Origin of the sequence: Pseudoclavibacter sp. JSM 162008, from assembly GCF_041366455.1 — a bacterium.
Taxonomy (GTDB): Bacteria; Actinomycetota; Actinomycetes; order Actinomycetales; family Microbacteriaceae; genus Pseudoclavibacter.
Genome location: NZ_JBEWYX010000013.1, coordinates 1 through 55405, shown reverse-complemented (window position 1 = coordinate 55405; position 55405 = coordinate 1). Strand labels below are relative to the sequence as shown.

General features: G+C 69.6%; 55 protein-coding genes and 1 pseudogene. 22 read left to right on the top strand and 34 right to left on the bottom strand.

All coding sequences use genetic code 11. The features are described 5' to 3' along the window. Positions 1-91: 91 nt before the first annotated feature. The 4 genes from ABVF28_RS11845 to ABVF28_RS11830 all read right to left on the bottom strand — a co-directional run bounded on the left by ABVF28_RS11845 (position 92) and on the right by ABVF28_RS11830 (position 3731). Positions 92-700 carry a DUF3090 domain-containing protein gene (locus ABVF28_RS11845; RefSeq protein ID WP_104311700.1) on the bottom strand — a complete coding sequence of 203 codons (609 nt, stop codon included), beginning with the start codon at positions 698-700 and terminating at the stop codon, positions 92-94. 16 nt (positions 701-716) lie between these two features. Further along, a complete protein-coding gene (locus ABVF28_RS11840; protein WP_371030608.1) occupies positions 717-1454 on the bottom strand; it encodes an MSMEG_4193 family putative phosphomutase in 738 nt (245 codons plus the stop codon). A 45-nt stretch (positions 1455-1499) separates the two neighbouring features. Then, a complete protein-coding gene (locus tag ABVF28_RS11835) occupies positions 1500-3149 on the bottom strand; it encodes an ABC-F family ATP-binding cassette domain-containing protein (protein ID WP_371030607.1) in 1650 nt (549 codons plus the stop codon). Between the two features lie 135 nt (positions 3150-3284). After that, complete coding sequence (locus ABVF28_RS11830) at positions 3285-3731, bottom strand: MarR family winged helix-turn-helix transcriptional regulator (RefSeq protein ID WP_371030606.1); 447 nt, start codon at positions 3729-3731, stop codon at positions 3285-3287. A gap of 121 nt (positions 3732-3852) precedes the next feature. Here ABVF28_RS11830 and ABVF28_RS11825 point away from each other — a divergent pair, with 121 nt between their 5' ends. From ABVF28_RS11825 to ABVF28_RS11810, 4 genes are all read left to right on the top strand, one after another. Then, positions 3853-5070 (top strand): MFS transporter, encoded by a 1218-nt coding sequence (locus ABVF28_RS11825; RefSeq protein ID WP_371030605.1) that lies wholly within the window; start codon positions 3853-3855, stop codon positions 5068-5070. Between the two features lie 122 nt (positions 5071-5192). Further along, the gene (locus tag ABVF28_RS11820; RefSeq protein ID WP_371030657.1) at positions 5193-6497 is read left to right on the top strand and encodes an alpha/beta fold hydrolase; all 1305 of its coding nucleotides are present in this window, start codon (positions 5193-5195) and stop codon (positions 6495-6497) included. Continuing rightward, on the top strand, positions 6497-6922 hold the full coding sequence (locus tag ABVF28_RS11815) for a hypothetical protein (RefSeq protein WP_371030604.1): 426 nt from the start codon (positions 6497-6499) through the stop codon (positions 6920-6922). Before ABVF28_RS11820 ends, ABVF28_RS11815 begins: the two co-directional genes overlap by 1 nt. A gap of 184 nt (positions 6923-7106) precedes the next feature. Beyond that, on the top strand, positions 7107-7388 hold the full coding sequence (locus ABVF28_RS11810) for a hypothetical protein (RefSeq protein WP_371030603.1): 282 nt from the start codon (positions 7107-7109) through the stop codon (positions 7386-7388). 168 nt (positions 7389-7556) lie between these two features. On the opposite strand, the gene ABVF28_RS11805 is transcribed toward ABVF28_RS11810, so the two are convergent. Continuing rightward, a complete protein-coding gene (locus tag ABVF28_RS11805; RefSeq protein ID WP_371030602.1) occupies positions 7557-7931 on the bottom strand; it encodes a hypothetical protein in 375 nt (124 codons plus the stop codon). Positions 7932-8162: 231 nt separating this feature from the next. Here ABVF28_RS11805 and ABVF28_RS11800 point away from each other — a divergent pair, with 231 nt between their 5' ends. Beyond that, positions 8163-8681, top strand: coding sequence for an SRPBCC domain-containing protein (locus tag ABVF28_RS11800; protein WP_371030601.1), 519 nt, complete (start codon positions 8163-8165; stop codon positions 8679-8681). Positions 8682-8742: 61 nt separating this feature from the next. On the opposite strand, the gene ABVF28_RS11795 is transcribed toward ABVF28_RS11800, so the two are convergent. From ABVF28_RS11795 to ABVF28_RS11725, 15 genes are all read right to left on the bottom strand, one after another. After that, positions 8743-9492 (bottom strand): SGNH/GDSL hydrolase family protein, encoded by a 750-nt coding sequence (locus ABVF28_RS11795; RefSeq protein ID WP_104311709.1) that lies wholly within the window; start codon positions 9490-9492, stop codon positions 8743-8745. 36 nt (positions 9493-9528) lie between these two features. After that, on the bottom strand, positions 9529-9717 hold the full coding sequence (locus ABVF28_RS11790) for a hypothetical protein (protein WP_104311710.1): 189 nt from the start codon (positions 9715-9717) through the stop codon (positions 9529-9531). Then, complete coding sequence (locus ABVF28_RS11785; RefSeq protein WP_371030600.1) at positions 9714-10436, bottom strand: DsbA family oxidoreductase; 723 nt, start codon at positions 10434-10436, stop codon at positions 9714-9716. Before ABVF28_RS11785 ends, ABVF28_RS11790 begins: the two co-directional genes overlap by 4 nt. Before the next feature lie 140 nt (positions 10437-10576). After that, positions 10577-12121, bottom strand: coding sequence for an HNH endonuclease signature motif containing protein (locus ABVF28_RS11780; protein ID WP_371030599.1), 1545 nt, complete (start codon positions 12119-12121; stop codon positions 10577-10579). Between the two features lie 196 nt (positions 12122-12317). Further along, on the bottom strand, positions 12318-13622 hold the full coding sequence (locus tag ABVF28_RS11775) for a Y-family DNA polymerase (RefSeq protein WP_371030598.1): 1305 nt from the start codon (positions 13620-13622) through the stop codon (positions 12318-12320). Further along, positions 13615-14076 carry a LexA family protein gene (locus ABVF28_RS11770; protein ID WP_371030597.1) on the bottom strand — a complete coding sequence of 154 codons (462 nt, stop codon included), beginning with the start codon at positions 14074-14076 and terminating at the stop codon, positions 13615-13617. The genes ABVF28_RS11775 and ABVF28_RS11770 overlap by 8 nt, the downstream gene beginning before the upstream one ends. Positions 14077-14130: 54 nt before the next feature. Next, positions 14131-14991: an ABC transporter ATP-binding protein gene (locus ABVF28_RS11765; protein ID WP_104311716.1), complete on the bottom strand. Its 861-nt coding sequence runs from the start codon at positions 14989-14991 to the stop codon at positions 14131-14133. Further along, positions 14988-16046 carry a FecCD family ABC transporter permease gene (locus ABVF28_RS11760; protein ID WP_371030656.1) on the bottom strand — a complete coding sequence of 353 codons (1059 nt, stop codon included), beginning with the start codon at positions 16044-16046 and terminating at the stop codon, positions 14988-14990. Before ABVF28_RS11760 ends, ABVF28_RS11765 begins: the two co-directional genes overlap by 4 nt. A gap of 50 nt (positions 16047-16096) precedes the next feature. Continuing rightward, a complete protein-coding gene (locus tag ABVF28_RS11755; protein WP_104311717.1) occupies positions 16097-17143 on the bottom strand; it encodes an iron ABC transporter permease in 1047 nt (348 codons plus the stop codon). Further along, entirely contained in the window at positions 17140-18177 is a 1038-nt protein-coding gene (locus ABVF28_RS11750; protein ID WP_371030596.1) for an iron-siderophore ABC transporter substrate-binding protein, read from the bottom strand. The genes ABVF28_RS11755 and ABVF28_RS11750 overlap by 4 nt, the downstream gene beginning before the upstream one ends. A 265-nt stretch (positions 18178-18442) precedes the next feature. After that, positions 18443-19243: a helix-turn-helix domain-containing protein gene (locus tag ABVF28_RS11745; protein WP_371030595.1), complete on the bottom strand. Its 801-nt coding sequence runs from the start codon at positions 19241-19243 to the stop codon at positions 18443-18445. Between the two features lie 67 nt (positions 19244-19310). Continuing rightward, positions 19311-20138 (bottom strand): NAD-dependent epimerase/dehydratase family protein, encoded by an 828-nt coding sequence (locus ABVF28_RS11740; protein WP_371030594.1) that lies wholly within the window; start codon positions 20136-20138, stop codon positions 19311-19313. 117 nt (positions 20139-20255) lie between these two features. After that, positions 20256-20642, bottom strand: coding sequence for a DUF4342 domain-containing protein (locus ABVF28_RS11735; RefSeq protein WP_371030593.1), 387 nt, complete (start codon positions 20640-20642; stop codon positions 20256-20258). A 54-nt stretch (positions 20643-20696) separates the two neighbouring features. Continuing rightward, the gene (locus tag ABVF28_RS11730) at positions 20697-21116 is read right to left on the bottom strand and encodes a VOC family protein (RefSeq protein ID WP_371030592.1); all 420 of its coding nucleotides are present in this window, start codon (positions 21114-21116) and stop codon (positions 20697-20699) included. Between the two features lie 123 nt (positions 21117-21239). Next, entirely contained in the window at positions 21240-22601 is a 1362-nt protein-coding gene (locus ABVF28_RS11725) for a deoxyribodipyrimidine photo-lyase (RefSeq protein ID WP_371030591.1), read from the bottom strand. Positions 22602-22731: 130 nt separating this feature from the next. On the opposite strand from ABVF28_RS11725, the gene ABVF28_RS11720 reads away from it, so the two are divergent. Continuing rightward, the gene (locus ABVF28_RS11720; RefSeq protein ID WP_371030590.1) at positions 22732-23481 is read left to right on the top strand and encodes an ABC transporter ATP-binding protein; all 750 of its coding nucleotides are present in this window, start codon (positions 22732-22734) and stop codon (positions 23479-23481) included. Beyond that, complete coding sequence (locus ABVF28_RS11715; protein WP_371030589.1) at positions 23478-24941, top strand: ABC transporter permease; 1464 nt, start codon at positions 23478-23480, stop codon at positions 24939-24941. Before ABVF28_RS11720 ends, ABVF28_RS11715 begins: the two co-directional genes overlap by 4 nt. A 178-nt stretch (positions 24942-25119) precedes the next feature. On the opposite strand, the gene ABVF28_RS11710 is transcribed toward ABVF28_RS11715, so the two are convergent. Next, positions 25120-26049: an aldo/keto reductase family oxidoreductase gene (locus ABVF28_RS11710; protein WP_371030588.1), complete on the bottom strand. Its 930-nt coding sequence runs from the start codon at positions 26047-26049 to the stop codon at positions 25120-25122. Between the two features lie 194 nt (positions 26050-26243). On the opposite strand from ABVF28_RS11710, the gene ABVF28_RS11705 reads away from it, so the two are divergent. Genes ABVF28_RS11705 through ABVF28_RS11695 form a run of 3 tightly spaced genes read left to right on the top strand, consistent with a single transcriptional unit; the run spans position 26244 to position 27672 of the window. Next, positions 26244-26735, top strand: coding sequence for a DUF4395 domain-containing protein (locus tag ABVF28_RS11705; protein ID WP_371030587.1), 492 nt, complete (start codon positions 26244-26246; stop codon positions 26733-26735). A gap of 11 nt (positions 26736-26746) precedes the next feature. Then, positions 26747-27178, top strand: coding sequence for a thioredoxin family protein (locus ABVF28_RS11700; RefSeq protein ID WP_179556902.1), 432 nt, complete (start codon positions 26747-26749; stop codon positions 27176-27178). 53 nt (positions 27179-27231) lie between these two features. Next, positions 27232-27672 carry a thioredoxin family protein gene (locus ABVF28_RS11695; protein WP_104311725.1) on the top strand — a complete coding sequence of 147 codons (441 nt, stop codon included), beginning with the start codon at positions 27232-27234 and terminating at the stop codon, positions 27670-27672. Positions 27673-27732: 60 nt separating this feature from the next. Here the strand turns inward: ABVF28_RS11695 and ABVF28_RS11690 are convergent, their stop codons facing one another. Continuing rightward, positions 27733-28530 carry a GAP family protein gene (locus ABVF28_RS11690; protein WP_371030586.1) on the bottom strand — a complete coding sequence of 266 codons (798 nt, stop codon included), beginning with the start codon at positions 28528-28530 and terminating at the stop codon, positions 27733-27735. Positions 28531-28647: 117 nt separating this feature from the next. Here ABVF28_RS11690 and ABVF28_RS11685 point away from each other — a divergent pair, with 117 nt between their 5' ends. Continuing rightward, the gene (locus tag ABVF28_RS11685; protein WP_371030585.1) at positions 28648-29853 is read left to right on the top strand and encodes a sensor histidine kinase; all 1206 of its coding nucleotides are present in this window, start codon (positions 28648-28650) and stop codon (positions 29851-29853) included. Between the two features lie 83 nt (positions 29854-29936). After that, positions 29937-30584, top strand: a complete 648-nt coding sequence (locus tag ABVF28_RS11680; protein WP_371030655.1) for a response regulator — start codon at positions 29937-29939, stop codon at positions 30582-30584. Between the two features lie 22 nt (positions 30585-30606). Here the strand turns inward: ABVF28_RS11680 and ABVF28_RS11675 are convergent, their stop codons facing one another. Continuing rightward, the gene (locus ABVF28_RS11675) at positions 30607-31173 is read right to left on the bottom strand and encodes a dihydrofolate reductase family protein (protein WP_371030584.1); all 567 of its coding nucleotides are present in this window, start codon (positions 31171-31173) and stop codon (positions 30607-30609) included. Positions 31174-31345: 172 nt separating this feature from the next. Here ABVF28_RS11675 and ABVF28_RS11670 point away from each other — a divergent pair, with 172 nt between their 5' ends. Next, positions 31346-32341 carry a Gfo/Idh/MocA family protein gene (locus ABVF28_RS11670; RefSeq protein WP_371030583.1) on the top strand — a complete coding sequence of 332 codons (996 nt, stop codon included), beginning with the start codon at positions 31346-31348 and terminating at the stop codon, positions 32339-32341. Between the two features lie 51 nt (positions 32342-32392). Here ABVF28_RS11670 and ABVF28_RS11665 read toward each other — a convergent pair whose 3' ends face one another. The 5 genes from ABVF28_RS11665 to ABVF28_RS11645 all read right to left on the bottom strand — a co-directional run bounded on the left by ABVF28_RS11665 (position 32393) and on the right by ABVF28_RS11645 (position 38436). After that, positions 32393-32773 carry a VOC family protein gene (locus ABVF28_RS11665; protein ID WP_371030582.1) on the bottom strand — a complete coding sequence of 127 codons (381 nt, stop codon included), beginning with the start codon at positions 32771-32773 and terminating at the stop codon, positions 32393-32395. A 79-nt stretch (positions 32774-32852) separates the two neighbouring features. Continuing rightward, positions 32853-34640, bottom strand: coding sequence for a biotin carboxylase N-terminal domain-containing protein (locus ABVF28_RS11660; RefSeq protein ID WP_371030581.1), 1788 nt, complete (start codon positions 34638-34640; stop codon positions 32853-32855). Beyond that, positions 34637-36286, bottom strand: coding sequence for a 5-oxoprolinase/urea amidolyase family protein (locus tag ABVF28_RS11655; RefSeq protein ID WP_371030580.1), 1650 nt, complete (start codon positions 36284-36286; stop codon positions 34637-34639). The genes ABVF28_RS11660 and ABVF28_RS11655 overlap by 4 nt, the downstream gene beginning before the upstream one ends. Before the next feature lie 9 nt (positions 36287-36295). Continuing rightward, on the bottom strand, positions 36296-37114 hold the full coding sequence (locus tag ABVF28_RS11650) for a LamB/YcsF family protein (protein ID WP_371030579.1): 819 nt from the start codon (positions 37112-37114) through the stop codon (positions 36296-36298). A gap of 29 nt (positions 37115-37143) precedes the next feature. Then, positions 37144-38436, bottom strand: coding sequence for an NRAMP family divalent metal transporter (locus ABVF28_RS11645; protein WP_371030578.1), 1293 nt, complete (start codon positions 38434-38436; stop codon positions 37144-37146). 181 nt (positions 38437-38617) lie between these two features. Between ABVF28_RS11645 and ABVF28_RS11640 the strand changes: the two genes are divergently transcribed. Continuing rightward, positions 38618-39286, top strand: coding sequence for a GntR family transcriptional regulator (locus ABVF28_RS11640; RefSeq protein WP_371030577.1), 669 nt, complete (start codon positions 38618-38620; stop codon positions 39284-39286). Between the two features lie 83 nt (positions 39287-39369). Further along, positions 39370-40071, top strand: coding sequence for a glutamine amidotransferase (locus tag ABVF28_RS11635; RefSeq protein ID WP_371030576.1), 702 nt, complete (start codon positions 39370-39372; stop codon positions 40069-40071). Positions 40072-40095: 24 nt separating this feature from the next. Here ABVF28_RS11635 and ABVF28_RS11630 read toward each other — a convergent pair. The 4 genes and pseudogenes from ABVF28_RS11630 to ABVF28_RS11615 all read right to left on the bottom strand — a co-directional run bounded on the left by ABVF28_RS11630 (position 40096) and on the right by ABVF28_RS11615 (position 44080). Further along, positions 40096-40855, bottom strand: a pseudogene (locus ABVF28_RS11630) (ABC transporter ATP-binding protein). Between the two features lie 34 nt (positions 40856-40889). Continuing rightward, a complete protein-coding gene (locus ABVF28_RS11625; RefSeq protein ID WP_371030575.1) occupies positions 40890-41939 on the bottom strand; it encodes an iron chelate uptake ABC transporter family permease subunit in 1050 nt (349 codons plus the stop codon). Beyond that, positions 41932-42945, bottom strand: coding sequence for an ABC transporter permease (locus ABVF28_RS11620; RefSeq protein WP_371030574.1), 1014 nt, complete (start codon positions 42943-42945; stop codon positions 41932-41934). The genes ABVF28_RS11625 and ABVF28_RS11620 overlap by 8 nt, the downstream gene beginning before the upstream one ends. A 118-nt stretch (positions 42946-43063) precedes the next feature. Beyond that, positions 43064-44080 carry a siderophore ABC transporter substrate-binding protein gene (locus ABVF28_RS11615; RefSeq protein WP_371030573.1) on the bottom strand — a complete coding sequence of 339 codons (1017 nt, stop codon included), beginning with the start codon at positions 44078-44080 and terminating at the stop codon, positions 43064-43066. A gap of 255 nt (positions 44081-44335) precedes the next feature. Here ABVF28_RS11615 and ABVF28_RS11610 point away from each other — a divergent pair, with 255 nt between their 5' ends. Beyond that, positions 44336-45535 carry an FUSC family protein gene (locus ABVF28_RS11610; protein ID WP_371030572.1) on the top strand — a complete coding sequence of 400 codons (1200 nt, stop codon included), beginning with the start codon at positions 44336-44338 and terminating at the stop codon, positions 45533-45535. 52 nt (positions 45536-45587) lie between these two features. After that, positions 45588-47753, top strand: a complete 2166-nt coding sequence (gene helR, locus ABVF28_RS11605; RefSeq protein ID WP_371030571.1) for an RNA polymerase recycling motor ATPase HelR — start codon at positions 45588-45590, stop codon at positions 47751-47753. Positions 47754-47788: 35 nt separating this feature from the next. Here helR and ABVF28_RS11600 read toward each other — a convergent pair whose 3' ends face one another. Continuing rightward, on the bottom strand, positions 47789-48214 hold the full coding sequence (locus tag ABVF28_RS11600; protein WP_104311742.1) for a hypothetical protein: 426 nt from the start codon (positions 48212-48214) through the stop codon (positions 47789-47791). Positions 48215-48443: 229 nt separating this feature from the next. Here ABVF28_RS11600 and ABVF28_RS11595 point away from each other — a divergent pair, with 229 nt between their 5' ends. From ABVF28_RS11595 to ABVF28_RS11580, 4 genes are all read left to right on the top strand, one after another. After that, on the top strand, positions 48444-49487 hold the full coding sequence (locus tag ABVF28_RS11595; protein WP_371030570.1) for an NUDIX domain-containing protein: 1044 nt from the start codon (positions 48444-48446) through the stop codon (positions 49485-49487). Positions 49488-49656: 169 nt separating this feature from the next. Further along, positions 49657-50181, top strand: coding sequence for a pyridoxamine 5'-phosphate oxidase family protein (locus ABVF28_RS11590; protein ID WP_371030569.1), 525 nt, complete (start codon positions 49657-49659; stop codon positions 50179-50181). Between the two features lie 123 nt (positions 50182-50304). Beyond that, positions 50305-51105 (top strand): tryptophan-rich sensory protein, encoded by an 801-nt coding sequence (locus ABVF28_RS11585; protein ID WP_371030568.1) that lies wholly within the window; start codon positions 50305-50307, stop codon positions 51103-51105. Positions 51106-51335: 230 nt separating this feature from the next. Then, the gene (locus ABVF28_RS11580) at positions 51336-52820 is read left to right on the top strand and encodes an amino acid permease (RefSeq protein ID WP_371030567.1); all 1485 of its coding nucleotides are present in this window, start codon (positions 51336-51338) and stop codon (positions 52818-52820) included. A 25-nt stretch (positions 52821-52845) separates the two neighbouring features. On the opposite strand, the gene ABVF28_RS11575 is transcribed toward ABVF28_RS11580, so the two are convergent. Further along, complete coding sequence (locus ABVF28_RS11575; protein ID WP_371030566.1) at positions 52846-54171, bottom strand: alpha/beta hydrolase; 1326 nt, start codon at positions 54169-54171, stop codon at positions 52846-52848. A gap of 268 nt (positions 54172-54439) precedes the next feature. Between ABVF28_RS11575 and ABVF28_RS11570 the strand changes: the two genes are divergently transcribed. Continuing rightward, positions 54440-54976 (top strand): hypothetical protein, encoded by a 537-nt coding sequence (locus ABVF28_RS11570; RefSeq protein WP_371030565.1) that lies wholly within the window; start codon positions 54440-54442, stop codon positions 54974-54976. Positions 54977-55405 lie beyond the last annotated feature (429 nt).

Genomic DNA, 55405 nt, shown 5'->3' with positions numbered 1-55405 from the left:
GGGTCGGAGGCGATCGACGTGGACGCCGTCGGCCCCTCGGACTCGGGCACTTGAGCCGTGTCCGCGGTTTCCTCGTTCGGCTCGGGTTCGGTCACAGGCCGTCGTCTGCCGGACAGTCGTGGCCTTCCGGGTCCATCGGGAGGCCGCAGCGGGGGCACAGCGATCGGCCGGCGCCGACGATTTCGAGGGTCCGCTTCGCGAAGGCACGGGCCGAGCCCACGGGGATGCGCACGCGGAGCAGCTCCTCGGGTTCGGCCGCCTCGACGAGCTCGTCGAGGCCGGCCATGCGGGCCAGCTCTGCCTCGAGAGCCTCGGTGTCCACGTCCGCGTCGACCTCGAGTTCGACCTCGACGACGGGGATCACCTCGAGGATGACCTGTGCGGTTGCCGGCTCCCAGCCGAGGCCGATCGTGCCGACTCTGAAGCGGCCGTCGACGGGCGTGTCGAGCGGCTCCTCATCGATGAGCTCGATGGGGGTCGAACTCGGAACGCTGTAGCGGTTGCCGTCTTCGAGCATGAGCTGGTCGAGGATCTCGTCGACCTTCTCGGCGAGCAGAGCGGACTGCTCCTTCTCGAGGATGACGCTCACGACGCGGGAGCCGTCGCGTGCCTGCAGGTAGAAGGTTCGCTCGCCGGGCTTGCCGAGCGTGCCGACGACAAATCGGTCCGGCCAGTCGAATTCATGCACGAGGGTCGTCATGGTCTCAAGCCTATGCTCAGGAGGCTCTGCCCGCGCCGCCGCCGACGGTCGCGTCTCCCGTCTGGGGGCCACCTGCCGCGGCAGCGTGCGACGGGGCGAGCCAGGACAGGTCTCCGGCATCGGAGTTGATGATGGGGACGCTCGGGCGTGCCTTGCCGTAGCTGATGATCGAGGTCGATGCGGGTCCGACGGCGAGCCGTTGGAACAGGTCGAGGTGCATCCCAAGCGCGTCGGCGAGCACGGCCTTGATGATGTCGCCGTGGCTCACGGCGACCCAGACGGCGCCGGGCCCGAACTCGCGCTCGACGTCGGCGTCGTGCCGACGCACCGCGGCGACCGCCCTCGACTGCATCGCGGCCATCGATTCTCCGTCGGGGAACGTGACGGCGGACGGCTGCGTCTGGACGGTCGCCCAGAGGTCTTCCTTCGCGAGGTCGGCGAGGCTCCGGTTCTGCCAGGCCCCGTAGCCGCACTCGGTGAGGTCTTCGTCGATGACGTCGAGCGAGGGGTCGACGTGAGGGGCGTCGAAGGAGTCGGTGGGCTGCTGCGCGCGGATCGCGGCTGCGGTCTCGACGCATCGCTCGAGAGGACTCGTGACGAGGCGGGCGAGGGGCACCGACGCGAGCCTCGCCCCGGTCGCGGCGGCTTGCGCCCGCCCGGTCTCGTCGAGGAGGACTCCCGGGGTGCGTCCCGCGAGGAGTCCGCTCGCGTTCGCCGTGGTGCGTCCGTGGCGGACGAGGATGACGGTGGCCATGCGAGTCACCCTAATCGGTGCGTCACGGGAAGTCCCTGCGCGGCATCAGCGCTCGGTGAGCTGCCCGCCTTCGACGTGCCAGGCCCTGTTCAGCTGCACGGTCTCGAGCATCCGCCGGTCGTGCGTGACGAGCAGGAGGGTGCCGTCGTAGCTTTCGAGCGCCTGCTCGAGCTGCTCGATGGCGACGAGGTCGAGGTGGTTGGTGGGTTCGTCGAGCACCAGCAGGTTCACGCCGCGGGCCTGGAGAAGGGCGAGGCCCGCCCGGGTTCGCTCGCCGGGGGAGAGCTCGTCGGCGCTTCGACCGACGTGGTCGGCTTTCAGCCCGAACTTCGCGAGGAGGGTGCGCACCTCGGCGGTTGGCCAGTCTGGCACCTGCGCTTCGAACTGCTCGGCGAGCGGCGTGGGGCCCGCGAGGGCCGCCCTGGCCTGGTCGATCTCGCCGATGGCGACGCTCGAACCCAGGCTCGAGGTGCCCGAATCCGGTTGGATGCGCCCGAGGAGGAGGCGCAGGAGGGTCGACTTGCCAGCGCCGTTCGGGCCAGTGATGCCGATGCGGTCGCCGGCGTCGACCTGCACGGACACGGGGCCGAACGTGAACTCGCCCAGACGGAGTTCCGCGCGCGACAGGGTGGAGACGACGCTGCTCGAACGCGGAGCCGAGCCGATCGTGAACTGCAGCTGCCATTCCTTGCGCGGCTCCTCGACCTCGTCGAGGCGGGCGATGCGGCTCTCCATCTGGCGCACCTTCTGGGCCTGCTTCTCGCTGGACTCGGTGGACGCCTTGCGACGGATCTTGTCGTTGTCTGGCGCCTTTCGCATCGCATTGCGCACCCCCTGGCTCGACCACTCACGCTGCGTGCGCGCGCGCCCCACGAGGTCTGCCTTCTTCTCGGCGAACTCCTCGTACTCTTCGCGCGCGTGCCGCTTCGCGGTGGCGCGCTCCTCCAGGAAGGCTTCGTAGCCGCCGCCGTAGACGCGGTTGCTGTGCTGGGCGAGGTCGAGCTCGAGCACACGCGTGACGCTGCGGGCGAGGAATTCGCGGTCGTGGCTGACGAGGATCACTCCGCCGCGAAGGCCCTGGATGAACGCCTCAAGGCGATCGAGCCCGTCGAGGTCGAGGTCGTTGGTCGGCTCGTCGAGGAGCACGATGTCGAATCGTGAGAGGAGGAGCGCTGCCAGGCCGACTCGGGCCGCCTGCCCGCCGGAGAGGGACGTCATGAGGGCGTCGGCGCTCAGTTCGAGGCCGAGCTCGGCGAGGACCGCGGGGAGGCGCTCCTCGAGGTCGGCAGCGCCGCTCGCGAGCCAGCGTTCGAGGGCGACCGCGTAGATCTCGCCGGGGTCGGGGGCGCCGGGCTTCGCCTCCTCGGCAAGGGCTTCGGCGGCCGCATCCATCTCCCTGGTCGCCTCGGTGGTGCCGGTTCGGCGGCCCACGTACTGCGCGACGCTCTCGCCGGCGACGCGCTCGTGCTCCTGTGGCAGCCAGCCGATGAAGGCGTCGGCGGGTGCGAGCGAGACGCTGCCTTCCTGGGGCTCATCGATGCCGGCCAGGAGGCGCAGCAGCGTCGATTTGCCGGCACCGTTCGCACCCACGACTCCGACCACGTCGCCCGGGGCGACGACGAGGTCGAGGGCGGAGAAGAGCGTTCGGTGGTCGTGGCCACCGGCGAGGTCCTTGGCGACGAGGGTTGCGGTCATTGTTCTATGGTCGCGCACTCCGACGCTGCGCGGCGACGGCGCCCCTGTTCGGCGCCCCGTCGCAGCCTCGGTTCCGGGCCTGTGGTCCGAGGCCTGGTGTCGAGCCCCGGCAGTTGGTCCTTGCGGCGGGAGTGGCTACACGAGGGTGTCGGCGTGGAGGGCTCCGACGAGTGGTGCGAGCTCAGGCACCTCCGCTGCCTCGGACAAGGACTGCTCGAGCACTGAATCGTGCGTGGGACGTGCACGCTCGAAGAGGTCGCGGCCGAGCGGCGTCAGTTCCGTGTAGATGCCACGTCGGTCGTCGTCGCACAGGATGCGCGTCAGCAGCTTCCGGTCTTCCAAGCGGGTCACGAGGCGAGTGGTCGCGCTGCTCGAGAGTGCGGCGGCGCGGGCGAGCTGACGCATCCGCATGTGCCATCCGTCCTGGCGGCTCAGGGCGTCGAGGACGGTGAACTCGACGACCGAAAGCTTGTGCTCGCGTTGCAGGGAGCGCTCGAGCTCCATCTCGATGAGTCCGTGGAGGGCCGCGAGCGTGCGCCAGCCTCTGGCGCGGATCTCCACGGCGTCGTCGGCGATTCCCATGTGCCCTCCTCAGGTGCGTGGCTGCCAATACTACTCCACTTGCGCGGATATAGCGCGTGTGCAACGATCATCTTCGTTGCGTGTGCAACTACTGCACGCGCCGTATATCGCTGGAGGAAACATGCCAATCGCGTTCTTCGCGCTCGCACTCGGCGGGTTCGGAATCGGTCTGACCGAGTTCGTCATCATGGGGCTGCTCCCCGAGGTCGCTGCCGACTTCGCTGTCTCGGAGGCTGTCGCCGGCGCCCTGATCTCCGGCTACGCCTTGGCGGTGGCAGTCGGCGCGATCGGACTCACGGTCGCTCTCACCCGCTTGGACCGCAAAAAGGCGCTGGTGGGGCTCATGATCATCTTCATCGCGGGCAACGTGCTCTCGGCGCTGGCACCCAGCTACGAGGTGATGATGCTCGGGCGCATCGTCGCGGCCCTCAGCCACGGCGCCTTCTTCGGGATCGGGGCGGTCGTCGCCGCGAACCTGGTTCCCGCGAACCGGAAGGCAGCGGCCATCTCGCTGATGTTCGCGGGTCTCACGGTCGCCAACGTGCTCGGCGTGCCGATCGGGACGTTCATCGGACAGGCCGCTGGGTGGCGTTCGACGTTCTGGGTGATCGCGTCGATCGGCGTCGTCGCTCTCGTCGGCATGGCGGTGCTGATCCCCGCGTCCGCCGGGCGCAGCGGCGGCGGCAGCGTCCTCGCCGAGTTCCGCATCTTCCGCTCCGGGCAGGTCTGGGCCTCGATGGCCATCACGGTGCTCGGCTACGGCGGCATGTTCGGGGCGTTCAGCTACATCGCCTTCACGCTGACCGGGGTGTCCGGGTTCGCGGCGTCCACCGTCCCCTGGCTCCTGGTGCTCTTCGGCGTCGGCCTCTTCGTCGGCAACATCGTCGGCGGCCGGGCCGCCGACCGGAACCTTGGGCGCACCCTGCTGGTCCTGCTGGTCGGACTCATCGTGATCCTCGTCGCGTTTGCGCTGCTCGCGTCGAGCCAGGTCGCGACGCTGGTGCTGCTCGTCCTCATGGGCGGCTTCGGGTTCGCGACGGTCCCCGGACTGCAGATGCGCATCATGAACTTCGCTGGTGACGCCCCGACGCTGGCCTCCGGCGCGAACATCGCCGCCTTCAACGTCGGGAACGCGTTCGGCGCCTGGATCGGCGGGCTGACCATCGCTGCCGGGCTCGGCTACGCTTCGCCGCTCTGGGCCGGCGCCGCGGTGACGCTTGCCGGGCTCGCCGCGCTGGTGATCGCCGGCGTCATGCCCGGCGGTGAACTCCGGCGCGGTTCGCGAGGGGGAGAGGTGCCGCGCGAGCAACCGGCGCTCGCGTCAACGCCTGCTGCTTGACCGCCTGCCTGGGCGGGCCGACACTGATCTCGTAGCCCCGAATCCCCGCAGGCTGCGTCGAAGCTCGCCTCAGGAAGCAGTTGAGGCCGGAGCAGCTCAGAAGAGGACCGCCAGTGGCCGAGATGCCAGCGAACCTGCCAGAGGTATCCCCGCGTCGAGCGACCGGTTCGCGCCCGCCCCAGCCGAGCGGGGCTCGGACCCGGAATCGAGCTCCGAAGCGTGCTGCCGCGTTCGTCCTGACCGGGGCGCTCGCTCTCGTCGCGATCATCGTGGGCGCCGAGGTGCTGCGTGTGAGCGGTGACACGATCGAGCAGGGTGAGCTTGCCGCGTTCTACGAGCTGCCGGGCGGGGACGCGCCGAGCGAGCCTGGCACCCTCGTGCGGAGCGAGCAGCTCCTCGGCACACCCCTCGGCTCGCAGGCGTGGCGCATCATGTACTCGTCGACCGATCTCAACGGCTCGCCGGTGCTGGTCACGGGCGTTGTCGTCGTCCCGGATGGGGAGGCGCCCGCCGGGGGCCGCACGGTGCTCGCCTGGGGGCACCCCACGACCGGCACCGACCCGTCGTGCGCTCCCTCACGCGCGTTCGATCCGTTCCTCGGAATCGAGGGGATGCGGCTCATGCTCGACCGCGGCTATGCGGTCGTCGCGACCGACTATCTCGGGATGGGCGTTGTGACGGCCGACGGCAAGCAGGCCGGGCAGGATTCGTACCTCGTGGGAGAGACGGCGGCCAGAAGCGTGCTGGACGCGGTGCGCGCGGCGCAGCAGATCGAAGCAGCAGAGGCCGGGACCGAGGTTGTGCTCTGGGGGCACTCGCAGGGCGGCCAGGCTGTGCTGTTCGCGGCCCAGGAAGCGCCGAGCTACGCGCCCGAGCTCAAGGTCGTGGCGGTTGCGGCGGCGGCACCCGCCGCGGATCTCACGAAACTCATGGGCTCGCACCTCGACGACATCTCGGGCGTGACGATCGGCTCGTACGCGTTCCCGGCTTTCGCCGAGGTCTACGCGGACGTGCCGGGGGCGGAGCTCGCGGGCATCCTCACTCCACCTGCCATCGCGAAGGTCGCGCAGATGAATTCGCTGTGCCTGCTCACGAGCCTCACCGAACTGCACGACATCGGGCAGCCGCTCGTCGGTGACTTCACGCTGCACGACCCGACCACGGTTGAGCCTTGGGCGACGCTCCTTGCAGAGAACTCGGCCGGGGCGAAGGCGTTCGAGGCGCCGCTCTTCGTCGCGCAGGGGAGCGCGGACGAGCTGGTGCTGCCCGCCGATACCGCGGCGTTCGTCGCCCACGAGGAATCCATCGGGGTCGACGTCCATGCCGTGACCGTGCCAGGCGCGAGCCACGGCACGATCGCCTATGAGGCGCTTCCCGAGCTGGAACGCTGGCTCGAACAGCACGTCCCCGACAACGGAGGCTCCTGATGTCCAAGACCCGTCGCGCCGCATCCACTGGCCTCGCGGTGCTACTGAGTGCCGGGGCGGTTGCCGCCTTGAGCGGATGCTCGCCGCAAGCGGACGCGCCCCTCACGCGGGCGGTCGCCACGTTCCAGGTCGTCGATCAGACCTTCAAGGTCGAGCTCGCAACCCCGGAGCTCGTCGAGCACGCGCAGAAGCTCCTCGACGGCGAGGACGTGTCGTCGATCCCTCTGGGTACCGTCGTCCGCGGCGACGCGTCCGTCAACGAACCGTGGACGTGGCACATCGACCCGGCAACGCTCGAGTTCGCAGACTTCACGACGGAGGTCTGCGACGGTCTTCCCGAGTACGTCGAGGACGGAACCGTCACGAGCGACGTGTACTGCCCGTGGTCGGCGAAGATCACGGCGATCGAGCCGCTCGCGGACTAGCTCCGGCCGGAGCCGGTGCCGGTGCGGGTGATAGCGCTGGTGCTGGTGCTGGTGCTGCTGCTGGTGCTGCTGCTGGTGCGGATGCGAGCGCGGGTGCCTGGTGCTGGATGCGGGTGGGCGTGCGAGCGCTGGTGCGGATGCGGAGCGACTGCTCGACTCGCGTTCATCCGGTTCGGAGCCTCGAGTGCTTCTCTGGGATGAGTCGGGCGACAGTCAGTCGCCCGCGGGATCCGAGCGCAGTGAGGCGGCGACGATCATGGGTGAAGACAGCATCGAAGAGGGAGTTCCCGAGGGCGAGGAGCGCTGGAGAGACGAGGGCGGTTCTGGGGAGAGCACGCACTTTCACACGCACGGCTGGCGGCCTGACCCGGTGCTGCCGGGACAGGCGCGTCCGGGTGCGACGGACCCGGCCATTGCGCCGACGACGGTCGCAGTGGCCGAAAGCGACGACCCGGGGGAGAGCTGAGCGGCCGTCTCGGTTTCAACCTGACGCCGAGTTCTAGCCCCTGATACAGGTGTAGCCGCAGCCCGGAAATGGGCTGCGGCTACTCGCTGTCAGCGACGGCGTCGACTCCTCGGCGGCTCCCGTTCAAGGGGCCGTTGCGCCGGAAGCTCTGTATAGCAGTTCGCCTAGCTATCCGGCAGTGCGCGTGCCAACGGCGCTGCGTCGGCCCGCGCGGCGGCGACGCGGTCGTGCCGCCGCGACGTCGGACTGGTCGTGCTCGAGCGGGAACAGGGCTGCGGCGAGTGCCTCCTGGGCTTCGTCGAGCGTCTCGTAGTCGCCGATGCTCTGGCCTTGAGGGCCCTGCAGCGTGTGCAGACCGGTGTCTGCGATCGTGATGAAGCCAGCGAACTCGTCGCTGATGGTTGCCGCGTACACGTCGTCGTCGGCTTGTCGCCAGGAGACTCGAGGTGCGGGCAGAGTGAATGGTAGTGCGAGTGTGATGCGAATCTTCGTTTCGTTGCGACGCAGCCCGCCTGCGTTGGCGGGGCGCTTTCTTTCAAGCATGTGTGCGCCCGGGTGGGCGCGTGCTGGTCAGCCGTGTGCTCTCGTGGAGAGCGTCTTCGCGAGCAGCGTCTGCTGTTGAGTGGAACGGCGTCTCGGACTTGGGTCCTGGTGGCCACGGATCCGGTGGCGCGGATGGCGACTGGCAAGATCTGGAATGTCCGCGAGAAGCGGGGTGATCATGCGTCGACTCCACGACTATACGGCACAAAGCCTGAGTGAGAGGGTTTTCTTATGAGCGATGACACGAAGAGCAGCGTCGGCGAGGATGGCGGCGCGAGTGAGAGCGGTGAGTTGACGGAGCTTGGTTTCACGGTTTCGGGCTTCATCTCGAAGCCGGTGCGTGAGGTCTACGAGGCGGTCGCCGACCCCTCCGTCCTCTCCGAGTACTTCACGACGGGAGGCGCGAGGGGGCGGTTGGAGGCCGGAGCGGAGGTGCAGTGGGACTTCGCGGACTTCCCTGGGGCGTTCCCCGTCGACGTCATCGAGGCGGTTGCACCGAGCCGCATCGTCGTCCGGTGGGAGGCCGATGAGGACAGCGCGAGGCAAGGCTTCACGACGACGACGTTCGAGTTCGATCCTGTTGACGACGGATCCCGCACGAGGGTGCGCATCAGCGAGGCGGCCTGGCGCCTGAGCGATGCCGGTGCGAAGGCTGCGTTTGGCAACTCGATGGGGTGGACGGGCATGCTCGCGGCCATGAAGGTGTGGCTCGAGCACGGTATTCGTCTCCGCGAAGGGTTCTACAGGTAACTGGACAAGCCCGGGTCTCCCTGACCGGCGCTGCGGCCTTCGGGGTCGTGGTGTCGGCTGCCTACTCGGTGATGACGCGTTCGAGCGTCGGGTACTTGGCCGTCCGGGTGTCGCCCGACGATTTCCCGGTGAGGCGCCGGCCGATCCATGGGAGGACGTATTCGCGCCAGTACGCGGAGTTGCGGGGGCGCTGGATGCTCGGGGCGCGGGGGCCGAAGTCCGGCGCGGGAACGTCGAGGGCGGCGAGCACGTTGGCCGCCACTCGTTGATGCCCGCTGACGCCCATGTGGAGGCGGTCCCGCGACCAGTAGTCGAGGTGCGTGAGCTCGGGGTCTGCCCAGTTGTCGACGAAGGTGAGGCCCGGCTGGGCGGGGATCTTCGCGTGGACGGCGGCCGCGAGGGCGTCGCCGCGGGCGCTGATGCGCTTGCCCATGGGCAGGTGGTCGGAGGGGTTGGCGCCCGAGAGGAGGATCACGTGGATGCCCGCGTCGAGGGCCTGCTTGGCGCCGTCGACGAGGCGCTGGGCGACGGCGTCGATGGAGACGCGTGGGCGCAGGATGTCGTTGCCGCCGCCGTTCAGGCTCAGGAGCTGTGGCTTGAGCGCGATGGCGGCGGGAAGCTGCTCTTCGAGGATCGCGTCGAGCAGGCGACCGCGGATCGCGAGGTTGGCGTAGCTGACCGGTTCCGCCGACGAGACGGCGAGGCCCTGCGCGACCAGGTCGGCCCACCCACGGACGCGTCCATCCGGCAGCTCGTCGCCGACACCCTCGGTGAAGCTGTCTCCGACGGCCGCGAAACTCGTGAATCCCATGCGGGAGAGTCCATCACACCGGAGGCGAGGTGACGTTCAGATGAGGCAGGAGTCGCCCTCGCAGGCTGTGCCCGCGACGCCGAGCATCGTGAAGCCACCGGCGGCCGGCGCGACCCCGTCGGCCGGGGCCGCTGCGCCTGCTCCTGGCAGCTCCTCGAGCGTCGTGGTCGTAGTCGTGCTGGTGTCGCTCGTGCTGGTGTCGCTCATGCCGGTCTCGGCGTTCATGCGTTCGCCTCGTCGCGGTCGCTCGTGACCTTGGCGAGGACCTCCGCGAAGGTTGCTGCTTCCTGCGCGCCGGAGACGCCGTACTTGCCGTCGATGACGAAGAACGGCACGCCCTGGATGCCGTAGGCCTGCGCCTGCTGCTGGTCGGCGAGCACGTCGTCGTGGTGCACACGCTCCTCCAGAGCGTGGACGGCCGCGGCCCGGTCGAGTCCGAGCTCGTCGGCCAGGTCGGCGAGCACGGCGATATCGCTGAGGTCACGCCCCTCGACGAAGTACGCCTTGAGGAGTTGCTCCTTTGCCTCGAGCTGGCGGCCGTTCGCCTTGGCGAAATGGATGAGCTCGTGGGCGCGCACAGTGTTCACGTGCTGCACGGAGTCGAAGTCGTAGTCGAGGCCGACGTCTTTCGCGATGCCGGTCACACGGTCGAGCATCTGCTCCACCTGCACGAGGGGGAGTCCCTTGCGCTCGGCGAGGTACTCGGTCGTCGACCCGTGGAAGTCGATGGGCGTATCCGGGGAGAGCTCGTAGCTGTGGTATTCGATCTCCACGGCCGGGGCATCGCCCGACGCCGAGAACTGCTCGATACCGCTCTCCAGCTTCCGCTTCCCGATGTAGCACCAGGGGCACGCGATGTCCGACCAGATGTCGATGCGGATCGGTGCCTGCTCTGGGCTGGCTTGCGGAGAGGTCTGGGGTGCGTTCTGCGCTGCTGTCGTCACACGCACTGCAACCGGGCCCGCTTCGCGGCTATTCCCAGCTGCCGTTCGCAGCTGTTCCGGGCCCCCTTCGCAGATACCCCCACTCGGCTGCCCGCACCGGGCAGGAACCATCTCGCCATGCTCTCTCGCAACCGGCGAGCCTAGAAAGGCGGTGGTTTTGGAGCGTGTGGGCGCGGAGGCAGGTCATCTCCTGGCGGGTGGTCATCCGTCGTCGTAGTCGCCGTCGCTGATGCTGCTCCGGGCGTTGGGCGCCCCGAAGCCATCCGTGGGAGCTCGTCGCTTGGTCTGAAGATCACGTCGTAGGGTTCGGGTCGGTCGATGTAGATCTTCCCGCTGGGTGTGGTCCATTCGAGGACGCCGCCGCCGAGTTGTCGGACTTTCCAGGCGGTGTGGTGTTTCACGATGTGGTGTGCGAGGCAGAAGTCGCTGAGGTTCCAGACGGCGGTCTCGCCGCCGTATTGGTGGTCCTTGGTGTGGTCGAGTTCGCATCTGGCTGCGGGTTGTCGGCAGCCGATGAAGCGGCAGTGGATGTCGCGGGCTTGGAGGAACGCCCGCATCGCCGTGGTCGGCTTGTACGAGTCGACGGCCTGCACTGCGCCCGTCACGGGGTGCGTGAGCACGCGGATGAAGGCTGGGGCGGTGGCGGCGAGGCGTTTCGCCTCCTCGAGCGGCATGGGGGACATGCCATCGAGCAGCGCCGGGGCAAGGCCCGTGCTGCCTGGGCCGCCGGTGTTGGGGCCGGCCAGCATCGTCGTCGCGGGGATGCTGATGTGCGCGATGGCTTGGATGCCCTTCGCGAGGCTCGCCGCCATGGGGTCGCTCGTGAGGAGCATGTCCGCGATGACGTCGGACATGACCTGATCGAGGGTGCGTTCGTCGGGCGCGAGGGCCGTGCTGTCTCCACCGCTCGCCGCGTTCGACGGGTTCGCGTTCGCGTCGGCTGCTGCGCCCGCTCCGGTTGCCGCCTGCGCGCCGGGCTTGGGGCGGGCCTTGATGACCGCCTTCCCCTGCTTCCGTGCCCGGTCCAGGACCGCGTTCGCGACGAACGAGCTCATCAGCACGCGGAGCACGCTCATGCCGTCGCCGAGATCCTCGACCGTCGCGCGGCGGCGCTTCTTCGCTCGCTCGTAGCGGTCGTCGATAGACTCCCCGGTGAGCTCCTCCGCGACCCGCTCGGCCGCCTTCTGCAACGCTCTCGGCGGCAACGGCTCCACCCGCACCCGTTCCAGCATGACCTGCAGGAATTCCGCGCGCCGCGCGGACTGCTCGTCGGGGTCCGCGTGGTTCACCTTCAACCCGACACTCGCGAGCGTGGTCACCTGCGCGGGAGTCGCCAGGTTCTCCTCGAGCGCGAGGGCCAGTGCCGGGAACTCGCGTAACGTCACCGACGCGGACGCGAGGTGCCCCTGCGCGGTGCCAGCGGCGAGCTTCACGAGCAGCCCCACCTCGTTCGCGATCGACCTCACGTGCATCGCCGACTCCGCGCATCCCTCAGCGACATCGAGTGCGTGCCCGAACTCGTACGCCGCCGCGTGCGCCCGCAACTGCAGCGCGGTGCCAGCCGCCAGCATCGCCGCAGCCGCCTCCTCCAGAGCCAGAATCTCCGACCGCCGCGCCGCGACCGACCCCGGATCCGAGGGATCGAACCCCAGGTCCGGAACGTGGCCATCGCGGTGCTGCTGCATGCCCCCAACTCTACGGAGCACCACCGACATTCTGCGGGTTCGTGGATAACTTCCTCGCCCGTGAGTTGCTCTCCACGGGCTCATGCGCTGGCTATCACCGGATCTGGACGCGACTTCAGCGAGCTGTGTTCGTATGTATTCACGAGGGCGAGCAGTTCAAGCAAGTGAACTTGCTGTAACTCTGGGGTCCCCGCATTCACTCCGCCTTGACGACGGCCAGCTCATCCCAGTGCGTCGTGGCGCGCGGCGAGATCATCTCGCGACGCATCGTCCAGCTGCGTCCACCTCGAAGACCGGCGACGCCGAGGCCAAGCGACTCCTGCCCGAACTTCGCGGCGACGGCGTCGAGGGCTTCTCCCACGCGCCGGTCCTCGCTGCGCTCGCCGAAGATGTCGAGCGCGGCGTACGAGTCGCGAGCGACGAACTCGAACAGCGAGACGCCCACGCGCACGTACTTCAGGTCGCTGCGTAGCTGCGGGCCCAGGGCCGTGGCAGCCGCCCGGAACAGAACGACCGGGTCGTCCGTCGGCTCGGGGAAGGCGACGGAGACAGCATGCGACTCGTGCCCCTCGCGGAAGGGGGAGGTGGCCGCGTAGCAGCTCATCGCCCGGGCCAGCGAGCCCTGGGACCGCAGGCGGGCTGAGGCGCGCTGCGTGTAGACGGAGAGCACCTCCTCGAGTTCCTGCACGGTCGAGATGGGCACGGCGAACGATCTCGAGAACTGGATCTGCTCGCGTTCCGACGGCACCTCATCCATGGGGAGGCAGTCGATGCCGCGGAGCTCCTGCACGACACGCTCCTGCACGACCCCGTAGCGTCGCCGGATCGCGGTCGGCGACGATTCGCGGAGGTCGAGGGCGGTGCGGATGCCGAGTCCCACGTACTTCGCGGCCATCTTGCGGCCGACGCCCCACACATCGCCGACGTCGATCGTGCCGAGGATGCCGCTCAGCTGCTCCCGACCGTAGGCGTCGAGGTGGCAGACCCCGCCGAGCGACGGCTCGGACTTGGAGCCGCGGTTCGCGAGCTTGGCGAGGGTCTTGCTCGGCGCGATGCCGATGCTGACGGGGATGCCGATGAGCTTGCGCATGGCGGCCCTGATCTCGCGCGCGACGGCGAGCGCTTCCGCGCGGCTGCCCGGGAGGCGGATGAAGCTCTCGTCGATCGAGTACACCTCCTGCGACGGCGTGTACCGGCCGAGGAGCTCGATCGTGCGCGCGTTGATGTCGCCGTAGAGCTCGTAGTTGCTTGAGCGGGCGACGACGCCCTTCATCGCGGCCTCCGGCGCGATGGCCTGCCAGGGGGCGCCCATCGGGATTCCCGCGGCCTTCGCTTCCTCCGAGCGCGCGATCACGCATCCGTCGTTGTTGGAGAGCACGACGATGGGCGTGCCCTCGAGGCTCGGGTCGAAGATGCGCTCGCAGGATGCGTAGAAGTTGTTGGCGTCGACGATCGCGATCGCTGACTGTGGCGCGTCGCGAGTCTGGCTCGTCTCAGACACGGTGCAGGCACCTCGTGACGACGCCCCACACGGTGAGCTCGCTGAGCTCCTCGAGCATGATGTCGGCGTAGGCGGGGTTCTCGGGCACCAGCCGGACGCGGCCGTGGTCGAAGCGGAGGCGCTTGACGGTGAGCTCGCCGTCGACGACGGCGATGACGACGTTGCCGTCGTGCGATTCGAGGGAGCGGTCGACGATGATCTCGTCGCCGTCGAAGATGCCGGCCCCGATCATGCTGTCACCGCTGACTCGCACGATGAAGGTCGCAGCGGGGTCGTTGATGAGGTGCCGGTTGAGGTCGACGGGGCCCGAGTAGTAGCCCTGCGCGGGAGATGGGAAGCCGGCGGGCACGGCCTCCTCGGCACGTTCCGCGAGCGGCGCCGGCGACTCCGAGATGCTCGCGCCCTCAGCGGGCGACGAGACAGAGGCGAGGACTTCGACGCCTGCATCGCTCATGCGCCGCCTCCTGTCCTTCGTCCGGCAGGCGGGCCCGGTGCCGGCGCGCGTGCATCACACGGTTGTGCGAGCACCAATTGTCGCGGATGAACCTTCGGAGTGCGTGACGGATGCGCCTGGCGCGTGGTGTCGTCCGATCGGCACCATGAGGGGCCGGCCGGAGACGGGGTCCTCGACGACGAGGCTCTCGAGGCCGAACACGGCGCGAACGGTGTCGACCGTGAGGACGTCACCGGGCCGACCGGCCGCGTGGAGTCCGCCGTCGGCGAGCGCGATGAGGTGGTCGGCGTAGCGTGCGGCCAGGTTGAGGTCGTGCAACACCATGACGATGGTGGTGCCCCGCGAGCGGTTCAGATCGGTGAGCAGGTCGAGCACCTCGACCTGGTGGCTGACGTCGAGGAAGGTCGTCGGCTCGTCGAGCAGCAGGAGGTCGGTCTGCTGGGCGAGCGCCATCGCGATCCACACACGCTGGCGCTGCCCGCCGGAGAGCTCGTCGACGTGCCGGTCGGCGAGTGCCGTCGTCTCGGTCGCCTCGAGGGCAGCGGCGACGGCGAGGTCGTCGTCGTGGCTCCACCTGGAGAGGAGGTTCTGGTGCGGGTGGCGGCCGCGGCCCACGAGGTCGGCGACCGTGATGCCCTCCGGGGCGATCGGCGACTGCGGCAGGAGCCCGAGCATCCGTGCCAGCTGCTTCGCCGGCGTCTTGTGCACTTCCTTGCCGTCGAGGAGCACGTGCCCGTCTCGCGGCGAGAGGAGCCGCGACATGGAGCGCAGCAGCGTCGACTTGCCGCACGCGTTCGCGCCGACGATGGCCGTGACCTTGCCTGGCGGCACGAGGAGGTCGAGCTCATCGATGACGACTCGGTCGCCGTAGCCGAGGCTCAGCTTCTCGACGAGGAGGGTGTGGTCTGCGGTCATAGTGAGCCTCCCGCGCGGTTCGTGCGGATGATCAGGTAAATGAGGAACGGTGCGCCGAGCACGCCGGTCACGACGCCGACGGGGTAGCGGGTGCCGAGGAGGAACTGGCCGACGAGGTCGGCGACGAGCACCAGCAGCGCGCCGACGAGCCCGGCGGGGATGAGGAGCGACCCGCCCCCGCCGAAGAGGCGCGCGGCGATGGGGCCGGCCAGGAAGGCGACGAACGCGATGGGGCCGGCAGCGGCCGTCGCGAACGACAGCACGCCGACCGCGGTGACGATGACGACGAGCCTCGTGCGGTTGACGCGCACCCCGAGGGCGGCCGCCGTATCGTCGCCGAGCTGCGTCGCGGCGAGGCTGCGGCTCTGCGCGAGGAGGATGGGCACGAGCACGACGATCGCAACGGCCACCGGCGTGATGGCGCTCCAGGATGCACCGTTGAGGCTGCCGTTGAGCCAGCGCAGCGCCTCCTGCAGATCCCACTGCGCGGCCTGCGAGAGCACGTAGTTGGTGATGCTGTCGAGCATGGCCGCGATGCCGATGCCGATGAGGATGAGCCTCGTGCCGGTGACGCCGCCCTTGAACGACAGCACGTAGATGAGGATCGCGACGCCGAGCCCGACGAAGATCGCGAAGAACGACACCTCGCTCGCGCCGAGCGACAGGGTGATGATGCCGAACGCGGCCGCAGCGCTCGCGCCAGACGAGATGCCGATGATGTCGGGGCTCGCGAGCGGGTTGCGCAGCATCGTCTGGAAGGTGACGCCGGCGAGCCCGAACGAGAGGCCGGCGAGGATTGCGAGCACGGCGCGGGGGAGCCGGAGGCGCCCGATCGTGAAGGTCGCGCCCTGCACGTCCTGGCCCAGGATGACGGCGACGACCTGGTCGATGCCGTAGAACGTCTGCCCGTACATGAGCGAGAACACGAAGACGGCCGCGATGAGCGTGACCAGCACGAGCATGAGCAGGCGGCGGCGCGCCGCGCGTCGGCCGCGGCTGGCGGCGACGGCGCGGGCTGTCGCCTCGATCGCCGAATTCGGCGAGGACGGTGCCAGGGACTTGGGGGACGAGGCGGGAGAGCGCTGCCCGGATGCACGCGTTGCGGTCACAGGGCACGCACCTTCGAGCGGCGGACGATCCAGATGAAGATGGGGGCTCCGATGATGGCGGTGATAATGCCGACGTCGATCTCGGAGGGGCGCGTGAGGATGCGGCCGAGCACGTCGGCCCCCGTCAGCAGCGACGCGCCGACGACGGCGGAGAACGGCAGCACCCAGCGGTGGTCGACGCCGAACATGAGGCGGCAGGCGTGCGGCACGACGAGGCCGACGAACGCGATGGGTCCCGTGACGGCGGTGGCGGCACCGCAGAGGATGACGGCGCCGAGGGCCGCGGCACCTCGAGTGAGCGCGACCTTCTCGCCGAGGCCCGCCGCGAGGTCGTCGCCGAGCGCGAGCGAGTTGAGCCCCTTCGCGGAGAGGAGGCTGATGAGGAACCCGACGACGAGGAAGGGGAGCACCTGCGAGATGCTGTCCCAGGTTCCGCCGCCGACGCCGCCGATCTGCCACGACCTGGCGCTCTGGCTGATGTCACCGCGGGGCAGGATGATGGCCGTCACGAACGAGGCGAGCGCCGCGGAGGTCGCCGCGCCCGCGAGTGCGAGCTTGAGCGGTGTCGCGCCGCCTCTGCCGAGCGAGCCGACCACGTAGACGAAGACGGCCGCGATGGCGGCGCCCGTGATGGCGACCCAGATGAAGCTGGACGCGGAGGTCAGGCCGAAGTAGGCGATGCCGGTGACGACGGCGAGGGATGCTCCCATGTTGACGCCGAGGATGCCCGGGTCGGCGAGCGGGTTGCGCGTCACGCCCTGCATGACAGCGCCGGACACACCGAGTGCGGCGCCCACCGCGACGGCGAGGAAGGTACGCGGGATGCGTTTCGCGACCGCGGCCTCGTCGAAGCCGTCGGTCGAACCGCCGAGCGCGGCCACCGCATCCGCCCAGCTGACGTCGCGCGAGCCGATCATGACGGAGACGACGACAAGCGCCCCCAACGAGGCCAGCGCGAGGACGAACCACAGCGCCCGCAGCCGCCGGGGGCGTCGCACGGTGGCGACACCCCCGGCGGCTGCGGGAGGAGCGGTGAGTGTCACTGGACCTTGTCGGCTGCCTGCGAGAGGAGGGCGACGTAGTCGTCGAGGATCCACGAGATGGAGAGCGGCGTCGGGTTCGCGGCCGTGCCGAGCGGCTCGGTGCCTGGCAGGTTGACGATGGAGCCGTTCGCGACAGCGGGGATCTGCGAGAGGACCGGGTCGCCCTGGAGGGTCTGGACGAGCTCCTCGCCACCGTAGGTGACGATGATCTCGACGTCGGCGAGCGTGTCGGTCTGCTCGGCACTGATGGTCTGCGAGAACTGGTCGGTGCTCGCGGAAGCGTCGACGAGGCTCTGCGGGAAGGTCATGCCGAGGTCCTCGAAGAAGGCGCTACGGGTGTCGTGCGTCGTGTAGAAGCTGACCTGGCTCAGGTCGGTCTCGTCGACGTGCGTCAGGAACATCGTCTTCTTGCCCTGGATGGACGGGTACTTCGCGGCCGTGGCCTCGATCTCGCCCTCGAGCTCGGTGATGAGCGCGTCGCCCTCGGCCTCGAGGCCCATGCCCTGGCTGTTGAGGCGGATCATGTCGCGCCACGAGGTCGCCCAGGCCGTCTCCGGGTAGGCGACGACCGGCGCGATCTCGGAGAGCGTGTCGTAGTCCTCCTGCGTGAGGCCCGAGTAGGCGGCGAGGATGACGTCGGGGTTCGTGTCGGCGACGGCCTCGAAGTCGACGCCGTCGGTCTCGTCGAAGAGCACGGGCGTCTCGCCGCCGAGCTCGTCGAGCTTCTCGCTCACCCAGGGGAGGATGCCGTCGCCGTTGTCGTCGCCGAAGTCCGCGCGGGCCATGCCGACGGGGACGACGCCGAGCGCGAGGGGGACTTCCTGGTTCGCCCAGTTGACGGTCGCGATACGCTCCGGCTTCTCGGTGATCTCGGTCGTGCCGAGCGCGTGCTCGATGGTGATCGGCGTGAAGTCGCCGCTCGTCGAACCGGGCTCCGCGCCGGTGTCGGCGGCAGGGGAGGTCGAGCAGGCGGCGAGGCCTGCGGTGAGCAACGCGGTCGCGGCGAGCGCGACGAGCTTGGAGGCGCGGGGCATGGTGTCCTTTCGGGGGTGGACCTGAGGAGCTTCCCCGCACGCCGATCGCCGCCGCAGTACGGCAGCGACGGCGGACGGGTCCGAAGTCGGTGGCAGCCTCGACCCGAGAGCGGGTCCGGTTAGGCGTGCCTTACCAAAGCTAGGCGACGCGGGTCTGCTTTGCAATCGAGCCAAAACGACACGAATCTTCGCGAAACAGACACGATGCGGTGAGGCTGCCGCATGGAGGTGCGGGTGACTACCGTGCGCGTTTCGGCGCGCGACGTCACCGCACGCGGAACTGACCGGGGCTCGTTCCGGTCACCCGTCTGAACGCCGTCCCGAAGGAACTCGCCGAGCGGAACCCCACCGTCATCGCCACCTCGTCGATGCTGTCGCCGTCCGCGAGCAACACGATCGCGCGTTGGATTCGGAACGCGGCCACCCAGCGACTGAAGCCGAGACCCGTCTCGGCTCGGAACTGACGGGTAATGGTGCGCGAGCTCACCCCGAGCCGCGCCGACCACGCTTCGAGCGTGCCGGCATCCCGCACATCCGCACGGACCGCCTCGACGATGGGAGCCAAGAGCTCGGAGTCGGGGATGCGCAGGAGCAGCTCGTGCGGGGATGGGGCGAGCACGTCGAGCACCATCGCCTCGGTCGTCGCCCGCGAACTGCCCTCGAGGCTCGGCTCGGCCAGTCGGTCGAGGAGGAGGCGCAGCAGGTCGGTCACGTCGACGGCGACCGGGCCGTCTGCGATGGGGGCGGTGCTCTGCACGCTGAACATGGCGGTCCGGTACCAGGTGCCGGCTGGCGTCCGAGCTGTGTGGCGGACGCCAGCCGGGATCCAGAGGCCCACAGTCGGCGTGATCATCCAGGTGCGGGAGCCGACCGTCAGTGAGGAGGCGCCCCGCGTGTTCCAGATGAGCTCGTGCGTCGGATGCGAATGCTCTTCCCAGAACGTGTTCCGACTGATGGCCTCGTCCATGCCGTCGATGACGTACGGCACGTCGATGGAGCCCGCCTCGAAGACGGGAAGACTGCGCCGGTCGACGTCGGGCACATCCACTGGCTTCAGGGGGAACACGGGGCAAGCCTACGGAGTCGACCTGCGGGTGCTGGTGCGGGTCCGTGTCCGGCCGTTCCTGGCGAGGTCAGGCACGCTCCGTCTTCAGCCAGTCGCCGTGCGATGGCGCCCAGTCGTAGGCCGCCTTCGCGTACGCGCCAGTCGCGGCCTGGTCCTGCAGGAGCGCATCGGCGAAGGGTGCGCCCAGGCGCTCGCGGCTCGCATCCGGAGCCTCCTCCAGCACCTGGGTGCCAGGGCCAGCCGACTCGGCGATCTCCCGGACTGTGGGGTTCTCCCCGCTCGCACCGATGACGTAGCCGACGGCGGCGCCCTTCTCGAGGACGCGCACGTAGAGCTCAGCCAGATCGTCGACGTGCACCAGCGTCCACCGCTGGCCGCCGTCGCCAACCAGAGCTGTCGGAGCCGACCCGTTCCCGGCGAGGAGCTGCGTGACACCACCTTGCCCGCCGTACACGACCGCGGGCGCGACGATGGCCGTGTTGACGTTGCTGTTGATGACCTGTCGGTCGAGAGGCACGCGCCACGACACGATCTCGGGCGGCTCAGGCTCGGACTCCTCAGTGATGGCCGGGTTGTTCCCGAACAGCCAGATGCCGCTCGTGTGCACGAACTGGGTGGGGGAGTGCACGAGCTCGTTGAGCACGGTGGGCACGAAGACCGGGTCGACGTCTGGCGCCGACGCCGTGTGGATGACGCCCTCCGCCTGGCGGAGCAGCGGCGCCAGGGCGACGCGGTCGGTGAGGTCGACGACGACGGCCCGCGCGCCCGCCTCCCGCACGGCTGCCGCCTTCTCCTCGGTGCGCACCGCGGCGGTCACGGTGTGACCATTCGCGAGGAGCGCCCGAAGCACTGCAGAGCCGATATAACCGGTCGCCCCGGTGAGGAACACCTTCATGTGGTCGCCTTCCGTCGTGTCGAAGTGGACTGCGGGGTGCAACGACCCGGATGCCGTCGGCATTCCGGGTCGTCGCAGAGCCCGCGGTCGTGGTGTGTTCCCGAGGGCCCCAGTGGGCTAGGACGTCGTCGGGCCCAGGTCGGGGTCGGTTGCCTGCGCCGTCGGTGCGGGCGCGACGGAGTCGGTCTTGGGGACACCATTGGCGCCCACGGGGCTCTCGTCCGCGTCAGACGCGGATCCGGGTTCACGTCGGTCGACGCCCACCGTCACCTGCGTCACGAGCGCCGCGATGGCGCCGACGGCGACCAGGACGGGGGCGAGCGCGGCCGCCACGACGGTGACCGCGAGGCCCGCGGTCAGCGGGATCTCGAGGAGGGTGGTGCCGTCGTCGTTCTTGATGAACACGCGACGCACGTTGCCCTCGTGGATGAGCTCCTTGACCTTGCCGAGCAGGTTCTCGCCGGAGACCTTGAACTCCTCGTAGCCGTTCTTCTTCTCAGTCATGTTCTGCGTCCTTCTTTCGGTTGTGGTGGGACTGCTGGGTTGCGTGGAGGCCGGTCAGCTGGGAGCGTCAGCGCCCTGCCCCTCCTGCCATTCGGCCATCTTCGAGTAGTCGGGCAGCTCCTGGATCGACCAGGTGTTGCCGTCCGGGTCCGCGAAGTACGCGAAGCGCCCCCAGGGCTGGTCGTCGATGGGGCTGACTTCGACGCCGCGGTGCGTGAGATCGGCGTGCGCTTCCTCGATGGAGGTGACCACGCATTGGAGGGCGCGCAGCGAACCGGCCTGCATGTCGCTGATGCCGTTGCCGAAGGCGATGGAGCAGGCGGAGCCGGGAGGTGTGACCTGCACGAAGCGGATCTGGTCGCTCACCACCTGGTCGTGGTCGACCGGCCAGCCGAGCGTGTCGCCGTAGAAGGCTCGCGAGCGGTCGACGTCGGCGACCGGGAGGCCGACGAGTTCGATGCGGTACTCAACCATGGTGTTCCCCTTTTCGTGCATGAGTCCTGCGGCGCTCGAGTCCCCTGCGACTCGAACGTGCGGGCAATGTAGCATCGGCCACCGACAGTTCGGACAGTCACGGCTCTTGCAGCGGGATGCAGGTCACCGAACCTCCCGCCAAGCCGCGAGCGCGGCCTCGCGGCCTTCCTTCAGGCCCACGATCGGTGCCGGATACTCGTCGGTTCCCGCCTCAGGCACCCAGCGCTGCACATAGGCCCCGTGCGGGTCGAATCGCTCGGCCTGGCGCTCCGGGTTGAAGACCCGGAAGTACGGGGCGGCATCCACTCCGGAACCCGCGACCCACTGCCAGTTGAACGGGTTCGAAGCCTGGTCGGCGTCGACGAGCGTGTCCCAGAACCACTCCTCGCCGCGCCGCCAGTCGGTCAGCAGGTGCTTGGTGAGGAAAGAGGCGGTGACCATGCGGATGCGGTTGTGCATGCTGCCGGTGCGCCACAGCTCCCGCATGCCCGCATCCACGATGGGGATCCCGGTGGTGCCCCGCTGCCACGCCTCGAGCGCGTCGCGGTCGAGTTCCGGCCACGGGAAGTCTTCGTAGGACGCGCGCCAGGGGCGCGTGTGGAGCTCGGGGAAGCTGTAGAGGGTGTGCCAGGCGAACTCGCGCCAGAGGAGCTCGCGACGGAAGGTCGCGGCGCCTTCTCCGGTGCGCCCATCGAGGGCGTGCCAGGCCTGCGCGGAGGAGATCTCACCCCAGCGGAGGTGCGGGCTGAGCCGGCTCGTGCCCACGAGGTCCGGTCGGTCACGGTCCGCCTTGTAGTTGGTGACGACCCCGTCGAGGAACTCCTCGAGCCGGTCGTGAGCGCCCCGCTCTCCGGGCGTCCACTCCTCCCGAAGTCCCTCGGCCCAGTCTGGCCTCGTCGGCAGCAGCTGCCAGGAGTCGAGCGCGTCGGAGTCGAGCGAGGTCGCCTTCGAGCCGCGGGGGAGCGCGTCCGGTGCCGGCAGGGGCAACCGCGGGGGCTCATGGTCGAAGCGGCTCTGGCAGGCGTTGGCGAAGGGCGTGTACACGCGGTACGCCTCACCCTGCCCGGTCTGGATCTGCCACGGCTCCGTGAGGAGCGAGCCGGGGAGGCTGTGGGCCTCGGCACCGCCATCGATGAGGCCCTGCTTGATGCGTGCGTCGATGTCGCGCTCGGCCCCGCCATAGCGGCGGTTCCAGACGACGAGCCCCGCGTCAGCCTCTTCGGCGACGCTCGGCACGATCTCCTCCGCGCGCCCGCGCCGCAGCACCAGCGAGCCGCCGATCTCGTCCAGGCTCGCGCGCAGGGCATCGAGGCTGTGGTGCAACCACCACTTCGCTGCCCCTCCGAGCGCACGCACGCCGGGGGACTCCTCATCCAGCACGAACAGCGCGATGACGGGCCCGCCCCGTTCCAGGGCAAGGTGCAGAGCCGGGTGGTCGTGGAGGCGCAGGTCGTCACGGAACCAGACGAGCGTAGGGGAGGCCATGCGCCAAGGCTATTGCTCGAACCTCGGCCGGAGGCTGGACGCGAGGCGCGGCAGTGTCATCCCAGAGGACCATGCGGGCGAGACCAGGGGCGGACGCGGCGTGCGGGCTGCCATCCGTAGCGTCGTCGACATGAACACCACATCCTCCCTTGTCGCGAGCGTCGTCGACGTTCGAAAGATCTACGGCACCCACGGCAGCGTCGCCGCCCTCGATGGCGTCAGCCTCGGCATCCGAAGCGGCGAGTTCACGGCGATCATGGGCCCGAGCGGCTCCGGCAAGTCGACGCTCATGCATGTCATGGCGGGGCTCGACGGTGCCACCTCCGGCCGCGTGTTCCTCGGCGACACCGAGATCACGGGCATGAACGACGCCGAGCTGACCGTGCTCCGGCGCCGAGCGGTGGGCTTCATCTTCCAGGCCTTCAACCTCGTGCCCACGCTGGATGTGCGCGGCAACATCATGCTGCCGTTCGACCTCGACGGCCGGTCCGTCTCCCGCGACGAGGAGCAGTGGATCACGCACCTCATCCAGACCCTCGGCCTCTCCCAGCGCCTCGCCCACCGGCCCTACGAGCTCTCGGGCGGGCAGCAGCAGCGCGTCGCCATCGCGCGAGCCCTCGCGACACGGCCCAAGCTGATCTTCGCCGACGAGCCGACGGGAAACCTCGACTCCAAGACGGGCCGCGAGGTGCTCTCGCTACTCTCGACCGCGAGCAGTCAGTACGGCCAGTCGATCGCGATGGTGACCCACGACCCGATCGCCGCCAGCCACGCCGACCGCGTCGTGTTCCTCGCCGACGGCAAGGTCGTCGCCGACCGGCCCCGCACGAGCGCCGCCGAGATCTCCAACCTCATGCTCTCCATGGAGACCGCAGCATGAGCGCCGCCGGAACCGCGACCGCCACGAGCAGTGCGGGGACCAGGAGCGCCGGCAAGCCGCGCCGCGCCCCGGAGTCGCAGCAGAACAGCGGCGGCGCGGCCGTCGTGCTGGTCTCTGCCCTCTCGGCCGCCTTCGGCACGGTGCTCATCATGATCGTCGCCGACCTCGCCGCCTACTTCGACGCGATGGGCCTCAGCGAGATCGGCCAGCTCGCCACGGTGCTCGGCACCGTCGCGGCCCTCTTCTTCACGATCGCCCTCTTCGTGGGCGCCGTCGTCACCTCCAACTCGGTCGCGACCGTCATCGCCGGGCGCACGAAGGAGATCGCGCTGCTGCGCCTCATCGGCGCCTCGGGGAAGTCGCTCCGAGCCCGCACCGTCCGCGAGGGACTCGTGCAGGGAGCATCCGGCGCGCTCGCAGGAGCCGTCCTCGGCGTCGGGCTGACCGCCCTCGGTGCGCAGCTCGCGATCATGAACGGGGCACTCGAGCCGTTCGCCTTCCCCATCGTGCATCCCGCGGTGCTCGCCCCCGTCATCGCCGTCACCGCCGCGACGATCATCGCGTCCTGGGTCGGTTCGCGCCGGGTCCTCTCGGTGTCCCCGATCGCGGCGACCTCGTCCACGGCAGAGCCGACCATGCAGGAGCTGCGCGCCGGTCGTGGGCGCAGCATCACGGCCGTCATCCTCATCGCCCTGGGCGTCGCCATGCTCGTCGGCGGTGTCTACCTGGGCCTCTCCAGCCCGACCGGTGTGCTCGTGAGCGTCGTGGGCGGCATGCTGTCGTTCGTCGGTGTCGTCATCGGCTCGCCCGTCATCCTCCCGCCCCTCATGAGCCTCGCCGGGAGGGCCCTCGGGCGCGGCCCGGTGACGCGGCTCGCGGCCGCCAACGCCGTGCGCAACCCATCGCGCAGCAGCCGGGCGGTCATCGGCCTCGTCATCGGCATCACGCTCGTCACGATGTTCGCCGTCGCCACGGAGACGTTCCGCACCATCACCCTCGAGTTCGGGCAGATGGAGCCCGAGATGTACGCCGCGTTCGAGCAGGTCATCGACGTCACGACGGCCATCATGAGCGTGCTCCTGGGCTTCTCGGTGCTGCTCGCCGCGGTCGGCATGGTCAACACGCTGTCGCTGAGCGTCATGCAGCGCAGGCGCGAGCTCGGCCTGCTGCGGGCCCTCGGGTTCACGGCGGGGCAGGTGCGGCGGATGATCGTGACCGAGGCCGTCGCCATGATCGCGTCGTCGGCGCTGTTCGGCCTGCTGCTCGGCGTCTTCTACGGGTGGGTGGGCGCGCAGGCCACCTTCGGATCAATGGTGGGGCGCATCATGCTGCCGAGCATCCCGTGGGTGACGGTCGCCGCCGTGTTGCTCGTGACGTTGCTCATCACGGTCGCCGCGTCGCTGCTGCCGGCTCGCCGCGCAACGCGCGTCTCCCCGGTCGCGGCCCTCGCCGTCGACTGACGGCCCGCGCTCCGGCCTACGCTCGCGGTCCGCGCTCCGGTCCCGCGCGCACCTCGCTCCCGCATCTCAGAGTTGTGGCCTGTTGCTGTTCCCGAACTCGGGAACAGCAACAGGCCACAACTCTTCGTGCCGTCAGCGGCGTCGGGTGGCCCGAGCGGCCTCGCGCGGGCGGCGCTGGCTACGGCAGCGTGTGGCCGGCCGCCGTGAAGATGCGGTAGTACTCCTCTCGCGTGAGATGCACGTCCGAGCCAGCCGCCGACTCTGCGACGCGCGACGGGGTCGTCGTGCCGAGCACCACCTGGATGTTCGCGGGGTGGCGGGTGATCCAGGCCGTCGCGATGCCCGTCGGCGTGACGCCGTACTCCTCGGCGAGCGCGTCAAGGACGTCGTTGAGGTCGGCGAAGTTCTCGCGGTCGCCGATGAAGACGCCGTCGAAGAACGCCTTCTGGAATGGCGACCAGGCCTGCAGCGTGATGCCGTTCAGGCGCGCGTAGTCGAGCATGCCGTTGTCTCGGTCGATGGACTGGTCGAGGCCCACCATGTTGGCGGCGATGCCCGAGGCGATGATCGGGGCATGCGTGACGCTCAGCTGCACCTGGTTGATGATGAGCGGCTGCGCGACGACCGACTTCAGCAGGTCGACCTGGCCCGGCGTGTGGTTGGAGACGCCGAAGTGGCGGACCTTGCCGCGGTTGTGGAGCTCGCTGAAGGCCGTAGCGACCTCGTCGGGCTCGACGAGCGTGTCGGGGCGGTGGAGGAGGAGCACGTCGAGGTACTCCGTGCCGAGGGCCTCAAGCGACTCGTCGACGGTGCGCATGATGTGCTCGGCCGAGAAGTCGAAGTAGCCCTCGCGGATGCCGACCTTCGACTGGATGAGCACGTTCTCGCGCTCGGCGGGGGAGAAGCGGATGGCCTCGCCGAAGCGGCGCTCGCAGGCGTGGCGTTCGCCGCCGTAGATGTCGGCGTGGTCGATGACGTTGACGCCGGCGTCGAGGGCCGTGCCGACCAGGGTGCGCAGCTGCTCGTCGTCGAGGTCCATGATGCGCATCTGGCCGAGCACGATGCTGGATGCACGCACGTCGGTCTGCGGGAGTGTGAAGGTCTTCATGCTGGCATCATCTCAACTCCGCTGCCGAGGAACCTGGCTGCATCGAGGACCTCGGGCGTCGCGGAGCGTCACAGTCGTTCCCCCGCTCGCCGCGCACGCCTAGCCTTTCGGCACGGCATCCGCCGTCGAGAGGAGCGCACCCTCCGGGGCGTTCCAGGAGCATCCTCCAGAAGCCACACCCACGACGGAGCATCATGTCGGCACAGACTCGAATCGACCCCCGGGGGCCGCGCTTCGGCGCGGCCATCTCGGCGCTGCTCCTTCTCGTGACGGTGTATCTCGGCCTCGTGGCACCGGCCGCGGCCTCGTTCCCCGACCGGATCGTGCAGCCAGGGTTCCTCCTCCTGGTCGCGCTGTCGGCGCTGTTCGCGTGGGGTGCGTTTGCGGGGATCCAGCGCCACCCGTACGGCCGCTTCTTCGCCCGCTTCATCCGGCCGCGTCTCGCCCCTCCGGTCGAGGCGGAGGACGCGGCCCCGCCGACGTTCGCGCAGGGGGTCGGCTTCGCGGTCACGCTGGTCGGCGTCGTCCTGCACCTCCTCGGGGTGCCGCTCGCCGTGCCGGTCGCCGCGGGGGCCGCGTTCATCGCGGCGTTCCTGAACGCCGTCATCGGCTACTGCCTCGGCTGCCAGCTGTACGTGCTGCTCTTGCGCGGCGGGATCATCCGCCGCCGGGCTGCGCAGGGCTGAGCCGCACCAGCATGGACGCCACCACCGCTGCGCTGCTCGTCGGTGCGCTCGTCGTGATCGCCACCGTGGTCGGAGTGGCGATGCAGCGCACGAGCGGGCGCCTGAAGCGCGCAGCTCAGCAGCTCGACGGTGCCCCGGACCTGGACCTGCTCGCCGACGGGCCGCCGCAGGGGGAGCGCGCAACGCTCATCCTCTTCTCCACCGCGTTCTGCGCCAGATGCCCCGCGACCAAGCGGATGCTCGAGGACCTCGCGGCCCAGACGCCCGGCGTGGTCGTCGCCGAAGTCGACCTCACCGATCGTCAGGACCTCGCGCGCAGCTACGACGTGAGGCAGACGCCCACGGTTCTGGTGCTCGACGACGCGGGCACGCGGGTCGCTCGCATCGGCGGGCCGCCGAGGCGAGCCGAGCTGCAGGCGCAGCTCCAGCAGCTGAGCGCCTGATCCCGGCGCCACAGACCTCACCGTTCGACCCCCGGATATGCGAGGCTGTCCGCGTGGACGCATCAGTGGTGTTGCTCGTGATCATGGCACTTGTACTCATTGTGGCCGTGGTCGGCTGGGTCGCGAGGCGCGGTGTGAGCCGTTTCGACGGCGAGGGGGAGCCGGAGCCCGAGCAGTCGGAGATCGACCTCGAACTGCTGCCAGAGGGCGTGCTGCCGGGTCGCCGCGCGACCATCGTGCTCTTCACCGCCCCGGACAGTCCCGAATGCGCCGTGACGAGGTGGATGCTGCAGGACGTCGCCGCCACCTCGGCGGGGGTTGTGCTCGCCGAGGTGGACACGAGCATCCGCCCGGAGCTCGTGCTGCCGTACGACATCGTCGTCACTCCCACGGTGCTGCTGCTCGACGCCGACGGCAACCGGGCCGGCCGCTTCGACGGGGCGCCGCTGCGCGAGTCGGTGGAGGCGCAGCTCATCGAGCTCAGCGTGCGCTGACCGGGCGGCTGCCTCCGCCGTTCCAGAGCTGCGCGGGCCTCGCGTGGCGTTCGACGCCGATCAGGAGTTGAAGGGCCAGAACTCGAAGCCCGCGGAATGCGAGAGCGCGTCGCGGAGCAGCAGGAAGCCGACGATGCCGATGATCCAGGCCGTGTTCTCGGCGGCGTTCCGGCTCAGCCAGTCCGAGAGACGACGGAGGCGGGGTTCGACGGTGCGGCGTGCCGCGACCCGTCCGAGCAGGAGCAGCAGCGCCGGGACGATCATGACGACGCAGTACGCGGCGAGCAGCGGAGCTGATCCGGCGACGCCGAGCTCCGAGTTCGTGAGTAGGCCCACGGCCGCGAGATAGGGGATCATCGTCGCGAGCTCGACGAGACCCGCGGCCAGGGCGAGCACGATGACGGTCGCCGGGGAGCCACCGCCGAGCGCCCGCTCGCGCCAGCGGCCAAGGCGCCCGGGAGCGGCCGGTGCCGAGTCGGACTGCGGGTTCAGGTGTGCGGGAGGAATGCCGCTCCCGGCCGGGGCGACCTCAGCGGGCGAGAGCTGCGGCTCCTTCTTCTTCGTCGGCATGAGGATGGCGACGGCGAGCAGGCCTGCGCCGAGGAACAGCTGCACGGCGTAGGCGGTGGGCGTCTCGAGCACCGCGGCGGCACTGTCCAGCAGCACGGACGCGCCGGCCGTGAGGGCGAGACCGACGAGGAAGTAGAAGCCGGCGATCGTGCCCAGGTAGGTGAGCATGCGCCCGAGGCGGATGCGGCCGGGCGCGAGCAGGAAGAAGATCGGGATGAGCAGCGTGCCCGCACTCAGGCTGTCGACGAGTGCGAGTCCGAGGAGCGAGAGCAGCAGTTCTGTGGTCATGGGGCAAGCCTCAGGCGCGTGAGCGCGGGACCGCGTCCGCCAAAGGGCGTCGACACGGCCGCCGGGCTACATCCTTCGGCGGACACCCTCCTTGCGTCTGTGTGCTGGGATGGTCGGATGACGGAACCCGGTGGGACGCTCGCGGCAGCGAAGACGCGCATCCGGCACCTCGACGAGGACACGACGTCGACCGTCGTCGTCGTGACCATCGCCGTCGTGCTGGCGCTCTTCGACTCCGCTGAGCAGCTCGGTCCGACGCTCGTGGCGATCGCGATCGGCGCGGTAGCGCTCACGCAGAAGCGAAGGTTCCCGGTGGCCGTGCTCACCGTCTGCGTCGCACTGGCCGCGCTGACGCTCGTCGTCGGCGGCGCGCTCGGCGTGATCGTGCTGGTCCTCGACGCGCTGTATGTCGTGGGGAGGTTCGCTTCGAGGCGTGCGCTCCGGGTCGTGGAGTGGGTCGTCGTCGCGGCCGTGCTGACAGCGTTCGTCGCGCCCCTGCTGCTCGGGGCGACACTCCGGGAAGCGGTCTTCTTCTGCCTGCAGGCCCTCGCCATCTTCTGCACCCCGCTGTGGTGGGCGGGCTCGGTGCGCCAGAGCGCGGAGCTGGCTCGTGTGCAGGAGGCACGCGCCGACGACGCCGAGCGCCTGCTCGTGCTGGAACGCGAAGAAGCGGTGCGCGCTGAACGAGAGCGCATGGCCCGCGACCTCCACGACGTCGTCGCCGCGAACCTCTCGGCGATCGCGATCACCTCCGAGGCGGCGCTCGCGGGGCCAGCGGTCGCTCCCCGGGAGGCCGGCGCCCTCCAAGCCATCCGTGCCTCCGCCCTCGAGGGACTCGACGAGATGCGGTCGATGATCCTCATCCTGCGTCACGGTGAGAGCGACAGTCAGGAGCTGGCCGCACCACCGCGGCTCGCTCAGGTGGCCCAGATCGTCGCGGCCACGCGCGCGGTCGACGTGACGGTCGTCGGCGAGGTGCCGAGCGCATCCGCCGCCTCCGAGCAAGCGCTCGCGCGGGTCGTGGCGGAGGCTCTCGCGAACAGCGAGCGCCATTCTCCCGGGGCCGACGTCGAGGTGCGCTTCGAGGAGGACACCGAGTCGATCTCCGTGCTCGTCACGTCCGTGGGCGGCACGCCCGTCGACGGCGCCCCGGGCACCGGGAACGGGCTCGGGCTGATCCGCGAGCGAGCCGAGCGTCTCGGCGGGCGCCTCGAGGCGGGGCCGATCGCGGACGGTGGAGGGTGGCGCGTCAGCGCGCGAGTGCCGCGGACCGGGGGAGGCGCGGAGCGCGGAGCCGGTCGCCGAACCGAGAGGGCATCGTGAACGGAGCCGATCAAGCAGGCGAGGCGGACCAGGCCCACCTGAGAGGCAAGGCAACCGGGGCGGTCGGTGCTGCCCGGCCACGAGTGCGCGTGCTCATCGCCGACGATCACGCCGCGATCAGGGCGGGGCTGCGGCTCCTGCTGGAGGCACACGACATCGAGGTCGTGGGTGAGGCCGCTGACGGTGCGGCGGCGATCGGCAACGCGCGGGCGCTTCGGCCGGACGTCGTGCTCATGGACGTTCGCATGCCTGGCACCGACGGCATCGCGGCCACACGGGCGATCATCGCCGAGTCGCTCTCGCAGGTGCTCGTGCTGACGACGTTCGACCTCGACGAGTACGTCTTCGGCGCGGTTCGCGCGGGTGCCGCCGGGTTCCTGCTCAAGTCGACGACCGGGCCCGCCCTGCAGGCGGCGGTGCAGGCAGTGGCGAGGGGGGACGGCGCGCTCTCGCCTGAGGTGACGCGGCGCCTCCTCGACCGCTTCGCCGAGACACGAGAGGAAGTGCCCACGGCAACGCCGGCGGTGCCCGGCATCGAGCAGCTCACGGCACGGGAGCGGGAGGTGCTCACCGCCCTCGGCGAGGGGCTCTCGAACGTCGGCATCGGCCAGCGGATGCACATCAGCGGGTCGACCGCGAAGACACACGTCTCCCGGGTGCTCGCGAAGCTCGGGGTCACCTCGCGCATGGAGGCCGCGGTGCTCGCGAGGCGTGCGGGACTCGCGGACTGATGCGTCCCCGCATCCGCCTGCCCTAGCGGATGACGTCGAAGACCTGCTTCTGGATGCCGTTCGAGTAGACCTCGTGCTCGACGAGCTTGAGGTGCTGGGTGGCCTTGTCGGTCTCGCTGAAGAGCCGTTTGCCTGCACCGAGGAGCAGCGGGAAGACGAGCAGGTTGTAGCGGTCGACGAGTCCGGCGTCGGCGAGCGCCTGACCGAGCTCGGCGCTTCCGTGCACGATGATCGGGTCGCCGTCGCCGTCCTTGAGGGCGGCGACGTCGTCGATGGAGCGCAGGACGGTGGCGGGCCACCGCGGGTCGTCGGTCTCGAGCGTCGTCGAGACGACGTAGCGCGGCATCGAGTTGTAGTTCGGGAACTCCTCGGTCATGCCGGGCCAGACCGGCGCGAAGGCCTCGTAGCTCGTGCGGCCGAGAAGCAGCGCGCCGGCTTCGAGCTGCTCGGTGCCCTTGATCGTGTAGGCGGCCGGATCGAACTCGATGCCCTGCCAGGTCCACCCCGAGTTGCGGTAGCCCTCTTCACCTCCGGGGGCCTCCATGACCCCGTCGGCAGAGACGAAGGCGGTGACGATGAGCTGGCGCATGGGGTTCTCCTGACGGCGTGCGGTTGATTCGCTCCCCGCGAACCGTAGGAAATGCTAGATCACTTGCGACTAGGTCGGAGGCCAGCAGGAGAGCGTGACGCACGACTCTCGCGGCTGGCATCGCGGCTCGAGCTGTGGCGGATTCGTCAGTCGCGTCGCTAGAGTTTTTCCCGTGACGACACAACGCGTTCGATGGGGAGTTCTCGGGGCAGGCAACATCGCGAAGACCTTCGTGTCCGACCTGCTGGCCCAGGGGCTCGAGGTCGCGGCTGTCGGATCGCGGGATGCGGCGAAGGCGGCCGAGTTCGCCGCCGAGTTCTCCATCCCCGCCTCTCACGGCAGCTACGAGGACCTCGTCGCCGACCCGCACGTGGATGTGGTTTACATCGCGACGCCGCAGACGCTCCACGCGGAGCAGGCGCTGCTCGCGATCGGAGCCGGCAAGCCCGTGCTCGTCGAGAAGTCGTTCACCAGCACGGCCGCCGAGGCGGAGCGGGTCGTCGCGGCCGCCCGCGCCAAGGGCGTCTTCGCGATGGAGGCCATGTGGACCCGCTTCCTGCCGACGGCGGACGCGATCGGCGACGTGCTGGAGCGCGGGGCGATCGGCGAGCTCGTGAGCTTCACGAGCTCGCACTTCCAGAACCTCGACGTGTCTCCGACGAGCCGGCACGGCGACCCCTCGCTCGGCGGCGGGGTGATGGCCGATCTCGGCGTGTACGGCATCTCGATGGCCTCACAGCTGCTCGGGCCCGCCACGACGATCCTCGTCGACGGCGAGGCGTCCGAGCACGGCGTCGACCTCTCCGCTTCCGTGCTGATGCGGCACGGCGCTGGCCGCAGCTCGGCGACGCTCACGCGCATGGACGCGCCGGGCTCGAACCGTGCAGCCATCGTCGCATCGGACGGGTGGATCGACGTGGATGCCGTCTTCTACGCGTCGACCTCGTTCACGGTCTATGACGGCGGCAGGCCGCAGCGTGAGCTGCTGCGCTTCGACCGACCGCAGCACGTTGGTCGCGGCATGCAGTTCCAGGCGCTCGAGGTGGAGCGCTGCCTGCACGCCGGAGAACTCGAGAGCCCGCGCATGCCGCTCGACGAATCGATCGCCATCATGGCGGTGCTCGACGAGGTGCGAGCCAGCATCGCCGCGCAGGCGGCAGCGCTGTAGCGAGCTCGCGCGGGCTCGACCAAGACCCGCCGGAGGGTCGACCGTAGCGCGCTAGGAGCTCGACCAGACGCCGAGCTCGTTGCCCGCCGGGTCGGTGAAGTGGAAGCGCCGGCCGCCCGGGAACTCGTACGGTCCGCTTACGATCTCCCCACCCGCCGAGCGCACCTGGGCGATGCTCGCCTCGAGGTCGTCGGAGTAGAGGAGCACCAGGGCACCTCCTGGGGTGACCTGCGGGTCGAGGCGGAAGCCGCCCACCTCGTCGGTCTCCTCGCCACCCGGTCGACGGATGCCCACGTAGTTGGGGCCGGGGCCGTAGTCGTTGAAGATCCACCCGAAGGCGTCGCCGTAGAACTGCTTGGCGACGGTGAGGTCGGTGACGCCGAACTCGAGGTAGTCGATCGAATGGTGGGCTCGGGCAGCTGGTTCCGTCATGCGAACCAGTCTGCCCGCACCCACCGACAATCGGCTCCGGGTGGCACCTCGTCTGGCTCGGGGCGCGGCGGCTCGGAGCTCAGCTCGCCTGAGCGACCTCCGCGAGCACCTCGCCGGCGGCGATCGGGCTGCCCGCCTCGGCCCGGTGGCGCAGGGTGCCGGCGGCTTTCACCTGCACGGGCGTCTCCATCTTCATGGCCTCGACCACGGCGATCGCGGTGCCCGCCTCGACCGCTGCACCGTCATCGACGAGCCACCGCAGGAGCGTGCCCGCCATGGGGGCCGCGACTGACGAGCCGGACCCGCTGCCAGCATCCGCTGCCCCCGCAGAAGCTGCCGAACCTGCCGCGCCGGCGGGCGACACCGCGGCAGCCGAGCCGCCCGCGGCGAAGAGCGTCGCGGGGAGCCGCATGGCGACGCGTCGCCCGTCGAGCTCGATCCAGGTCGACACGACGGACGGGTCCGTCGGCTGGACCGAGAGCGACTGCTCCGGGATGCGCGCGGCGAAGGTCGTCTCGATCCATTGCGTGTGCACGCCGAAGCCCGGCTCACCGTCGCGGCCTTCGCCGCCGATGAAATCTGGGTCGTCGAGCACCGCGCGGTGGAAGGGCAGCACGGTCGGCACGCCCTCGACCTCGAACTCGGCCAGCGCGCGGCGTGCGCGGCGGAGCGCCTCCTCACGGGTGGCCCCCGTGACGATGAGCTTCGCGAGCATCGAGTCGAACTGCCCGGAGACCACGGAGCCGGTCTCGACGCCGGTGTCGATGCGCACGCCTGGACCGGACGGCGCGCGGAACAGCGAGATGGTGCCCGGCCCTGGCAGGAAGCCGCGCGCCGGGTCCTCGGCGTTGATGCGGAACTCGAACGCGTGCCCGCGGGGCTCGAACTCTGCCGCCTCGAGCGCGAGCCCGTCGGCGATGCGCAGCTGCTGCACCACGAGGTCGACGCCCGCGGTCTCCTCGGTCACGGGGTGCTCGACCTGCAGGCGCGTGTTGACCTCGAGGAAGGAGATGATGCCGTTCGCGTCGAGGAGGAACTCGACCGTGCCGGCGCTGCGGTAGCCGGCCTCGGCGCAGATGTCGCGGGCCGAGGTGTGGATGCGCTCCCGCTGCTCGGGAGTCAGGAAGGGCGCGGGGGCCTCCTCGACGAGCTTCTGGTTGCGGCGCTGCAGCGAGCAGTCGCGCGTGCCGACGACCACCACGTTGCCGTGCTCGTCGGCGATCACCTGCGCTTCGATGTGGCGTGGCGACTCGAGGAACTGCTCGACGAAGCACTCGCCGCGACCGAACGCGGCGACGGCCTCGCGACCTGCTGCCGCGAAGAGCTCCTCGACCTCGTCGAGTCGGCGCGCGACGCGGAGGCCGCGGCCGCCACCGCCGAACGCGGCCTTGATCGCGATGGGGAGGCCGTGCTCCTCGGCGAAGGCGCTCGCCTCCGCGGGGGAGTCGACGGGGCCGCTCGTTCCGGCGACGAGGGGCGCACCGACGCGCTCGGCCAGGCGGCGGGCAGAGATCTTGTCGCCGAGGAGCTCGATGGCCGCTGGCGGCGGTCCGATCCACACGAGGCCAGCGGATTCGACGGCCCGCGCGAAGTCGGCGTTCTCGGAGAGGAAGCCGTAGCCGGGGTGCACGGCGTCGGCGCCCGTCGCCTTGGCTGCGGCGAGGAGCTTGTCGGCGTCGAGGTAGGTCTCCTTCGACGTCTCGCCCTCGAGCGGCACGGCCTCGTCCGCGAGGCGCACGTGCAGGGCGTCGGCATCGGAGTCGGCGTAGACGGCGACGGATGCGACCCCGTAGTCGGCGCAGGCGCGGGCGACGCGCCCTGCGATCTCACCGCGGTTCGCGATGAGGACCTTGCTGATGCGGGTCATCGGAGTTCTCCTGGGGTCTGGGTGCGTGGGGTCTGGGTGCGTGGCTGGTGGATGCGCGGTTCGACGATGCGGAATCGCACGGTGGCGCCGACGGGCAGCTGGCCAGCGAGGGGAAGGTCGTCGGTGATGACGGCGCCGAGCACGGGGTAGCCGCCCGTGAGGGGATGGTCGGCGAGGAAGAGCACGGGCTGCCCGCTGGGCGGCATCTGCAGGGCCCCGCTGACGCAGCCCTCGCTCGGCAGCTCGCCGCCCTTCGCGCGAGTGAGGGCGTCGCCCTCGAGGCGCACGCCGACGCGGTTCGACTGCGGCGTCACCTGCCACTCCTGGCTCGTGAAGCGGCTGATCTCCTCGGCGGAGAACCAGTCGTCGCGCGGTCCGAGCACGATGCGCAGCTCGACGCTGTCGCCGCCCGCGGCCGGCAGGTCCCGGGGCGCCGCGTCGGCGACGGAGATCGCCGGGGCGAGGGGCGCCGCGGGCTCGCGGACGCCGAGCACGTCACCGGCCTCGAGTGCGTCGGGGCCGAGCCCCGCGAGGAGATCGGTCGCGAGGCTCTCGAGCACGGGAGGTGCGTCGAATCCGCCGCGCACCGCGAGGTAGCTGCGCACGCCGGACGTGGGGGAGCCGAGCTGCAGCTCGTCGCCGTCGTCGAGGGCGAAGGCCGCGCCGAAGGGCACGGTGCGAGGGAGGACGCCGTCCACGGTCAGCTCGACCTCGGCGCCGGCGACGGCCACCACCTGCGGGCCGTGTGCCCGCAGGCGCAGGCCGCCATAGGCGACCTCCAGGGTGGGGTCGCCCGGGGCGTTGCCGACGAGTCGGTTCGCCTGCCGGTGGGCGGGCGCATCCAGTGATCCGGAGGCCGAGACGCCCATGCTGGCGTAGCCGTCGCGCCCGAGGTCCTGGAACAGCGTCTGCAGGCCGGGGGAGACCACCTCGAGGGCGGAGCCGCGGCCGTCTGCCCCCTCGGGTTGCGCCTGATCGGTCTGCTTGGGTGCGTTCGCGCGTTCAGCGCTCACGGTCGCGCGCGCCCGCTCGGTCGCGGCGTCGACGCTGAACGTGACGATGTCGCCCGGCGCCATGAAGGCGGCAGGGTCGCGGTCGAGATCCCACATGGGGACCTCCGTGGTGCCGATGAGCTGCCAGCCGCCGGGGCTCTCGCGAGGGTAGACGCCGCTGTAGGTGCCGGCGAGGGCGACCGAGCCTGCGGGGATGCGGGTGCGCGGGGTCGACCGGCGTGGCACGTCGAGCACGGGGTCGTCGCCCGTCAGGTAGGCGAAGCCGGGCGCGAAGCCCACGAACCCGACCGTGAAGGTCGCGTTCGTGTGGCGGCGCACGACTTCGTCGGCGGAGATGCCGAGGAGGTCGGCGACCTCCGCGAGGTCCTCACCGTCGTACCGCGTCGGGATCTCGAGACGCCGCGGCTCTCCCGCACGCACGCCGCTGAGGTCGGCCGCCCGGGCGGCGGCTTCGATCTCGTCGGCGGTGACCCGTGCAGGCCGGAACGGGACGAGCAGGGTGCGGGCACCCGGCACCATCTCGCCGACGCCGGGGATGCGCAGGGCGGTCATGGCGTCGAAGAGCGCGATCGTCTCGTCGAGGCTGTCGCACTCGATGAGGACCGCGTCGTCGCGGGCGGTGAGGACTCTCATGGGGTGGGCTCAGCTCCTCGCGGTCGCGGTCGCGGACGTGGTGGCCGCTGTCGCCGCCGCTGCTGGCGCGAAGGGGCGCAGCTCGACGCCGGCCTCGGTGAGCGCGTGCCGCACCTGCCTGGCCATGTCGGTGGCTCCGGGGCTGTCGCCGTGCACGCAGATCGAGTCGGCGCGCAGCTCGAGCGTGCTGCCGTCGATGGCCTCGAGGAGGCCTTCCGTCGCGAGGCGCACCATGCGCTTCGCGATCTCGTCGACGTCGTGCAGCACGGCTCCCGGCTCCCGGCGGGAGACGAGGGTGCCCTGCGGGGTGTACGCGCGGTCGGCGAACGCCTCGATCGCGGTGGCCAGGCCCGCCTCGGTCGCGAGCCGGAGCACGGCCGAGCCAGGCATGCCGAGGAGCACGAGGCTCGGGTCGACGAGGCGCACGGCCTCGACGACGTCGGCGGCCTGGCGCTCGTCGTGCACGATCGTGTTGTAGAGGGCGCCGTGCGGCTTCACGTAGCTGACGCTGGTCCCCTCGGCGGCCGCGAGTGCTTGCAGCGCGCCGATCTGGTAGATCACGTCGGCGACGAGATCGTCGGAGGCGACGTCGATGTTGCGGCGCCCGAAGCCGGCCAGGTCGCGGTAGCCGACGTGCGCGCCGATCGCGACCCCTGCATCCGCCGCCCCCTTGACGGTGGAGCGGATGGCGCGCGGGTCGCCTGCGTGGAAGCCGCAGGCGACGTTGGCGCTCGTGACGATGCCGAGCATCTCCTGGTCGTCGCCGAGGGTCCAGCGGCCGAAGCCCTCGCCGAGGTCGCTGTTGAGGTCGATGGCACGTGCGTTCATGTGGTCAGCCTTTCGCTCGGGAATGCGGATCAGGTGTTGAGGAGGTCGAAGATCGGTCCGACCGCGTTGACCGCCATGTACCAGGTGATGACCGTCGCGAGCGTGCCGATGATCAGCAGCCACTTCGGGTACTTCGCACCGCCGAGCTTCGACGGGCGGAACCAGCCGATGTACATGAACAGCGTGAGGCCGATGGGCAGGATGAGGCCGTTGAAGCCGCCGACGAAGACGAGCAGGGTGGCTGGCGGGGTGCCGATGGACAGGTAGACGGCGAGCGAGAAGACGATGAAGCCCACGGTCCAGAAGTCGGCGGCGCGGCCGGCGATGCGCTTCGAGAACACGGGGAGGAACGAGACCGAGGTGTAGGCGGCGCCGATGATGCTCGTGAGGGCGGCGAGCCAGAAGATGGCGCCGAAGATGCGGAAGCCGGCCTCGCCCGCGGCTGCCTGGAAGGCATCGGCGGCGGGGTTGAGGGTCGTGTCGAGGACGACGCCGCTCGCGACGACGCCGAGGATGGCGAGGAACAGCACGTAGCGCATGACGCCCGTGATGACGATGCCGGTGACGGCCGCGCGGTTGACCTGTCTGATGTGCTCGGGCCCGGCGTTGCCGGAGTCGAGGAGCTTGTGTGCGCCCGAGTAGACGATGTACCCGCCGACGGTGCCGCCGACGATGGTCGTGATGGTGGCGAAGTTGATGGTGTCGGGGAGGATCGTCTGGCGCAGCGCGTCGCCGATGGGCGGCTGGGCCACGATCGCGACGATGACGGTGAGGATGATCATGGCGACGCCCGCGACGATGACGACGCGGTCCATGACGATGCCGGCACGCTTGATGAGGAAGATGGCGATGGCGATCGCGGCGCTGATGACGGCGCCGATCTTCACGTCGAGGCCGAGGAGCACGTTGAGGCCGAGCCCGGCGCCGCCGATGTTCCCGATGTTGAAGACGAGGCCGCCGATGACGATGAGCACGGCGAGGGCGTAGCCGCTGCCGGGCAGAGCGTCGTTCGCGAGGGCGCTCGCGCGCTTCCCGGAGAGCGTGATCATGCGCCAGATGTTGAGCTGGACGGCGAGGTCGATGATGACCGAGATGAGGATGCCGAAGGCGAACGCCGCGCCGAGCTGCTGGGTGAAGGTCGCCGTCTGCGTGATGAAGCCGGGGCCGATGGCCGAGGTGGCCATGAGGAAGAGGGCGCCGACCAGGGAGGTGCGGCGGGCTTTCGCGTACTGCTTGAGCTTCTCGGGGGTGCTCGCCTCGTCGGCGGCGGCGGAGGTGCCGGCGGGTGAGGCCGATGATGCGGGAGGAGGTGTAGAGGACATGACTCGTTCCAGGTCGGTAGGGGAGCAGCGAGTGATTGCGGCAACCCTACGGTTGTTCAACGCTGAGCAACAGATTGTTCAACGATAGACGCGTAAATGTCTTGTTACAAGATGTATCGGGGTTGTTTCCGGAATCCGATCGACGAGTTCGACGCCCGAGCCCGCCGGTAGAGTTCGAAGCGTGAACGCAGCCGACGAGACCCTCGACAGGGCCGAGCGGGCGGCCTCGAGCCTCCGCCAGATGATCGTCGCGGGCGAGATCGTTCCCGGTCAGCGCCTCTCGGAGAGCGCGATGACGGAGCGGCTCGAGGTCTCGCGCAACACCCTTCGCGAGGCGTTCCGCATGCTCACGGCGGAGCGGCTGCTCACCCGCCGCCCCAATGCCGGCGTCTTCGTCGCCGTCCCCTCGCTCGCATCCATCCTCGACATCTACCGGGTGCGACGCATGATCGAGGTGCAGGCGTTGCGCGCGGCCCCCGGTCGGCACCCGGCAGGCACGCGGATGCGAGAAGCCGTCGGGCGTGCGCTCCAGGGTCGCGAGGCCGGCGACTGGGCCGCCGTCGGCACCGCGAACATGGAGTTCCACACGGCGATCGTCGCGCTCGCGGACAGCGAGCGGCTCGACCGCGTCTACGCGAACGTCTCCGCCGAGCTCCGGCTCGCCTTCGGGTTCCTCGAGGACCTCGAGTACCTGCACGCCCCGTACATCGAGCTCAACCAGCGGGTGCTCGCTCTCCACATCGCGGGCGACACCGAGGACGCCGCCCAGGCGCTCGACGAGTACCTCGTGAGGTCGGAGCGCACCGTGCTCGCGGCCTACGCGCGCATCGCGCCTGAGCCGACGATCTGATCCGAGGACCGCATCCGACGCTCTGCGCCGATCCAACCGCCACGCATCTGACGTCCCAACCCGCCCCCTTGAAGGAGCCCGCCGTGTCGCTCACCGCCCTCGTCGTCCGCCACGTGGTCTTCGAGGACCTCGGCCTGCTCCGTGAGGTGCTCACCGCGCGCGGGTACGGCATCCGCTACCTGGAAGCCGGGCAGGACGAGATCACCGCGGACGAGCTGCTCGCGGCCGACCTCGTCGTGGTGCTCGGCGGACCGATCGGGGTGGGGGATGCGGAGCACTACCCGTTCCTCGCGCCCGAGATCGCGGCGATCGGAGCTCGGGTCGAGGCCGATCGCCCGACGCTCGGTGTGTGCCTCGGAGCCCAGCTCATGGCGGCAGCCATGGGCGCCGCCGTTGCGCCGACGGGCAGGGTCGAGATCGGCTTCTCGCCGCTGACGCTCACGGAAGACGGAGCGGGCTCTGTGCTCGAGGGGCTGCGCGACGTGCCGGTGCTGCACTGGCACGGCGACCAGTTCGAGATTCCCGCCGGCGCCGCGCGGCTGGCCGAGACCCCGGGCTTCCCGAACCAGGCGTTCGCCGCGGGCCCGAACCTGCTCGGCCTGCAGTTCCACCTCGAGGTCGACCCGCAGATGGTCGAGACGTGGCTCATCGCGAACGCCTACGAGCTGGCGATGCACGAGCTCGACCCGCGGAACATCAGGGCGGATGCGCTCGAGCTCGCGCCTCGTCTGACGGCTGCCGCCCGCGAGGTCGTCGGCGCCTGGGTCGACGGTCTCGCCGGGTAGACGCCCGGATCTCGCCCCGGGCGCCTACCGGTAGTAGACGGCGAGCGGGTAGTCGCCGTCGTGGCGCACCTCGATTGGGGGTGCCGAAGACGTGCTCGAGGGTCTCGGTCGTCATGAGGTCCTTCGGGCTGCCGGAGTGCGCGAGCTGCCCGTCGGTGAGGGCGATGATGTTGTCGGCGTAGGCGGCGGCGAAGTTGATGTCGTGGATGACGATCACGAACGTCTTGCCGAGTTCGTCCGCGGCCCGGCGAAGCTGGCCCATCATGGCGACGGCGTGCTTCATGTCGAGGTTGTTGAGGGGCTCGTCGAGGAGGATGTAGTCGGTGTCCTGCGCGAGCACCATGGCGACGTAGGCCCGCTGCCGCTGCCCGCCGGAGAGCTGGTCGAGGTAGCGGTGCTCGAGGGTCGTAAGGTCGAGGAACTCGATGGCCCGGTCGATGTGCTGCTTGTCTGCTGGCGTGAGCCGCCCCTGCGAGTGGGGGAAGCGGCCGAAGCCGACGAGCTCCCGCACCGTGAGGCGGGTGACGAAGTGGTTCTCCTGCCGGAGGATGGAGACGACCTTCGCGAGGTCGCGGCTCTTCGCCTTCGTCACGTCGTGGCCGCCGACGGTGACCGTGCCGGTGCTCGCATCCGTCAGCCTGCCGACGATCGTCAGCAGCGTCGACTTGCCGGCGCCGTTCGGGCCGACGAGGGCCGTGATGCCGCCTGCGGGGATGTCGAGGCTGACGGGCCCGAGCACGGTCGCCTTGCCGTAGGTCTTGGTGACGTTCGAGAGCGAGATCACAGGGCGCCCTTTCGGAGCAGGTAGCTAAGCGGAGTCACAGCGCACCTTTACGTAATAGGTAACAGATGAAGAAGAGGCCGCCGACGAACTCGATGATGATCGAGAGGGTGCCGGCCGCGTAGAACACGTGGCGGAGCACGAAGTAGCCGCCGAGCAGGGTGAGCATGCCGAGGAGCATCGCGAACGGGATGACGTGCTTGTGCTGCGAGGACCCGGTCAGCTGGTAGGCGAGGGTCGCGACGATGAACCCGAAGAACGTCATGGGGCCGACGAGGGTCGTCGAGATGGAGATGAGCACGGCCGTCAGGATGAGGAGCACCGTGACCTTGCGCTTGTAGGCGACGCCGAGGTTGACGGCGGTGTCGCGGCCGAGGGCGAGCACGTCGAGGGTGTTCCTGGTGCGCCAGATGAAGGCGAGCACGACCGCGATAATGAGCGCGGCCCACGGCAGGTACTCGGGGTTCGAGTTGCTGAGGTTGCCGAAGAGCTTCGCCGAGAGCACGTCGAACTCGCTCGGCGTGAGGAGGCGCTGCATGAAGGTCGAGAGCGAGCCGAAGCCCACGCCGAAGACGACGCCGATGAGCAGCATGATGTGGAGGTTGCCGCGCTTGCCGGAGAAGAGCCACGTGTAGAGCACGGTCGCGAAGCCCACCATGAGGAAGCTCTGCAAAAACACCTTGGGGAGGCCGTCGGTCGAGGCGAGGGCCGCGCCGCCGAGGAAGAACACGAGGGCGGTCTGGAAGACGACGTAGATGGCGTCGAACCCCATGATCGAGGGGGTCAGGATGCGGTTGCCGGTCGCCGTGTGGAAGAGCACCGTGGCGACGGCCTGGCAGGCGGCGACGATGATGACGGTCGCGACCGTGACGACTCGCAGGTTGACGGCGAGCCAGAAACCGCGACTGCCGGGCTCCATGGCGATGTCGTAGGTGAGCACGCCGACGGCCGAGAGGACGACGAGGGCGCCGAGGATGCTGAAGCGCAGCCAGAGGCGGGGCGGCTTGGCGGGCTTGGACGCGTCGCTGACCTTGTCGCCGACGCGGCGGGCTGTGGATCTCGGGGAGCGGGGCACGGTGTCAGCCATCGCGCCGCATCCGGAGCAGGAGGGTGATGAAGACGGCGGCGCCGACCATGCCGAGGATCATCGAGACGGGCAGCTCGAAGGGCATGCGGATGACGCGGCCGATGATGTCGCAGACGATGATGATGCCCACGCCGAGCACGCACACCCATGGCAGGTTCGACCTGAGGTTGTCGCCGCGGGCCATGGAGACGAGGTTCGGCACGATGAGCCCGAGGAACGGCAGGAAGCCGACGACGACGGTCGTGACGCCGGTCGCGATGGCGACGAGCGCGGTGCCGATGAACATGACGAGGTTGTAGTTGACGCCGAAGTTCGTGGCGATGTCCTTGCCGAGGCCGGCGACCGTGAAGCGGTCGGCGACGAAGTAGGCGATGACGACGATGATGGCGACGATCCACAGCACCTCGTAGCGGCCGCGCACGACGCTCGTGAAGCTGCCCATGAACCAGGTGCCGAGCATCTGCAGGTAGTTCGTCTCGATGGCGAGCCAGGTGGTGAAGGCGGAGACGACGGCGCCGAGCATGATGCCGATGAGGGGCACGATGAGGGCCGAGCGGAGGGCGACGCGGCGCAGCACGGCGAGGAACACCATGGTGCCGATGAAGGCGGAGGCGCTGGCCATGACCATGCGGGTCGTGAGGCCCGCTGTGGGCACGACGATGTAGCTGACGAGCAGGCCGAGGGCGGACCACTCGGTGGTGCCCGTCGTCGTGGGCTCGACGAAGCGGTTCTGGGTGAGCAGCTGCAGGATGAGGCCGGAGACGCTCATGGCGCATCCGGCCAGCACGAGGGAGACGGTGCGGGGGACGCGGGAGATCCAGATCATCTCGCCGCCGAACTCGTTCCCCGCGATGTCGTAGGCGCCCACGAAGAGGGAGAGGACGGCGAGGCCGAGCACCACGGCGATGCCAACCGGGAGGGCGCCTCGGCGGTTGAGGAGCGGCACGCGGTACGCGGGGGTGATCCGCGGCGCCGATGCGGCCGGGGGTGGGGCTGTTGCTGTCATTCGCTCGCTGTCATGGGCTGGCGGCTGGGTGCTGTAGTGCGTCTGCTGCGCTGTGCCCCGCTGCCCGGACGACGTGGGGGCGCCTTCCGAGCGGCGGGGCACAGGGCGGGTGCGCTGCCTAGCTGTTGGCGCCGGCGAACGCCGCGGCGACGTCGGCGTAGAGGCCGGTGTAGGCCTGGATGCCCTCGTCGAGGTAGAACGTCGGGTCGAGGTAGACGATCTGGTTCTTCTGCACGGCTGGCACGTTCTGGAGTGCCTCGGCGCCCGCGATGAGGTCGGCGGCTGCGGTCGCGCCCTCTTCGCCGGTGCCGGCGTCACGGTCGAGCACGATCATCCACTCGGGGTTGGCCTGCGCGATGGCCTCGACGCTGATGTCGTCGCCGTGGGAGGCGTCTTCAGCGGCCTGGTCGATGGCCGGGGTGAGGCCGATCGTGGGGAAGAGCTGGCCGACGCCGCGGCCCTCACCCGGTGCCGCGTAGGCGATCTCGCCGCCGGAGGTGATGAGCCCGACAACCGAGTCGGTGCCGTTGTAGGCGCTCTTCGCGTCGGCGATGGCCGTGTCGAAGGCGGCGATCGTCTCTGCGGCCTCTCCTTCCTTGTCAAAGATCTGGCCGAGGATCTCGACCTGGCGCTTCAGCTCACTCGTCGCCTCTTCGCCGTCGCGGGCGTTGATCTCGATGGTGGTCGGCTGCATCGCCTTGAGGTCCTCGTAGTAGTCCTGGAAGCGGTAGCCGCCGATGATGAGGTCGGGGTCTGCCTCGATGACGGCCTCGAGGTCGGGCTCGCGGTGGAGGCCGACGTCGAGCACCTCGTCGCCACCGGCGAGGTCCGGCCAGACGCTCTCCATGAGCGGCTTGGGGGCCGCGACGACGTCGATGCCCCAGTCGCTGAGGGTCTGGAACGTGGTGTTGTCGAGGGCGACGACGCGCTCCGGGTTCACGGGCACTTCGATCTCGCCGTGGTTGTCGGTGATCGTGACGGTTCCGGACGCTGCTGCCGCGGCATCCGCATCGGCGGCAGGTGCGGAGTCGGCCGGGGCGCATCCGGCGAGCAGGAGCGCCGAGATGGCGAGGAGGCCGGCTCCCTGGATGCGGGCGGCGGTGCGCCGGGTGGGGGCGGTGAGCGTTTTGGGCATGGCGGATCCTCGGTTCGGGGATGGGCTGTGTTTCGCGCACAGGTGATGTTTCGGGCACGGATGTAAAGCCGCTGCAGGGGCCGCACGGGCGCTTCGGGGCGGACGGGCCAAGCCTGCGAATCGTGCTGATCATCCAGCGCGACTCGGCTTCGAGTAAGGCGAGCCTATCTTAAGTTCTGGGGCCGGGTTGGGCGATCTTGAGTGGAGTTCCGGGGAGAAGTGCCCGGCGCGAGATAGGCGCGAGACCATGGGGCAATGCCTTCTTCTCGTCCTTCGATGATCCCCGGTTGGCGTGACCTCACGACGATGGGCCCCTACCGCCGCGATCACTGGGTGGCGCTTCGGGTCGCCTTGGCGATCGGGGTGCCGCTGGTGCTCCTGTGGGCGACGGGGTCGATGCCGTTCGCGATCTTCGCCGTCTTCGGAGCGTTCACGAGCGTCTACGGTCGTGGGCTCAGCGTGTTCGGTCGGTTCCGGATGCAGTCGATCGCGGCGGGTTCGCTCCTCGCGTCGGTCGGCGTGGGCGCCGTCATCGCGCTCTCGCCTGGCCGGGCTCTGCTCGTGCTGCCCGCTGCGGCGATGTGGGCGTTCCTCATGTCGCTCCTCGGCGACCGTGTGCGGTGGGCTCCACCAGGGCCGATGTTCCAGATCTTCGCGCTGGCCGCCATCGCGGCGCTCGCGGTGGGTGGCGAGGTGCTGCTGGTCGGCATCGGCGTCGCGGTTGTGACGGCGGCATGGTCGTTGCTGCTCGGGCTCGCGTTCGGCGCTGTCGGTGTCGTCGTGGATCGGGCGCGTGCGCGCACCGGGGCAGCCGCGACGTCGCAGCCGTCGAGTGCCGCTGCCGCTAGGACCGCCGCCGCTGCCGCTGGGGCCGATCCGGCACGCGCTGGGGCCGCGGGTTCTGGTGCCGACGCGGCACGTTCGGGTCTGGCGCCGGTGACGGGGTCGATTCGGTCGGTCCGCCCGGCGCGTTCGTCGGCGATCGGTCGGGCGACGATGTTCGCGGTCGGCACCCTCATCGCCGGTGCCATCCCGCTGCTGATCGGCATCGGGCATCCGTACTGGGCGATGGTGTCTGCGATCGCGGGTCTGTCTGCGGCGACGGGGTTCCATCGGGTGCTGCGGGCGACGCATCGACTTGTGGGCACGGTGCTGGGTCTTGGCGTGGCAGCGGTGCTGCTGGCGTTCGAGCCGAGCTGCTTGGTCGTGGTGCTGCTGGTGATCGCGCTGCAGGGTGGGGTGGAGCTGTTCATCGTGCGCAACTACACGATCGGGTTGCTGTTCCTGACGCCACTGGTGCTGGTCATGGGCCGCCTGGCGGGTGACGTCTCTGCGGGCCAGCTGCTGCTGGAGCGCGGCGTCGAGACGGCCATCGGCGTGGCGGTCGCGATCGGCATCGCGGTGCTGCTCGAGTGGAGGCCCAGATGGCAGTCGCCTGCCTCTTCCAAGGTATAGATCACCAGGGGGCTTGCCGCAAGACCCCGTCGAGGCACCAGAATGAGCGATCGTGACATCTCCTGTTGAAGTCTTTGCCCTGCCGCCGCACCTGTCGTTCAAGTCGGACCCCGAACTCGTCGGCGAGGATGCCAGCCAGTTCGCGGCGATCGCCGGGGCCCTGTCGCGCCAGAAGCGTGAGCTGGCGTCGCGGCTCGACGAGCTTCGGCTCACCGATGGAGGGGCGGGGCAGCAGGCGCTCGACCGCGATACGGAGATCCACCGCCTGTCGCGGCAGCTTCGCGGGCTCGAGCGGTTCGGGGTGGACGCGTGCCTTGGGCGTATGACGCCGGCGGACGGGTCTCCGGATATCTACGTGGGGCGCTTCGGACTCGCGGATGAGGACGGGCGGCGCCTCCTGATCGACTGGCGGGTGCCGGCGGCTGAGCCGTTCTTCGCGGCGACGCACGCGAATCCGCTTGGCCTGGCGAGTCGGCGGCGGTACCGGTGGAACGTGGAGCGGGTCGTCGACTACTGGGACGAGGTGTTCGTGCCCGAGGAGATGGCGGGGCGGGTGGCGCTCGACGACCAGTCTTCGTTCATCGCGAGCCTCGGCTCCGCGCGGTCTGGCGAGATGCGGGATGTGCTCGGCACGATCCAGGCCGATCAGGATGCGATCATCCGGGCGGGTTCGCGCGGCGCCCTGGTCGTGGATGGCGGGCCGGGAACCGGCAAGACGGTGGTCGCCCTGCACCGCACGGCGTTCCTGCTCTACTCCGACCCGCGCTTCAAGCAGGGCCGCGGCGGGGTGCTCTTCGTCGGGCCGAGCCGCCCCTACCTGAACTACGTCGCGAACGTGCTGCCGAGCCTGGGGGAGGACAGCGTGCAGCTGTGCACGCTGCGCGACCTGCTGCCCGAGGGGGCGGATGCGCGTGACGAGGCCGACGCATCCGTCGCCCGCCTGAAGTCGTCGCTCGATCTGGTGCGCGCCGTGGGGAAGGCGGTGCGCTACCACCAGCGTCCGCCGCGGGCACCGTTCACGGTGACGACGACGGACTCGCAGGAGCTGACGCTCGACGCGGCCGACTGGGCGGAGGCGTTCGTGGCCTACGAGCCTGGGCTCACCCACAACGAGGCTCGAGAGCAGGTGTGGGAGGAGGTGCTGCGACTGCTCGTCGACAAGCGCTCGCCGAGCGCGTCGGAGCACTCGGTGCGGGCGACGCTCATGCGCGACGAGCGGCTGCGGGTTGCGTTCGCGAAGGCGTGGCCGCTGCTCGATCCGGCCTCGGTGATCGCCGATCTGTGGTCGGTGCCGGCGTACCTGCAGTGGTGCGCTCCCGAGCTGGGTGCCGATGAGGTGCGTCGGCTGCAGCGCCCGGATGCTCGTGCTTGGACTGTCTCGGACCTCCCGCTCATCGACGTGGCGAGGCGCCTCACGGGCGACCCGAACGAGTTCCGGCAGCGGGCGCGACGGGCTGAGGCGCTGGCGTCGCAGCAGGAGAACATGTCGCACGTTGTCGACAACCTCATCGAGGGCGATGACGACGGGGAGGGGCTGGTCACGATGCTGCGGGTCGAGGATGCGCAGCAGTCGCTCATCGACGAGGATTCCCTGCCGCCCGTCGACTTCGACGAGCTCGCGGGGCCGTTCGCGCACGTGGTGATCGACGAGGCGCAGGAGCTGACGGACGCGGAGTGGGCGATGCTGCTGGCGAGGTGCCCGTCGAGGAGTTTCACGATCGTCGGCGACCGGGCGCAGGCGCGTCACGGGTTCCGAGAGACCTGGGAGGAGCGTCTGGCGCGCGTCGGTCTGCCGAAGGTCGAGGTCGCCCAGCTCACGATCAACTACCGCACGCCGGAGGAGGTCATGCTCGAGGCCGCACCCGTCATCCTCGAGGCCCTTCCCGACGCGAACGTGCCGGTCTCGGTGCGCAGCAGCGGTCTCCCGGTCGTGTACGGCGGTGTCGCTGACCTGCAGGGCGTGCTGGACGCGTGGCTCGACGAGCACCTCGACGGGATCGCGTGCGTCATCACCGCGGTGGGCAGCGACCGGTCCCTCGCCTACGACAACCGCGGGCGGGTGCGCTCGCTCACTCCGGAGACCGCGAAGGGCCTCGAGTTCGATCTCGTGGTGCTCATCGACCCTGACCGCTTCGGAACAGGCATCGAGGGTGCCGTCGACCGCTACGTCGCGATGACGAGGGCGACGCAGCAGCTGGTGGTGCTGGCCACGGAATGACGGTGCCGCGACGGGTCGTGCTTGCCGGGCGGACCTCACGCGGCGACGGCGAAGTACTCGGCCTTCTCGAACAGGCGCACGCCCTCCCTGGACGCGAGGAGCTGCGCCCGCACGGACAGTTCTCTCACCTCGCAGACGATGCCGAGCGCGGCAGCCCAGAGACGCTCATCTGAAGTCGAGTCGCCGGGCCCAGGTCTCTCCCACGTGAGCATGACGCTCGCGGCCTGCAGCTCGTCGATCATGCGGGAGATGACGCTGGCGATCCGCTCGAGCTGCGGGTGGGTCGGGCGTTGCGGGTAGGCCTCGATCGGCATGAGCACGGGGAGCGCGTGATCGTCGGCGTCGAGGAACATGAGCCAGAGCTGGCGCCGGTAGGCCTGTCCGACAAGAGCGGTCACATGACGCAGGACGTCCTCGTCGGTGGTGATGGGGTCGGTCATCGGGGCTGGGATCGCTGTCATGGCACGAGTCTGCGCTCGGCGACTCGGGACGCGGCCGCTTTTCTCGCCCGCTGTGCACGGACCCGCATCCACAGCCCAGGTGCCTGCGAAGTCGAGCGGAGCGCCTGCGTGGCGAGCTCGGGCGGAGGCAGGTGGGGGCGGCCTCGAGACGGCGGAGGGGCGCCGAGGTCTGTGACGCCGAGCACCCGCGGGCCTTGGCAGGGTGGCCGCGCCGTGTGAAGCTGACTTGGTGACGACTTCCCCCGCCAGCAGACAGGTCTCGCGACGCCTGCACGGCCCACGCGATCCGGGCGACGCGTGGGTGTACTCCGACACCGGTCAGCGCTACTGGGGCAGGTTCGGCGCGGCAGGTCTGGTAGCTGCAGACCCGCAACGCGGGATCCTCCTGCAGCACCGTGCCGAGTGGAGCCACCACGGCGGCACCTGGGGCATTCCGGGCGGCGCCCTCCACGAGGCTGAGCTGCCGACCGTCGGGGCGCTGCGCGAGGCCGCCGAGGAGGCCGGAGTGCCTGCCGAGGCCATGACGCCGCTCTTCACCAGCGTGCTGGAGCTCGGCTTCTGGCGCTACACGACGCTCGTCGCCCGCGTCGTCCACCCCTTCGAGCCCGTGATCGCCGACGCGGAGAGCCTCGAGCTGCGGTGGGTCCCCATCGACGAGGTCGACGACCTGCCCCTCCATCACGGGTTCGCTGCCGCCTGGCCCGAGCTTCGGTCCGCGCTCGCGGTGCGGCCGGTGGTCATCGTCGATGCGGCGAATGTCGTCGGCTCGGTGCCGGATGGCTGGTGGCGGGACCGCGCCGGCGCTGCCGAGCGTCTGCTCGCGAAGGTGCACGCTTTCGCGCTCGCCGGAGCGCGAGCCGCAGTATCCAGCGTCCCGACCGCGGCCTCCGGGTCGACCTCGGGCGTTCCCTCGCACGCCTCCCGAAGTGCCACAAGCGCGGGCGTCCCCGCGGCAGACCTCGGACTGACCGGGGATCGGTGGTTCCCGGAGTTCGCTGTCGTCGTCGAAGGTGCCGCGCGGGATGCCAGTTGCCCGGCCTCCAGCGAATCGGTGAAGAACGCCGCGGTCAGCGTGGTCCGGGCCACCGCATCCGGAGACGACGCGATCGTCGACGAGGCTCGTCGTCGCCTGGCGATGGGGGAGTCCGTGACGGTCGCGACGAGCGACCGGGAGCTGGGCGAACGTGCGGTGGCGGTCGGTGCCAGCGTGCGCGGCGTGGGGTGGCTGCGGGATCTGGTCGGCTACGGGGCCCGGCGCTCCCTCGAGCCGTAGCACTCGCCCTGCGCGGTCCTCCCAGGTGGCACGCCGGGAGTGCACGGCGGGCGTTCGGGCGACACGAGGGGACTTCGGATGCCGCGTGCGTACGTTCACGGAGTCCCGGTAACGGGAGCGCCCCGAGCGGGCGCCTCAGCGTGCAGGATTCGACCCCGAGGAGCAGTACATGACTGACCACACCACGCACGACGGCCACGGCACGCACTCGAACGCGACGCAGTCCGATGAGGTCGCGAAGATCGCGAAGCTCGTCAAGGACTTCCGCTTCGCCATGCTCACGACGATCGAGGGCTCGGGTTCGCTGGTCGCGCATCCGCTCACGATCCAGGAGGCGGAGTTCGACGGCGACCTGTGGTTCCTGATTCAGAAGGACTCGACCACGGTGCGGAACCTGGGCGCGGACTCGCGTGCCGGGGTGTCACTGAGCTCGAACGACTCGTGGGTCTCGCTGTCGGGCACTGCCGGACTCGTGGATACGCCGGAGAAGCTGCGCGAGCTGTGGAACCCTGCGGCGGAGGCGTGGTTCCCGAACGGACCAGAGGACCCGAACGTGGGCGTGCTGAAGTTCTCGGCGAGCGGCGCCGAGTACTGGGACAGCCCAGGCGGCCGCATCGCGACTGCCTTCAGCTTCATCAAGTCGAAGGTGTCCGGCGAGCCGCTCGAGGGTGACAACGCCAAGGTCGAGCTGTAAGCAGAACTGCAGCAGGCTTCGGTGGCCCGGTCCCGCGCTCAGCGGGGCCGGGCCACTCGTCTCGGCGGGCACGGGCTCGTCAACACCCACGACCCATTCAGTTAGATCGTTTAGCTTCTTTGCATGTCCTCCGATCTGCTTCGTCGTCTGTTCGTGACCGTCTCTGGAATCCTCTGCGTCGTCGGGACCCTCTTCGGGGTGGGCCTGTTCGGCGGCACCGAGGTCAATCAGTCGTCGAGCGGCAACCTCTCCGCCGACGCCACACTCATCGCTCCCGCTGGCACCGCGTTCTCGATCTGGTCGGTCATCTACCTGGGCCTGTTCGCGTACGTCGTCTGGCAGTGGCTGCCGAAGCAGGCGCACTCCGCCAAGGCGCGGGCCACCGGCTGGTGGGCCGCCCTCTCCATGCTCCTCAACGCGGGGTGGCTGCTGGTCACCCAGTTCGGCCTCATCTGGGTGAGCGTCGGCGTCATCGTCGCGCTGCTCGCCGTCTGCATCGTGCTCGTGAGCCGCATCGCCGCGCATCCCGCCGAAAACTGGGGTGAGCGCCTCGCCGTCGACACCACGTTTGGCCTCTACCTGGGCTGGGTGTCGGTCGCCACGCTCGCGAACCTTGGCGCCGCCATCGTCTCGACAGGTGTCGCAGCTGAAAGCACGCTCGGCGAGATCTCCACGACCGCCGCACTTGTCGCCGTCCTCGGCCTCGCAACGTTCTACATCTGGCGTTGGAAGAACCTCGCCGTCTCGGCCGCCATCATCTGGGGTGTCGCCTGGGTCGGCTTCGGGCGGCTCTCGGATGCACCCGAGTCGACGCTTGTCGGCGTCGTCGCGCTTGCGGTTGCGGTTCTCATCGCGGTGACCGGCCTGCTCGCGAAGTCCATCGACTGGCGCAGCGCCAAGAACTCGACGCCGCCCCTGGCCTGAGCCGAGCCCCGTTCGTCCGCTCTCTCGCGTCGGCACTACCACCGAGATAGCGGACGACACGGGAATCGATCATCGAATCCTTGACGTTCCGCTGAACCGACGCCTACACTCGGAACCCTTGGGGGACGCGTTCTTGAGACGCCTTGTCTGGTGCGATTCCAGAGTCCTCCACCAATTCTTTTCGGTGCTTTTTCTTCGGACGAGTTCTAAGCTCTGGCCATGAGCACCGTGTGCTGTTTCCCCCATTCGCGGTTGTCGCCTCGATGACAGCCGCACGCCGCTCCACCTCGTCTTCGACGGAGGGTAATGACGCGGGTGACGCCCCGCCGGGAGTGGGGCTCGAGCGCGGCCTCAGCAATCGGCACATCCAGCTGATCGCCATCGGCGGTGCGATCGGCACCGGACTGTTCCTGGGGTCCGGCATCGGCATCCATAAGGCGGGTCCGTCGATCCTGCTCGTGTACGTGGTTGTCGGAGCGATGCTGTTCGTGATGATGCGAGCGATGGGGGAGCTGCTGCTCTCCAATCTCGGATATCGCACGTTCCAGGATTTCGCGGCCGACTACCTCGGGGAATGGGCGCGGTTCTTCATCGGCTGGACCTATTGGCTCTGCCTCATCTCGATCGCGACCGCGGATATGGTCGGTGTGCAGACGTATGCGAGGTTCTGGTGGCCCGACCTTCCCGGTTGGGTGCCGATGGTCGTCGCGGTCGCGTTTGTGCTCGCCTTGAATCTGATCGCGGTGCAGGCCTTCGGCGAGGCCGAGTTCTGGTTTGCACTCATCAAGGTCGTGACGATTCTCGGGCTCATCGTGGTCGGCCTCTTCCTCATCGTGACGTCGTTCACGGCCCCGCACGGTGACACCGCGAGCGTCGCGCATCTCTGGGACGACGGCGGCTTCTTCCCCAATGGCTTCGTCGGATTCCTTGGCGGCTTCCAGATCGCGATCTTCGCGTTCGCCGGCATCGAGCTCGTCGGCACCACCGCCGCCGAGGCGAAGGACCCTGAGAAGAACCTGCCGAGGGCCATCAACCAGGTGCCGCTGCGCATCCTGTTCTTCTACGTGCTCGCGCTCGGCGTCATCATGTGCGTCACGCCCTGGAGCGAGATCGACCCGAGCGAGAGTCCGTTCGTGGCGCTCTTCCTTCTGATCGGGCTGGGTGGGGCGGCGGCGCTCATCAACGCTGTGGTCATGACCTCGGCGGTCTCCGCTGCGAACAGCGGCTTCTTCTCGTCGAGCCGCATGGCGTATGGCCTCGCGACGACGAGGCAGGCGCCGTCGGTGTTCGGCAAGCTGACGCGCACCGCGGTCCCGGGCAATGCCCTGCTGCTGTCGTGCGGGGTCGTGCTGCTGGGTGGCTCGCTCGGGTTGATCTTCGACGACGCCTTCCAGCTGGTGACGGCCGTGTCGTCGATCCTGTTCATCTTCGTGTGGTCGATGATCCTCGCGTCGTACCTCGTGTACCGGCGCCGGCGGCCCGAGCTGCACGCCGCATCCGCCTACCGGTTATGCTTCGGCGTTCCCCTGACGTGGGTGGTGCTGGGGTTCTTCGCGTTCATGCTTGTGGTGCTCGGCCTGTTCGAGGACACTCGCGGCCCGCTGCTGCTGACCCCGGTGTGGTTCGTGATCCTCGGCATCGCGTGGATGCTCGTGCGACGTCGCGCGGGTCGGGTCGCGGCGTCCGGTGGCCCGGAGGGCACGCCTCGCGCGTAGCCTGCCGCGCTTTGCGGATGCTCGTTCAGCTTCCGGTCGACAGTCCGAGCACCGGGTAGAGCACGTTGAAGCCTTCGGTGAGGCCGCCGCTGACGGCGTCGCCGCCGTGGTCGGCGCCTTGCACGATGAAGAGGGTGGTGGCGATGCCGAGGGCTTGGGTGGCGTTGGAGACGGTGGTTGCCATGGACACGAAGTTGGGGTCTTCGCTGCCGGCTGTGAAGATCGCGGTCATGCCCGCGTAGGTGCCTGCTGGGGCGGCTTGGAAGATGTTGATGGGCTTCGACGCTTCGAAGGCGGCGGCGTCTCCGCCGTAGATGTCGGCTTGGACGGCTTCGGGGGTTTCGGATCCCGGGTACTGCTCGCCGGAGACGCTGATGATGTTCTTGAACGTGCCCGGGTCCTTCGCGCCGTACTTCGCTGCGCATCCGCCGCCGTTGGAGTAGCCGGCGACGGTCCAGTACTTGGGGTCCTGGATGACGTTGAGGTTCGCGTTGACCCAGTTGACGACGTCGGTCGTGACGTAGGTTTCGGCGTTGCCGTACTTGGCGGAGTCGGCGCAGGCGGGGTCGACGTCGCCTTGGCCGCCGAGCTGGTCGGCGACGACGACGATGGGTGCGAGGCCGTTGTGGTCGGCGGCGAACTGGTCGAGGACGTCGCTGATGATCGTGGGGTCGGGGTTGCCGACGTAGCCCATCATCATGATGACGACGGGGAGTGCTGGCGCGTTGTCGACGAGGGCCGCCGGTGGCAGGTAGATGCCCGCGTCCCGGGCGACGAAGCCCGACGTTGTGCCGGGGATGGGGACGGAGCCGCGTTCGCCGACCGAGGGCATGTCTGCGGGTGCCTGCCAGGTTGAAGCGAGGGGCTGCGTCGGGGCGGCTCGGTTGTCGGCGTTGAGATCGGGCAGGGTGATCTGGTCTTCTTCGACGATGCCGAACACTGAGCCGAGGGTGGGATTGAGGCCGTAGAGCGCGTTGATGCCGGTTGCGCCGGCGACGAGGTAGGCGAGGATCGAGATGCTCGCGACGATCTTGCGCCAGGGCTTCGAGTGGGGGAAGGATGCGATGGCGAGGCCGCTGCCGGCGAAGGTGGCGGAGGCCCACGTGCCGACGGGGCCTGGAAGCTCGACGCCGAACAGGTCGAGGGTGTTGCCGCCGAGGTAGATGAGGAACCCGACGATGGCGCCGCCGACGATGCCGATGAGTGCGCGCGGCAGCCACCGCTTCGTCTTGCCGTGCTTGCTCTTGCTGTTCTTGCGGATGAGCAGCGTGACCGTGAAGGTGATGGCGACGAGGTAGATGATCCACATCGCCGGCGAGTTGATGATCGGCAGCTCGAGGATGGCGCTCATGCGCGTGCGGGGAACGACATCGGGTGCTCCTTCAGGCGAAGCGTGACGGGGGATTCCTGCGAAGCTGCGGCACTGGTCGACTCAACTTCTCACACAGGGTGAGAGAAAGCTACACGCGGTTGCGGGGTGCCTGGCTGGGTGGCGGCGGGCGGATGTGCGGCGCGGCTTGTGCACGGCGGCGCGGCGTGGGCCGCGGGCCATTGGCAGGCTTCCGCGTCGCCCGGTTGGGCGCTACGTTTCGGGGGTGAGCACCCCCGAGAATGTTGCAGTGACCCCGGTCGATCGTCAGCGGGACGTGCCGCTCGGGGTCGTCATGGTGGGTATGGCCGCGGTCGCCTGGTGGCCGGCGTTCACGCTTGGTGCGTGGGGCGAGGTGTTCTTCGACGACATCCTCGGCTTCTGGGCGGCTTCGACGGCGGCGTTCGTGTTCGTGCTGCTCGAGCGGCGTCCCGTCTGGGGCCGAATCGGTCGTGCGGCCGTGCTGCTGGTGCCGACGGCGTGGCTGGTCCTGAACTTCCTCGTCGACGAAGATTCGGACGACGTCGTTACCGCTCTCGTCGATTTCGCGGCGCTGCTGGTGGTGCTCATCTGCGTGCCGTTCACGTTGTGGGTACTGCTGCGCATCGTGTGGCCGGACTTCGCGTCCAGCACCACGAAGCGCCGACGCTGGCTGATCGTCGCCGTGGTCGGCGGCATCGTCGTCATCGCCTACGTCCTCGGCCTCAACCAGGCGCACTTCCTCACCTGTGACGACTTCTCGATCAGCGGGAACTCACTGCCTGCGGGGTGCGTGCAGGGGAGCTAGTGCGGATCTGCGGCCGGACGCTCAGGCTCGCGATCATCAGCGCGCCCGTCAGGGCCTCGCCCACACCGGCCAGAACGCGAACACCAGCAGCGCGACGACTCCGGTGTTGCTCAGCCAGACTGGGACCGGGGCGCTCGGTTCTCGGTTATGGATGCGCCAGGTCGCGAAACCGACCCTACGCGGGTGCTGGGCGTCGGACATAGGTGGACGGCGGAACATCACTAGTCTGAAAACATGGATTTGAAGTGGCCGATAGCGATTGGCGACACTCTTCGTCGTCGACGGGTGCATGAACTCATAGGGGCTCATCGCGTTTGAGAGTGTAGGAGTGGGGGAGTGCGTCGTTGCGCTGGTAGAGGTCGAGGTCTCCCATGATGGAAGTTCCTACACACCCATCCGAGAGACCTCGACATGCGTAACGCTACCCTC

Coding starts and splice junctions, on each gene's coding strand:
- ABVF28_RS11845 (WP_104311700.1), bottom strand. CDS start 700: ATGACGACCCTCGTGCATGAATTCGACTGGCCGGACCGATTTGTCGTC.
- ABVF28_RS11840 (WP_371030608.1), bottom strand. CDS start 1,454: ATGGCCACCGTCATCCTCGTCCGCCACGGACGCACCACGGCGAACGCG.
- ABVF28_RS11835 (WP_371030607.1), bottom strand. CDS start 3,149: ATGACCGCAACCCTCGTCGCCAAGGACCTCGCCGGTGGCCACGACCAC.
- ABVF28_RS11830 (WP_371030606.1), bottom strand. CDS start 3,731: ATGGGAATCGCCGACGACGCCGTGGAGATCCGCGCCAGAGGCTGGCGC.
- ABVF28_RS11825 (WP_371030605.1), top strand. CDS start 3,853: ATGCCAATCGCGTTCTTCGCGCTCGCACTCGGCGGGTTCGGAATCGGT.
- ABVF28_RS11820 (WP_371030657.1), top strand. CDS start 5,193: ATGCCAGCGAACCTGCCAGAGGTATCCCCGCGTCGAGCGACCGGTTCG.
- ABVF28_RS11815 (WP_371030604.1), top strand. CDS start 6,497: ATGTCCAAGACCCGTCGCGCCGCATCCACTGGCCTCGCGGTGCTACTG.
- ABVF28_RS11805 (WP_371030602.1), bottom strand. CDS start 7,931: ATGCTTGAAAGAAAGCGCCCCGCCAACGCAGGCGGGCTGCGTCGCAAC.
- ABVF28_RS11800 (WP_371030601.1), top strand. CDS start 8,163: ATGAGCGATGACACGAAGAGCAGCGTCGGCGAGGATGGCGGCGCGAGT.
- ABVF28_RS11795 (WP_104311709.1), bottom strand. CDS start 9,492: ATGGGATTCACGAGTTTCGCGGCCGTCGGAGACAGCTTCACCGAGGGT.
- ABVF28_RS11790 (WP_104311710.1), bottom strand. CDS start 9,717: ATGAACGCCGAGACCGGCATGAGCGACACCAGCACGAGCGACACCAGC.
- ABVF28_RS11780 (WP_371030599.1), bottom strand. CDS start 12,121: ATGCAGCAGCACCGCGATGGCCACGTTCCGGACCTGGGGTTCGATCCC.
- ABVF28_RS11770 (WP_371030597.1), bottom strand. CDS start 14,076: ATGAGCGATGCAGGCGTCGAAGTCCTCGCCTCTGTCTCGTCGCCCGCT.
- ABVF28_RS11765 (WP_104311716.1), bottom strand. CDS start 14,991: ATGACCGCAGACCACACCCTCCTCGTCGAGAAGCTGAGCCTCGGCTAC.
- ABVF28_RS11750 (WP_371030596.1), bottom strand. CDS start 18,177: ATGCCCCGCGCCTCCAAGCTCGTCGCGCTCGCCGCGACCGCGTTGCTC.
- ABVF28_RS11740 (WP_371030594.1), bottom strand. CDS start 20,138: ATGAAGGTGTTCCTCACCGGGGCGACCGGTTATATCGGCTCTGCAGTG.
- ABVF28_RS11735 (WP_371030593.1), bottom strand. CDS start 20,642: ATGACTGAGAAGAAGAACGGCTACGAGGAGTTCAAGGTCTCCGGCGAG.
- ABVF28_RS11730 (WP_371030592.1), bottom strand. CDS start 21,116: ATGGTTGAGTACCGCATCGAACTCGTCGGCCTCCCGGTCGCCGACGTC.
- ABVF28_RS11725 (WP_371030591.1), bottom strand. CDS start 22,601: ATGGCCTCCCCTACGCTCGTCTGGTTCCGTGACGACCTGCGCCTCCAC.
- ABVF28_RS11720 (WP_371030590.1), top strand. CDS start 22,732: ATGAACACCACATCCTCCCTTGTCGCGAGCGTCGTCGACGTTCGAAAG.
- ABVF28_RS11715 (WP_371030589.1), top strand. CDS start 23,478: ATGAGCGCCGCCGGAACCGCGACCGCCACGAGCAGTGCGGGGACCAGG.
- ABVF28_RS11710 (WP_371030588.1), bottom strand. CDS start 26,049: ATGAAGACCTTCACACTCCCGCAGACCGACGTGCGTGCATCCAGCATC.
- ABVF28_RS11705 (WP_371030587.1), top strand. CDS start 26,244: ATGTCGGCACAGACTCGAATCGACCCCCGGGGGCCGCGCTTCGGCGCG.
- ABVF28_RS11700 (WP_179556902.1), top strand. CDS start 26,747: ATGGACGCCACCACCGCTGCGCTGCTCGTCGGTGCGCTCGTCGTGATC.
- ABVF28_RS11690 (WP_371030586.1), bottom strand. CDS start 28,530: ATGACCACAGAACTGCTGCTCTCGCTCCTCGGACTCGCACTCGTCGAC.
- ABVF28_RS11685 (WP_371030585.1), top strand. CDS start 28,648: ATGACGGAACCCGGTGGGACGCTCGCGGCAGCGAAGACGCGCATCCGG.
- ABVF28_RS11675 (WP_371030584.1), bottom strand. CDS start 31,173: ATGCGCCAGCTCATCGTCACCGCCTTCGTCTCTGCCGACGGGGTCATG.
- ABVF28_RS11665 (WP_371030582.1), bottom strand. CDS start 32,773: ATGACGGAACCAGCTGCCCGAGCCCACCATTCGATCGACTACCTCGAG.
- ABVF28_RS11660 (WP_371030581.1), bottom strand. CDS start 34,640: ATGACCCGCATCAGCAAGGTCCTCATCGCGAACCGCGGTGAGATCGCA.
- ABVF28_RS11655 (WP_371030580.1), bottom strand. CDS start 36,286: ATGAGAGTCCTCACCGCCCGCGACGACGCGGTCCTCATCGAGTGCGAC.
- ABVF28_RS11650 (WP_371030579.1), bottom strand. CDS start 37,114: ATGAACGCACGTGCCATCGACCTCAACAGCGACCTCGGCGAGGGCTTC.
- ABVF28_RS11645 (WP_371030578.1), bottom strand. CDS start 38,436: ATGTCCTCTACACCTCCTCCCGCATCATCGGCCTCACCCGCCGGCACC.
- ABVF28_RS11625 (WP_371030575.1), bottom strand. CDS start 41,939: ATGGCTGACACCGTGCCCCGCTCCCCGAGATCCACAGCCCGCCGCGTC.
- ABVF28_RS11620 (WP_371030574.1), bottom strand. CDS start 42,945: ATGACAGCAACAGCCCCACCCCCGGCCGCATCGGCGCCGCGGATCACC.
- ABVF28_RS11615 (WP_371030573.1), bottom strand. CDS start 44,080: ATGCCCAAAACGCTCACCGCCCCCACCCGGCGCACCGCCGCCCGCATC.
- ABVF28_RS11610 (WP_371030572.1), top strand. CDS start 44,336: ATGCCTTCTTCTCGTCCTTCGATGATCCCCGGTTGGCGTGACCTCACG.
- ABVF28_RS11600 (WP_104311742.1), bottom strand. CDS start 48,214: ATGACAGCGATCCCAGCCCCGATGACCGACCCCATCACCACCGACGAG.
- ABVF28_RS11590 (WP_371030569.1), top strand. CDS start 49,657: ATGACTGACCACACCACGCACGACGGCCACGGCACGCACTCGAACGCG.
- ABVF28_RS11585 (WP_371030568.1), top strand. CDS start 50,305: ATGTCCTCCGATCTGCTTCGTCGTCTGTTCGTGACCGTCTCTGGAATC.
- ABVF28_RS11575 (WP_371030566.1), bottom strand. CDS start 54,171: ATGAGCGCCATCCTCGAGCTGCCGATCATCAACTCGCCGGCGATGTGG.